The organism is Flavobacterium sp. LK-23, from assembly GCF_058135255.1.
Genome location: NZ_JBYUVT010000027.1, coordinates 1 through 57,671 on the forward strand (window position 1 = coordinate 1; position 57,671 = coordinate 57,671).

Consider the following 57,671-nt stretch of genomic DNA (forward strand, 5'->3'; position numbering starts at 1 on the left):
ATGAGCCCGATACAATATCGAGCTCATTATTATAAAACTTAATTATTAATTTGTCTAAACTTTTGGGTGCAGTCTATTTGTTGAACCTTTTTTATGAATTAATAATTATTGCAAATTATTTATTTCTTCACTTTTTTAGTTTTATAATATTTGCGATACTTCGGATATGTTACCGCTCCAATTATAGAGATTGTAATCAAACAATAATAAATCCAGCTTAATGAATGTGCTTCTCCACTTGCATAAGAGTGTAAACCTACTAAGTGAAAGTTTACTCCATAATAGGTAAACAAGATCGAAACAAAAGCATACATCGTCATTAAATTAAAGAACCATTTTCCTCTTAAAGCTGGTACGAAACGAGCGTGAATAACAAACGCATAAACCATAATCGAGATTAGAGCCCAAGTTTCTTTTGGATCCCATCCCCAGTAACGTCCCCAGCTTTCGTTTGCCCATTGTCCTCCAAGGAAGTTACCAATAGTCAACATGATTAGTCCAATTGTAATAGCCATTTCGTTAATATAACTTACCTCTTTAATATGTAATTCCATTTTGGCTTTATTTTTATCATTCGTAAAGAAAATCAAGACTAAAGCGACAAAACCTAAAATCATTCCTAAAGCAGTTGGACCATAACTTGCTACAATTACTGCCACGTGAATCATTAACCAATAAGAATTCAAAACAGGTTGTAAGTTTGCAATTTCTGGATCGACCCAGTTTAGATTTGAAGCAAAGAAAATCATAGAGGTTACAAAAGCAGCTGAAGCAACTGTTAATTTTGATTTTCTATGAAAAGCCAAGCCAAAGAACATGGTTGACCAAGCTACATAAACTATAGACTCGTAAGCATTACTCCAAGGTGCGTGACCAGAAATATACCAGCGTGCAATTAAAGCAATGGTATGCAACACAAATATTACTCCTATTAATATATGGAAACCATTTACTGTTATGCGTAAGAACTTTTTATCAAAGAAAATACTGAATAATGTAAAAATCAGCATTAAAATCCCTGCCATAGAATACCAATAAGTCATCTTTGGTAGAACATCATAAGTATTGTAAGCAACCTCAAGATCAATTTTTTGTTCACTTGGACGTACTTTAGCTCCAAATTTCTTTTGGAATCCATTTATGCTTTCTACTAATTGATCTGCTGTATCCCAATTTTTAGAAATTGAACCATTATTTAAAGCGCTAAAATATAATGGAAGAATTTGTTTCACATAAGTAGAATCCATTCCTTTAAAACCAGCATTATCACGTTCTAGATAAGAAACCCATTTATTATTCGAATCATTTGGAATAGGGAAAATTTTCAAAATCCTTCCGCTCAATGCAGATTCCATTATATTTACTTTTTTGTCTGTTTCAATAAAGTCTTTCTCAAACTGATTTGGATTTGCCGCTTTGTAAGCTGCATCTAAATAAGGAGACAGTTTATAATTTCCTTGTTCATCAAAGAATTTTACAAATGGTGCATATTTATCTTTTGAATCAATTCCGATAATTTTACGGATACTGTCGTTTCCAGATTTTATATAAATTATTGGAACTTGGATCCAAACCTGCGCGTATTGCGTCATAGATAAGAAAACCTGATCAGAATTCATTCCGTTGTATTTATCATTATGACTTACTTTACGAAGTAATTCAGATGAAAACGTATTAATTGGCTTCATTCTACCTCCAGCATCCTGAATAATCAAACGACCAAATTTTGCCGCGTGTGCTTCTGGCGCTTTATAAATATTCAATAAAGAATCTAACTGTTTCTTGCTTGGCGGAGCCGTAACGTGATTGGCATGATCATTTGGATCTGCCGAATGCTCGTGATCATGATTATGATCATGAGAATGAACATGAGGCGTTTGCTGTGCAAATCCGTTCAAACTAATCAATAAAACTAAAATAGTAATTAGCTTTTCTTTTTTCTTCTGAATGGCTTCTAATTTCTTTTTCAAATCACCAAAACGAGAATATTTAGTAAACATAATCGCCATTAAACCAATGTATAATAGATAATAACCAAAATAAGTAATGTTTGTCCCCCAGAAATCATGGTTTACAGATAAAACAGTTCCTTTTTCATCTGGATCAAATGAAGACTGGAAGAAACGGAATCCTTTATAATCTAAAACGTGGTTCATAAAAATATCAGCATCAAAAGTTTCTGTTGAATCTTGAACAGTCACTTTACTTTTGTATGAAGAATAACTTTTTTCTGTTCCAGGATATTTCTCTGCAATAAAATCGTTCAAACGAACTTTAAATGGCAAAATATAAGCTTTACTTCCGTAGAATAAAGAATATTCTATGTTGCCAATTTTAACTGTTTTAGCTTCTCCAACTTGTCCCTTAGAACCAAAAAGCATCACCTCTTTTTCTTGCCCTTCTGCTTTTACTTTAACTACTAAAGCGTCAGAATGAGATTTTGCTTTAAAATCATTATTCGATTCATAATCTACTTTTCCTTTCAATGGTGGCTCAGGAAATACAATTCTAATATCTCCAATGCTATATAAAGAACGCATCATTAAAGGCTGTACATTATCTTTTGTAACTTTTCCTTTAAATTGATCTGCCATTCGCATAAATTCACCTTCAAAAGGAGTCTGGATTGTGTACTCTTTTCCAGTGGTATTTATGTTAATGGCACCGTCTGTCTGCTTATTTAAAGCAAATAAAACATTGTGAATGTTCTGAACTTCACCCTCTTTTAGGTAATGTTCTTCTCTTCCACCCGCTCCGGCTTCAACTAATTTAAGGTATAAAGTTCCGTTTGGATCTGGCTTAACCACTTCTTTTGCTCCCATGATATAGTTCGAATAGGTAACTTCAAAAGGAGTTTCGTCAAATTTTCCTGAAATGCTAAAATCATTATTGGTAACAGGAGACAATAAAAGATTTTTTTCAAAAACCCTTCTTTTCATTTCCCCTTTATATTCACCATCAGCAAAAATGGTTAAAAAAGTTTTATCTGAATATACTTGGTTTTCTGCCGCGCCTTCGCGAATTGGCATCATTCCTTCGTAACTAATATATCTTGTAATAAAAGCTCCTAAAAGGATAAAAACAAAAGCAAGGTGCAATAAAAGAGTGGCCCATTTTTCTTTTTTATGCAATTGGTATTTTTTGATATTTCCGAAGAAATTAAGCATAAAGATGGCCATAATTGCCTCAAACCACCAAGTATTGTAAATTAGTATTCTAGCCGTATCGGTATTATATTTACTTTCGATAAAAGTTCCAATACCCATTGCAATTGCGAATGTTAAAAAAAGAACGGCCATTAATCGTGTAGAAAACAAAAAAGAGAATATTTTTTTATCCATTTCTTAGGAATTACATTGTATAAAAGTGCGACAAAAGTACTTAAAATTGTTGATTAGCAGGCTTTGCCTTTTGTTAATAAAAACCAAAAATAAGGACTATTTTTTAAACGAATTGGTAATATGGAAAGTTTAAACCTACAAAACAGATATGCTTTTTTTGAATAATTGTTTTTAGCTAAAAAGTGTTAGAATTCTAACCAAAACCAGAAGACAATAAAAACTTCAAAAAAACATTATCAATATTCAATAGTCTCCCCATTAAAAAAAATAATACTAATTTTGCTTTCATGATTCAGATAACAATAATCGGTTCCGGCAATGTTGCACAGCATTTGATAAAGGCTTTTTCTGCCAGCAAAATTGTTGAAATTAAACAGGTTTTTTCACGAAAGAAAGAAGCCTTACTTCATCTGATTGATTCTGAAAAGATTGTAACCGATTTTCAAGCATTAGAACCTGCTGATTTACATATCATTTCAGTTTCAGATAATGCCATTACAGAAGTTTCAGAACAGCTTCCGTTTAACAATCAATTAGTCGTTCATACTTCTGGAACATCTTCCATTGAACTTTTAGATTCTAAAAACAGACGTGGTGTTTTTTATCCGCTTCAGACATTTTCTAAAAACAAAGAATTAGATTATTCTATTGTTCCTTTCTGTCTAGAAGCAGAAAATACAGCCGATTTCAAACTTTTGGAAACCGTTGCAAAAAGTGTTTCAACTGCGGTTTATTCTATAAGTTCAGAACAACGCAAGGCGCTTCATATTGCTGCAGTATTTGTGAGCAATTTTACGAATCATTTGTATCAAATGGGACACGAAATCTGCGAAGAAAACCAAGTTCCTTTTGCTGTTTTAAAGCCTCTAATTCAGGAAACGGCAGATAAAATCAATACACTCGATCCTATTGATGCACAGACAGGTCCAGCGATACGCCACGATTCTAACACAACCAACGCGCATATGGCGTTTTTACAAGACGAAAACAAAAAAAATATCTATAAAATCCTAACACAATCTATACAGCATAATGGGAAAAAGTTATAAAGAAATAATGAATGACATCACAACGTTTGTTTTTGATGTAGATGGCGTACTTACAGATGGTTCTGTTTTTGTAACCAATGAAGGCGAAATATTAAGAACAATGAACATTCGTGATGGTTATGCAATGAAAGCAGCCATTGAAAGCGGTTACCATGTATGCATTATTTCTGGCGGAAGCAATGAAGGCGTTCGTGTTCGTTTGCGTAATTTGGGCGTTAATGACATTCATTTAGGAACTCCTGATAAAGTAAAGACTTTTAACGTTTACTGCGAAAGCAACAATATTAAACCCGAAAATGTGTTGTATATGGGAGACGATATCCCTGATTTTCATGTAATGAAATTAGTTGGACTTCCAACTTGTCCGCAAGATGCTAGTCCAGAAATTAAAACGCTATGCCGTTATATCTCACACGTAAAAGGCGGACGTGGCGCTGCGAGAGACGTTATCGAGCAAGTGATGAAAGTGCAAGGAAAATGGATGGATTATTTTAACGGAAAACACGATTAAGTAATCAGTCGCAGTTTTCAGTCCCAGTATCCATTAAAAAAAAACTTAGTACCTTAGAATCTTAGCCTCTCAGAACCCTAGAATATGAAATTCCTAAAACTTATTCGTTATAAAAACCTTTTAATGCTTGCTTTTATGCAGCTGCTTTTTCGCTATGCCTTTTTAAAACAACAGCAGGTTCCGCTGGCATTGGCTGACTGGCAATATGGATTGCTTGTTTTAAGCACTGTTTTATTAGCCGCTGCAGGTTATGTAATCAATAATATTTACGATGTAGGGACTGATAGCATTAACAAACCGCAAAATGTTGTCGTTGGAAAAGGAATTACAGAAACTGCTGCTTATAATATTTATATAGGTTTAAATATTTCTGGCGTTGCAATTGGTTTTATTCTGTCTAATATTATTATGAGGCCGACTTTTGCATCCCTTTTTATTCTAATAGCTTCGCTTCTATATTTTTATGCAACGAGTCTGAAACAGATTATGATTTTAGGCAATTTTGTAGTAGCATTGCTTTTAGCGACAAGCGTATTAATCATTGGGGTTTTTGATCTTTTTCCTGCTACTACAGGCGAAAATCAAGCCCAAATGGCTAGTCTTTTTTCTATTCTAATAGACTATGCCTTATTTGCTTTTATGATTAATTTTATTCGTGAAATTATAAAAGATATCGAAGATGTCAATGGCGATTACAATATGGGAATGAATACGTTACCTGTTGCAATAGGAGTTAATAGAGCCGCTAAAATCGCTTTGGGCTTTGCCGTTGTTGCGTTTATTATGTGTGCACTTTATTGCAATACGTACTTCATGCAAAACAAGCTTTACATTTCAGTATTTTATGCTTTTGCCACTGTTTTAGCGCCTTTGCTTTATTTTATAGTAAAAATATTCAATGCAAAATCTCAAAAGGAATTTCATCATTTAAGCAACATCTTAAAACTTATCTTATTCTTCGGAATCCTATCAATCTTGGTTATTGCCTTAAATATCAAATACAATGCTTAAAGAAAAACTAAAAAAATATAAAATCATTTTAGCTTCGGGTTCTCCGCGTAGACAGCAATTTTTTAAGGATTTAGATCTTGATTTTGAAATTCGCTTAAAAGACGTTGAAGAAATTTATCCATCAGAATTAAAAGCGGTAGAAATTACCGATTATCTAGCCGAATTAAAAGCCAGTGCTTTTGAAGGAGAATTGAAAGAAAATGAAATCTTGGTTACAAGCGATACCATTGTTTGGCACCAGAATAAAGCTTTAGGAAAGCCTAAAAGTGCCGAAGAAGCATTTGAAATGATTAAATCGATGTCTAATGCAACGCATGAAGTCATTACTTCTGTTTGTTTTAAAACAGCAGACTCCTCTACTCTTTTGCATGATATTACAAAAGTAACCTTCAACGATTTGTCAGACGAAGCTGTTTTATATTATATAGAAAACTACAAACCTTACGACAAAGCTGGTGCTTATGGCATTCAGGAATGGTTTGGTTTTATGGCAGTTGCAAAAGTAGAAGGCTCTTATACCAATGTAATGGGGCTTCCGACAGCCAAAGTTTACGATTTTTTGACTACATTAGTGTAAAAATTTATTTATGTTTTCTTTTAAAGAGTATAGCCGAGAAATAATAGCGACAATCATTCTTATTGGTGTTTTGATTGTACTACGTATAGTAATTGCTAAACTAATAAAGCAATTTGCGGCTACAAGCCAATTATTTGAACATCGTACCAATCTGATTATCAAGTACATTAATATTTTAATGAATATACTTGTTGTGACCACTTTGATTGTAATCTGGGGAGTTCAAACAGAAGATATTTTTATCACCATTTCTTCTATTGCAACTGTAATTGGTGTTGCTATGTTTGCCCAATGGTCTATTTTAAGCAATATCACTTCCGGAATGGTTTTATTCTTCTCTTTTCCTTTTAGAATTGGAGATACTATTAAAATTCATGATAAAGATTTTCCAATTGAAGCTGAAATCGAAGACATTAATACGTTTCATGTAAGCTTAAAAACAAAGGAAGGAGAAAAAATTGTTTTCCCGAACAATTTACTGCTTCAAAAAGGAATATCGATTATTCCTGCAAAGTATGAAGAGCGAGAGTTTTTTGACTAAGTATGTAATGGGAATTTTATAACGGGCGCAAAAAAAGCTAGAACGTAAAAAGACAAATAAAGTGTAATATTTGTTTTATAAATTCAGCTAAATAAAATAAAAAATGACTCGGCCCATAACATTACCCTTTTATGCAAAACTTGCTTTTATTCTTATAACTCTAATTTGTTTTGCATTCATTTTTTGTCTCGGAAAAGATATTCTTACGCCCATTTTAATGGCATTTTTATTTGCCGTTTTACTCCTTCCGATTTTTACTTTTCTAAAGACCAAACTTAAGTTTCCGAGGCATCTCGCCGCTATAGTCTGTCTTGCTATTTTTATTTCTATTGTGGTCGGAATTCTAGTATTTATCTCCTACCAAGTCACTTATATGGCAAATGATTTTGATACTATAAAGAAAAATGCAAACTCCTTTATTGTCGAAATTCATAAGTTTATAAGAGAAAATTTTCAGGTAAGTATTGGCGAACAGAAAAAATATCTCGATTCTGTTACAAAAGATTCGGTCAAAACGGGTCAAGCTAAACTTGGGTCGTTTATAATTTCGATAAGTGATGTTCTTTTGGACAGTACCATTATGATCATTTACACTTTTTTGTTTTTAATTTATAAAGAACATTTTAAACTGTTTTTTGCAAAACTAATCAAACAGGAAAATCATGGTATTCTGCAGGATATTTTATCTCAGATAAAAGTTTCAATCAACAATTACATCGTCAGTTTAATTATCGAAATGATTGTGGTTTCGGTACTGACGAGTTTAGGTTTGTGGATCATTGGCGTGAAATACTTCGTCCTTCTCGGATTGATTACAGGAATTTTGAACTTGATTCCTTATATCGGAATTTTTATTGCTGGAATTATTACCGTTTTGGCATCATTAACAGGATCTGGAGAAATTTCAGTAATTCTCGGAATTTTGATTGTAAACGTTATTGTTCAATTTATTGATAATAATCTCCTTGTGCCGTTAATTATTAATTCTAAAGTAGAAATAAATGCTTTTGTGTCTATTATGGGAATTATTGTTGGAGGTGCCGCAGCTGGAATTGCCGGAATGTTTTTAGCTATTCCTCTTCTGGCTATTTTGAAAATTATTTTTGATCGAATTGATTCGCTTTCTGCTTGGGGTTATCTTATGGGGAATCATGTTCCGCGGAAATTTGCTTGGAGAAAAAGAAAAATTACAACAGAAAATTAAAAATAACGTTATGCTAGCATAGCATCTGTTTATTCCTTAAATTCATAAAACTTAAAACTATTAGAAGAAAATTACCGAATGTCTTTAAACAATAAAATACTGTTTTTTATTTTGCTGTGCTTTTGTTTACAAAGCGGGTATGCACAGGTAAATGATAATAAAAAAGAGCCAAAAAAAGAGAAAGACACTACGGAAATCTACACTAAGATTAGAAATTACTCTAAGAAAAATAAATTTACGCAGACCATGCATAAATTATTCTTTAGATCTAAAAAGTCGAAGAAAAAAGAGGAATTGCTTGTTCCGATTGATTCAACAAATTATGATGGCAAAATTATTCGAAAAATCAATATTGTTACTCTCGATCCTTTTGGGTATTCTGTTGCCGATACTACCCTAACTCCTAAAAATTGGGGAGAAAGAATGGGTAACAGACTGCACTTAAAAACAAAGAAAATAGCCATTTACAACTTGTTGCTTTTTAAGCGAAATACTCCATACAACACCTATAAAGTCCTAGAGTCTGAGCGTTTAATTCGTGCGCAACGATATGTTACAGCAGTTAGAATTTCCAATCAGACAGTGGGTCAAGCTTCAGATTCTGTAGATGTTACCATTCGTGTTTTAGATTCCTGGAGTACAATTCCGAGGTTTTCTATTTCGAGCAATCAAGTTTCGGTAGGTTTTAAAGAAAAAGATTTTTTTGGAAGCGGACAACAGCTTGAATATCGTTTTACCAACCGTTTTGATGACGGTCAAAATGCCAATGAAGTAACGTATACTGTACCCAATATTAAGAATACTTATATAGGAACTGTTCTGCATTACAAAATGGATTTAGATAACAATTACATTAAAAGCATCGATATCGAACGAGACTTCTACTCTCCCCTGACCAAATGGGCGGGCGGATTTTATATGGATGAAAGTTTTAGAAAAGATACACTTCAGGCTCCAGATTCTACATTTGCTTATCAGCCCAAAAAATATACATCGCAAGATGTTTGGGCGGGGCGCGCTTTTAAAGTATTTGAAGACAATCATAAAGCCATAACCAACCTTATTACTACTGCTCGTTTTTTGAATGTCAATTACAGCGAGTCGCCATCTGATCTTTACGACCCAAATCATTTTTATTCTTCTGAAAAGCTAATTCTGAGCGGAATTGGATTGAATACAAGAAAATTTATCAAAGACAGCTATATATTTAGAAATGGACAGACAGAAGACGTACCGATAGGAAGAATATACGGTGCTACGTTTGGATATCAATATAAAAACACTTTTTGGCGGCCTTATGTCGGGGCTCAATTCTCTTTTGGAAATTATTACCGTTTAGGATTCTTAAGTATGAATTTTGAAGCAGGAACTTTTTTTCATCAATCCAAAACCTATCAAACTTCATTTCTATTTGAATCCAATTATTTTACGAAATTATTTAGCGTCGGAAATTGGAAAATTAGACAATTCGTAAATCCGAAAGTGGTAATTGGAATAAATCGTGATGATATAATTGGAGATCAGTTAAATATAAATGAAGAAAATGGAATCGCAGGTTTTAATTCCTATCTATACGGAACTAGCAAAGCCGTTTTATCATTGCAGACACAAACCTATTCTCCACACTCTTTACTGGGGTTTCGTTTAAATCCATTTTTCAATTATTCCATTGCGGTATTGGGCAGTCCAGAAATGGCAATGACAAAGAGCAAAACCTATTCTAAACTTACTGTGGGATTATTAATTAGTAATGACTATTTGGTTTTCAGTTCATTCCAGCTATCGTTATCTTATTATCCAAGTATTCCGCAGCAAGGCGATAATGTTTTCAAAACAAATACTTTTGAAACTACCGATTACGGACTTCAAAGTTTCGAACTTGCAAAGCCTAGAGTTGTCAATTACAAATAATTTTTATTTTTCTTAAGAAACTTTTAAGCATAAACAAAATCACTATAAATCAATATTTTAAGAGCATACACGCTTCTAAATTACGCGTTGAAATGCATTTTTACTCGACAAAATACATCTGTTTTTATTTTTTGGCACAGTATATGAATATCCCTATTCAAGATTAACATTATAAAATTAAAAAAAGATGAAAACGATAAAATTAGCAATCGCCGGATTATTTCTAATGGTTGCAAACGCCACACAAGCTCAAGTATCGGTTAACGTAAATATTGGTGCTCCGCCAGCTTGGGGACCAGTAGGATATACAGAAATGGAATATTACTATCTTCCAGATGTTGAGGCTTACTACGATGTTCGTGCTGCTCAATTTATCTATTTCGGAGGAGGAAAATGGGTAAGAGCGACTTACTTACCTAGACAATATAGAAACTATGATTTGTATGGAGGTTACAAAGTAGTTTTGACAGATTATCATGGTAGAACTCCTTATACTTATTTTGACCGTCATAGAGTGAAATATTACAAAGGATACCACGGAGCTCCACAAAGACCATACAAGCCAAGACCAGTATATGGCTATAGTGAGCGCCGTCATTACGATCGTAAAGATTACAAACATTACGATAAACACGACAAACATGATAAGCACCATGACAGACACGATCACGATGATCACGATCGTGGCCATGGACACGGTAGAAGATAATAATGCTAAATTACTAGCGATCAATACAAGAGAGTATCAAAAAAATGATACTCTCTTTTTTTATGATTTGTTTAATGGGATCTTTTGTTAAAATGTTGTATATTCAATATAAATAACTGTATTACAACAAGTTTCGCTTAAAAAGCTGATCTGTAATATATTTATAATATATATTTGCGCCGAATTTTAAAATCCAAAAAGAAATTTATGAAAAAGAATGTTTATTTGCTTTCATTTTTAGCAATGTCACTATTAATAGGTTGTGACGATAATAATGACAACAAAAACGATGGGCAATCGTCAAATAACATTACCATTACCTCAGATCAATCTACATTAAACCAAAGACTTGACTTAACTAATTCTGGGGTAATCTCGATCGAAAATGGTGCTTTAGCAGGAAAATCTGCAGAGACTACCAACACTTCTTTTCCTCTTGTTCAAATTGCCGAAGTAAAACCACCAGTTGATGCAAACGGAAGAACGTTACAAGCTAGTCACGTTACTGTAAACGGAAATTACGCCTATGTTTCTTATATTATGAGAGGCGATGCTTATTCTGGAGCTATTGACGTGATTGATGTTTCTGATCCTTACAAACCAAAATTGGTCACTTCTGCCCTAATTCCAAGCACAGATATTACCTCTCTGACTTTTTCAGGATCAAATTTAATTATTGGAGCTGCTAAAGATGTGGACAAAGACACTCAACTAGCAGGGAATCCGGCAATTGTGTTTAATATGGAGTTAAGTTCAGGATTGCTTACAGATAAATTGAAAACAAATTACTTAGAAAGTAGAGTTACAACAGACGTAGCTGCTAATGCTTCTAATTATTTTGCTGTAACGGGAGACAACGGAAGTTTGTTTAAAGTAAACAGTTCTACAAAAGTAATTGCAGGAAAAGCTGCTATGGCCGATTTGCGTTCTATTGCTTTAACAAGTGATAAGGTAGTTACTTTAAGTGGAACTAAAGGAGTTAACATTTACAATCAATCGACTCTTGCGTTGCAAAAAAGCTTTACAACTTCTGTAGACGTTAGTGGGGCAAAAAGAACAATGGATATCGACGGAACAAAACTTTTTGTTTCTGAAGGTCCAAACGGTCTTGGTGTATACGACATCAACAGTGGATCAAAATTACAAACTATCGGAATTGCAACTGCAGGTGAGGATAATGTAACCAATGCCGTTTCTTTTAATGATGGCTATGCTTTTGTTGCTAACGGTGCATTAGGACTTAATGTGTATCAATCTGCAACACAGCTTAATTTATTAGGTTCGGTTGGAATTGCAGGTTCTTCAAACTATGTAAAATCAAGCGGAAATTACATTTATGTAGCAAGCGGAACTGGAGGTTTGAAAATCATTAAAATGGAGAAACCAAATACTACTTTTGCGAGCTGTCTAACTTATGGTTTGTACAATCAAGGGAGAGATTTGATTTTAAATTCTAATGAAGTAAAATCGTACCAAGGAGCAACAGCTATTAATTCGGCAATCATTAATTCTGGTGCAGTTCTAACACATTGTGGTTCTATTACCGTTCTTAGCAACTTAACACTAAATAGCGGTGGTACTTTTAACATGAGAGGAAGTTTATCTCAAGGTAAATACCAGCAATCATCTCCTACAGAATTAATTATCAATAGCAATGCTACATTGCAAGTTGAAGGATCTGTTGTAATTTGGGGAGATTTAAGATTGAATAGTGGCGCTAAAATCAATTTCATTGGCAATACTTCTTCTATCACTATTTATGGAAAAGTTACAAAAGGTACTGGCGTAACTATTACAGGAAACTACGTTGATACAGAAAACAAATTGAAATAAGCAGTAAACGGCATCAAATATATATTTTTAAGAAGCTGTCAGAATCAATCTGGCAGCTTTTTTGTTTCATCATCTTAAAGAAAGGTATAATTATTGAGCGTTAACATTTCATTTAAATAATCTTCCATAAAATAATTACTATTTTTGGAATAATTTCAAAAAACACCTAACACTCACCATGCGAAAAATACAGATTCAAATCTTTCTTCTATTTTTTATAGGTTTTCAGATTTCATTTGCACAACAGCCGCAAAAACCAAATTCAGTTGAAATTTACAATCAAATCAAAAAACTAAACTTTTTAGGATCTGTATTGTACGTTGCCGCGCATCCTGATGATGAAAACACTAGAATGATTTCGTATTTAGCCAATGAAATGAATGCCAGAACGGGTTATTTATCACTTACTCGCGGAGATGGAGGACAAAACTTAATTGGCCCGCAATTGCGTGAATTACTAGGTGTTATTAGAACTCAAGAATTAATTGAAGCTCGAAAAATAGATGGTGGCGAACAATTTTTTTCTAGAGCAAACGATTTTGGTTTTTCAAAAAATCCATCTGAAACTTTAGATATTTGGGACAAAAACAAAGTGCTTGCTGATGTAGTTTGGACCATTAGAAAATTTCAGCCAGACATTATTATTAATAGATTTGATCATCGTTCTCCTGGTACAACACACGGGCATCATACCTCTTCTGCAATGCTGAGTGTCGAAAGTTTCAAATTAACAAACGATCCTAAAGTTTATCCTGAACAATTAAAATATGTTTCTCCTTGGCAGGTAAAACGCCAATTCTTTAATCCGTCTTGGTGGTTCTACGGAAGCCAAGAAAAATTTGATGCTGCCAATAAATCTAAATTCACCAAACTAGAAACAGGTGTTTACTACACAGGAATAGGAAAATCAAATCAGGAAATCGCTGCTTTAAGCCGAAGCCGTCATCAGTCACAAGGTTTTGGAAGTACTGGTGTTCGTGGTGAAGAAACCGAATATTTAGAGCTAATTAATGGCGAAACCCCAAAAGAACGTGATAATTTATTTGACGGTATAGATACAAGCTGGAACCGTGTTAAAAACGGAAAACCAGTTGGAGATTTGATTTCTTCCATCATTTCAAAATACGATTTTAGCCATCCTTCTGCAAGTATTCCAGATTTAGTCAAAGCCTATGCAATGATTCAAGCTTTAGACGATACCCATTGGAAAGAGATTAAACTTGCTGCTATAAAAAACATTATCGCATCTTGTTCTGGTTTATATCTTGAAGCGGTTGCCAGTGAACAAGAAGCAACGCCAGAAAGTACAATAAAATTAACTCTTGAAGCTATTAATAGATGTTCTATCGGAATGCAATTAATTAGTGTAACTACGCTTCCAGGCAATCAAACAACAGCCCAAAACGTTGTATTGAAGAACAATAACGAAAACAAAATTAATCTGCAGCTACAGCTTCCAAACAATATAGAATATACCCAGCCTTATTGGTTAAAAGAAAAAGCGACAGTTGGAATGTACACTGTTTCTAATCAGGAAATTATTGGTATACCAGATATTATTAGAGATACAAAAGTGGTTTTTAACATCAAAATCAATGAGGTAGAGATTCCGTTTGAGCGTACTGTTGTATACAAGTACAATGATGGCGTAAAAGGCGAAATGTACAATTTTCTTGATATCGTTCCAGAAGTTACAACTTCAATTTTAGAAAAAGTTTTAATTTTTGGAAATACTAAAAGCAAAATGGTTCCGGTAAAAGTTCGCGCTGGAAAAGATGATATAAAAGGAAATCTCCAATTAGAGTTGCCTAAAAGCTGGTCTGTTTCTCCAAAAGAAATCCCGTTTGTTTTAGACAAAAAAGGCAACGAGCAAATCTTCTATTTTGAAGTTACGCCTCCAGTGAATGCAGAGGAAGCGACAGTAAAAAGTGTCGCAATTGTAGACAAAAAACGATTTGATAAAGACCAAACTATTATTGATTTTAGCCATATTACCAAACAAATGGTTTTAAAACCAGCTGAATCAAAATGCATTAGAATTGATTTGAAAATCTCTGGCGATGCCATTGCTTATATTATGGGCGCTGGAGACGAAGTTCCGGAAAGTTTGACTCAAATGGGATATAAAGTTTCGATCTTAAAACCCGAAGAAATTACGCCAGAAAAATTAGATTCTTTCAGTACTGTAATTACCGGAATTCGTGCTTACAATACCGTAAATGCTTTGGTAAACAAGCAAAATATACTTTTCAATTTTGTAAAAAGCGGTAAAAACATGATTGTTCAATACAATACAAACGGAAAATTAGTGACGGATAAAATTGCTCCTTATCCGTTGAAATTATCAAACGATCGTGTAACAGAAGAAAATGCTAAAGTTACATTCTTAGCGCCAAATCATCCTGTTTTAAATACGCCTAATAAAATATCTGAAAAAGATTTTCAAGGATGGACACAAGAACAAGGTTTATATTATCCAAACGAATATGATCCTGCCTTCACTCCTATTATTTCGTCGCACGATAAAGGAGAATCTCCAAAAGATGGAGCTCTTCTTGTCGCACCTTACGGAAAAGGATATTACATTTACACGGGTTTAAGTTTCTTTAGAGAATTGCCAGAAGGTGTTTCTGGAGCCTATCGATTATTATCGAATATTATTTCTCTAAAACAGCCAATTGAAGCTCCTAAACAAGATTTAAAGCAATAAATATGGAAGCTAAAAAAACAAAAAAATGGAAAAAAAGCTACACTTATGTTTTAGTAGCAAATGCAATCTATATTGCTATCTTTTTCTTAATCATGCAATTATACTCATAACCTATGCAGCTATTTGACTGGATCGTACTTATTGTTACACTTTTATTTATTGTTGGATACGGCTCTTGGAAAACCCGAGGAAGTAAAAACGTAGAAGATTTTATTTTAGGAAACAACGAAACGCCTTGGTATACTGTAGGTCTTTCTGTAATGGCGACACAAGCGAGTGCAATTACGTTTCTATCCACTCCAGGACAGGCTTATCATGACGGAATGGGTTTTGTGCAATTTTATTTTGGTTTGCCAATTGCGATGATTGTTATTTGTTTGACTTTTATTCCGCTCTATCATAAAAGCAAAGTTTATACGGCTTATGAATTTTTAGAAAAAAGATTTGATGTAAAAACCCGTTCGCTTGCTGCAATTTTGTTTTTAGTGCAAAGAGGTCTAGGAACTGGTTTAACTATCTATGCTCCAGCAATTATTTTGTCTGCACTTTTAGGATGGAATTTAACTGTAATGAATATCATTATCGGAGTTTTAGTAATCATATATACTTTTTCTGGAGGAACAAAGGCGGTAAACGTTACGCAAAAACAGCAGATGTTTGTCATTATGTCTGGAATGTTTATCACGTTTTTCTTGATTCTGCATTATCTTCCAAACGATATGACTTTTAATAGTGCGCTGCATATTGCTGGAGCAAATGACAAAATGAATATTGTTGACTTTTCTTTTAATCCCGAAGAAAAATATACTTTTTGGAGTGGTATTACAGGAGGTTTCTTTTTGGCACTTGCCTATTTTGGTACAGACCAATCACAGGTGGGACGTTATTTATCTGGAAAATCAGTTCGCGAAAGTCAAATGGGATTAATCATGAACGGACTTCTAAAAGTGCCAATGCAGTTCTTTATTCTTCTTACAGGAGTTATGGTTTTTGTATTTTTTCAATTCAATCCGGTTCCTTTAAATTTTAATCCGAATAATAAAATTGCAATTGAGAAGTCGGCTTATAAACAAGAATATCATGTTTTAGAAGAAAAACTAGTGAAACTTTCTGAAGATAAAAAAGTTATTAATTTATTGTACATCGATCAGCTGAATCAAGATTATGACAATCCGATTTTGCGTAAAGAATTGGTTGCGCTATCCAATAAAGAAAAAGATCTTCGCGATAAAGCCAAAGAAATAATTTCGAGAGCTGATAGTAATTCAGAAACCAACGATAAAGATTATGTATTCTTTCATTTCATTCTGCATTATTTACCAAAAGGCCTTATCGGATTGTTATTGGCCGTTATTATTTCGGCTGCCATGTCTTCAACTGCTTCTGGATTAACTGCACTGGCTTCTACAACAGCAATAGATATTTACAAACGAAATCAGAAAGAAGAAAAGTCGGAGAAACATTATTTGCATGTTACCAAGTTTTTTACTCTTTTTTGGGGAGTTATAGCAATACTTTTTGCCTGCGTTGGAACTTTGTTTGAAAATTTAATTCAGCTTGTAAACATTATTGGTTCTATTTTTTACGGAACTGTTTTAGGAATCTTCCTTGTAGCTTTTTATACCAAAAGAGTTCAGGCAAAACCAATGTTTATCAGTGCTCTCATAAGTCAGCTTACGATTTTTGTGATTTATTATTTTATGGTTTACAGACAGGAGAAACTGGGTTATTTATGGCTTAATTTTATTGGAGCTATTTTGACTATTGTATTGGCTCTTTTACTTCAGTTTTTGTTCTTTAAAGGAAAATCGGATGATAATGAGTTAGTTTTGGATTAAACTTTTAGAAATTCTATACTTTGATAAAATGACAAAAGAAGAATTTTTATTTCATCTACATGGAGCAAGCTTAATAGCTTTAAAATTTGCTGAACGATATGTCAAAGATAAATTAGAGACAGATTTTAAATACAATGTAATTCTTAGTGTAAGTACGGATGATCCTAGCTTAACACAGTTTGATCTATACCCAGAAGATCAGGGAACAATAAAATTAGATTTAACTGATACCGAAGTTGTTGATCTACTATATCGAAAAAATAAAGTTCCAGTTTGGATTGATATTAGTGTTTTAAAATCAAGTAAAAAAAGTACTACCTTTAATCTATTATGTGCTGGAAGATATACTGATAATAAAGACGAGTATTATTATAACAGAAATGGTTCTGGTCCTTTTGGAATAAAAAGTCCAAATTTCCCTTTAGATTATGTTGAAGGAGAGAAATTTAGATTGCACGATAATTTTTTATTTTCACTGAAAGACTTTTTTGTTTCCTTCATTAAATTTATAAAATAGAAAAACAATTTCGTTCCAATACAATTCTTCATTTATTGTAAGTAAAAAAGACTATTTTAGTACGTTGTAAAACTGACCTAAAACTAACCAATTTTAAGCTGAAGAAATGAAGATTTCAGACGATTTAGAAAAACTATTGCCATTTGGCTATCTCTTTTTGATTGTAATGGGAATACTAAAAGACAGTATTTATTATTATCAATTCGGAATTAATATCTTAAGGTATTCTACTATTATGGACGTTTTAATTAGTCCGATTGCTGAATTTACCTCAAACCCAATTATTCTTGGAGCCATAATTATACTTTTTTTGGTGCATTTTTATCTTCCTTCTTTTTTAGCGAAGAATAAAGATTTGGCCTTTGTAAAAAGATCTTTTGAACTAAAATCGACTGATGCATTATCTCCAGAAGAAACTAAAAGCTACTATAATGGCATTGCCATAAAATCACTTATACTTTTTCTGTTGTCTTTTTTTCTTGGCTATGGTATGGCAGGAGGTTATTTTACTAAGAAAAAGCTAAAAGAAAACAAATTGGATTACAGCTATCAAATGGATTTTAACGAAGGAGAATCTAAAAACGTTTTTGTTATTGGAAACAATAGTTTGTACTACTTTTATTTTGTCAAAGGAGATAAAAAAGTAAAAATTACTCCGCTGGCCGCTATAAAAAACATTGAACTCGTTGAGAACAGAATGATTGATTAATTATTGTTATCTAAAAAAAGCTTTATGAAAGATCACAGAAGGTACAGCAATAAAACCAAAGCTGCTTTTATATTACTAGTTGTAATGCTTATCATTCTGCTTGGTAACTTTAATACGTTGCGAAATTCTAAAAACGTAAATGATAATATCAATGCTATTTACAAAGACCGATTGGTTGTGGCGCATTATATTTTTCAATATTCTAAAGAACTTCATTTTATAAAAGCTGAAGCTGAAAAATTAGATTTAAGCGATAATATCAAGAAGGATGAAATTATTCACACCTTAGACATTATTCATAATATTGATGATTTGTATGCTAAAACGGTTTTAACAAATAAAGAAAAACAGTACTTTGATGCTTTTTTACTTTCATGCAAAGAAATCAACAAACAGGTTGAAAATAAAGATTGGAAGAAAATAGCCAATTCGAGTGCACAAGCATTAAAAACTCTCGAATCTCTTTCGCAAATTCAGATTGAAGAAGGAAAAGCAAAACTTGCTGTCGCAAATGCTATGTACAGCAGAAACAATGTACTTGGCCAACTTCAAATCGCATTGCTGATTATTTTAGGAGGCATTACTTTTTATTTATTAATTATAAAGAAAATAAAAAGGACGGTAAAAATTCCTGAACCGCCCTCCATGAATTAAATTTCTTAAAGTTTTCTTTCTTCTTCTTTTATTGAAAGATCATTGATACTGGCAAAACGTTTTTGCATCAAACCATTTGCATCAAACTCCCAGTTCTCATTTCCATAGGCTCTAAACCAGTTTCCTTCAAGATCTTGATATTCGTACTCAAATCGAACTGCAATTCTATTTTCGGTATGCGCCCAATATTCTTTTTTAAGTTTATAATTTTTCTCCCTTTTCCATTTTTGCGTTAAGAACTGTACAATTTCTTCTCTTCCGTTTACAAATTGATTTCTGTTCCTCCACTCGCTGTCAATCGTATAGGCTTTTGAAACTCTTTCTGGATCCTGACTGTTCCAAGCATCTTCTGCTAATTGAATTTTCTCTATTGCTGTTTCATACGAGAAAGGCGGCAATGGCAATTTCTGTTCCATAATAATTAGATTAAAGTTTGGATAATTTTCTTAGTTTGCTCAATAAGTTGATTGGATTTGAAAAGTTGACTTTCTATAATGCAACTCTCAAAAAGCAGATACACGTGATCTGATAAAAGAGTATCATTTAAAATTTCGGTAAAATAGACGCGTAAATCAGCTTTATGGTTTTGAATTACGTTTAAAATTTTAATATTATCTGATTGAATTTCTGATAGAATATTTAGAAAACTGCAACCTCTAAAATTTTCCTTTTTATTCATATAAATTAGGAAATCAAAAGAAGCTAAAATTTTTAGTTTTCTCTCCTCTTCTTTGGATGTAAACTTCTGCAATTCTTCAAACCAAAAGAAATGACGCTGATTTAAAAAGGCCACGCACAAATCCTCCTTAGATTTAAAATGCTGATAAAAACTTGCCTTTGCAACTTTTGCCTCTTGAATAATTTGATTGATGCCCGTAGCATTATAACCCTGTGTGTGAAATAAAGTAAATGTTTTTTCTAATATTCTTTCTTTTGGCAGCATAACATCTTAATTTATATCTGCAAATATAAAAAACATTTTAAAAAAAACAGACAAGTCTGTCTATTTTATTTTGAAGACAAAAAAAATCCAAAACTCGTCAGTTTTGGATTTTGATATTTTAAAAATTGGAATTTAAGAATTCTAAAGAATTATTATCTGCTCCATTCAGCGATACTATCTTTATTCAATTTTACGTAATCGGCGTTGTTTGCCGCTTCAGCAGATGCTAGAGAAGCTTTTGCTGTTTCGATTGCTCCTTTTTTGTCACCTTGTTTTGCTTGAATTTGAGACTTCAATCTTGTTACGTAATACGGTTTATCTGAACTCATATCAAGCGCTTTGTCTATATAATTTCTAGCCGTTTCAATATTTCCATTTGATTGGAATAAATATTGAGATGCTGCAAAATAATCATTCCAAGTTGGACCAGCCAAAGTTTTATCGATACTAGCTGTAGCAATTTTAGCTGTTGGAACTTCAAATTTTAAAGATACATGAGAATTTTCCCAAGCGATATCTAAATATCCGAAATTAGGATCTAATCCGTTGATTCCTATTGTAAAAGTTTCAATTGGAGTTGGCAAAGCATCTTCTTTAACTGTAGTTTTTAAAGCTACGTACGAATCGCTCCAGTTTTCTGGCAATCCCCAGTTATCAGTAGAAAGATAGAAAATGATATCCCAACTTTCGATTCTAGGAACTGTATAAATTGCATATTTTCCTTTTTTTAGCGTTTTTCCGTCTATAATTACGTCATCGCTAAAATTAATAATAGTATTTTCATTAGCTCCAGTTCTCCATAATTTTCCAAACGGAACTAAATTTCCGAACACAGCTCTTCCTCTTGCTCCTGGTCTTGAATACGTAACTTCAACATCAGTTAAACCAACAGTTTGTTTGATATATCCTTTTGGACTTGCTTGTGGAGTTTTTACTTGCGCTTCTGATGCTAATGGCGCTAAAATCAAGGCTAAAGCAATAAGTAGTTTCTTCATTATTTTAAGTTTTATTTTTTATCCAAATTTACAAATTCAATTAGGGAACAAATGTTAAATTTAATATAATTCAGTCCTTTAACTGTGATATTTTTTTAGCATTCAATTCGTTAAAATGTTCTATAACTAAATCAGCTTCAGATAAATCTTGAAGATGAGAATGCTCGCTATTGTATCCTATACAATAAATTCCTGCGCCTTTTGCTGCTTTTATTCCATTTGTACTGTCTTCAATAATAACGCATTCTTCTTTTGGTGCAACAGAAAGAGAAGCCGCATGAATAAATATCGCTGGATTAGGTTTTGATTGCGGAAAATCTTCTCCGCTTACAATATGCGTAAAATACTGGTGCAGATTGAATCTTGTAAAAACGCGATCGATAGTGACTTTTGAAGCCGAAGAAGCTAAAATTAATTGCATTCCGCTGTTGTACAAATCTTTAATCAAATCTTCAACACCATCCAAAAGATGTAAATCTTCTTTAGTATCAAAAGCTTCATTAAAAATAGTTCTTTTTCGCTGAATCAAATCTTCCACTTCCTGCTCTACAGTAGGGAAATAACTTTTTAAAGTTTGAAATGTATTTCGAGTCGAAAATCCAGTAAACGTAGTGTACATTTCTTCTGGAACTTCGATATTCAATTCTGAAAATTGTAAATAGTAGGCATAACGATGAACTGGCTCCGTGTCAACAATTACGCCATCCATATCAAAAATTACTGTTTTAATCATTTTTTTAAGGTTCTGAGGTTCTGAGATACTAAGACTCTAAGGTTTCTCTCTTTTGCATCTAACTTTGACAAAGTTTTGAACTTTGTCAAAGTTGTTTTAAGTTCTATATTATAAGTTCAAGAAATTAAGATTCAACATTCTAGCTACAAAAAACTTAGCAACTTAGAATCTTAGCATCTTAGAACCTTATTTTTTAAGCAAATGTCTAATCACTGTTTCGGCAGCGTGCAAGCCAAATAATCCTGGCATATAGCTGTTTGTTCCGTAAAATGACTTTTTAAAGTTTTTACCGTCTGTTAATTTTAAGCTTTTTTCGTCTTGAATTTCAGAAGAGAAAACCACTTTCAATTTATTGATTTTTACTTCTTTTAAACGCTTACGGACTGTTTTTGAAAAATAACAGTTAATCGTTTTTGATATATCTGCTACTTTAACTTTAGAAGCCAACATTTTTCCTCCTGCTCCCATGCTGCTAATGATTTTTACTCTTTTGCGTTTTGCAGCAATAATCAGGTTTAATTTTGGAGTAATACTGTCAATACAATCTAAAACATAATCAAATTCTGGAGAAACAATCTCAAAAGCACGCTCTGGCGAAAGAAATTCCTGAACACGAGTTAAATTCAATTCCGGATTAATATCCATCAATCGATCGCCGACAATTTTAATTTTTGGCTGTCCAACTGTAGAATGTAAAGCTGGCAATTGACGGTTAATATTCGTAATATCTACAACATCTCCGTCTACAATTGTCATGTTGCCCACTCCTGCTCTTGCTAAAAATTCAGCCACAAAAGATCCAACTCCTCCTAGCCCAACGACTAAAACATTAGATTTTTGTAAATTTTCTAATCCTTCTTTAGTAAACAAAAGCTCTGCTCTTTCTGTCCATTCTGCCATATATTCTCTTTTTAATTTTTTTGTTTCAGGTTTATAGATGTTTCAGGTTTCAAGTTTCAAGTTTTTTCGTTGTCAGGGTGAGCGAAGTCGAAGCCCTAATTGGAGCGCCCTTCGACTTCGCTCAGGGTGACAAACTTTGAACACAAAAAATCTTTACTCTATACTCTTTATTCTATACTCTTTATTCTATACTCTTTATTATTGTCCAAATAACTTTCTATAATTACTTAAAATAACGTCTTGTAATTCTTTTAAATTTAATCCTTTATATTCTGAAGCTAATTCATAAACTTGTTGAATCGATTCTTCAATGGTATCGGTTTCTAAGAAAAAACGATCATTTGGAACATTCTGGAAAACCGTTTTTAAATCTGGATTTTTCAATAGATATTTTCCAAACGAAAGATAAAATCCAGCTGCAATTAATTGCTCTGCCAGTTGATTATTTTTTGAGAAGCCATGAATAATAATTGGAACTCCTATCTTCATTTTTTTCTTGATTGCCATTACTTCCTGAAAAGCCGCAACGCAATGAATCACTACAGGTTTATTGAATTTTTCTGCTAATTCCAATTGTTTTTCAAAAACTGAAATCTGCAAATCAAACGGAACTTCAATTCTTTTATCCAAACCGCATTCGCCAATTGCCAAACAGTTTGGAGTTTTCAGTTTTTCTTCAATAATTCTCAAATCTTCATCAATTCGGTTTTCGTCAATGTACCAAGGATGAATTCCGATAGAATAAAACGAAATCGTCTCATCAAAATCTTTTGGATACTGATTAACCAATTCTACAACATTAGATTGATTGGTAAATTGATGTGTATGAAAATTAAAATATTCCATTAATGAAACGCTTTTACTCCTGCTTTAATTTCAATTTTCAAATCGTTTTCCTGTGGTACAAGCGGACAAGAATACTTGTAATTATAAGCGCAATACGGGTTATAAGCTTGATTAAAATCGATTGCTATTGTATTTCCTTTCGGAATTTCTAAATCAATATAGCGGCCTCCAATATAGCTTTGCTTTCCACTTGTTAAATCTGAAAAAGGCAAGAAAAGATGATTTTTGTATTTTTCTTGAACGATAAGTTCTAAACTTTGGTAAACGGCAAGTTTAAAGGTTTTTCCATTTATTTTAAAGTTTAAAGTTCCATATTTAATATACTTTGGAGTATAATTTCCTGAAGTTTTCATTTCAAAAACTTTTCCCCCTTTGGCTTTTTCCAAAGTGGCAGTTACAAAATAAGTTTCTGAAATAGGAAAAAATTCTAAGCTTTTAAAGGTTTTCAAATCTTCAGCCATCAACGGACTTGTCTTAGGATCAGCAAACTCGGTATTGATTTTCTTTTGAAATTTTTGAACATCGGTCTTATTGAACTTTTTTTGTGCAAAGCCAAAATTAAATACCAACAATAAAACAAGGGCGTTTATAGTTTTCATCTTAGAAATTTTCTGCAAAAATAGTTCAAAAGTAACAAAACAGCAACCACTTAACGAGACAAAGTTTCCTAACTTTGTGACGATAATTTATCAAACAAAATGCTTAAAACAGCCTTAACTCACTACATTAACAACTTTCGAGGTTTTACCAGAGAAGTTTGGATTCTTGCTATCATCACTTTTATTAACCGCGCTGGAACAATGGTTCTTCCTTTTTTATCTAAATATTTAAAAGAAGATCTTCATTTTACCTATAACCAAGTCGGATGGATTATGGTGGCTTTTGGTTTTGGATCTATGCTGGGTTCTTGGCTTGGCGGTAAATTATCAGATAAAATCGGGTTCTATAAAATCATGATTTTTAGTTTATTCACTAGTGGCGTTTCGCTATTTTTTGTTCAATATATTACCACTTTCTGGGCGCTTTGTGCCGCCATGTTTGTTCTTATGACGATTGCAGATATGTTTCGTCCTGCTATGTTTGTGTCTCTGGGGGCTTATGCCAAACCCGAAAATCGTACTCGTGCCCTTACGCTTGTGCGTCTTGCTGTAAATCTTGGTTTTGCAGCCGGACCAGCGCTTGGAGGTTTGATTATTATGGGAATGGGCTATTCAGGTTTGTTTTGGGTTGACGGAGCTTCTTGTATTATTTCGATTTCAATCTTTGCTTTATTGGTAAAAGAAAAGAAAAAAGCAACGCATGATGATAAAACGGAAAGTGCTACCGATGTAAAATCGGTTTTTCACGATAAAATTTTCTGGGTTTTCTTGTTTGTAAGTTTCATTACGGCAATGATTTTCTTCCAGTTATTTACTACACTACCTTTATATCATAATGAGAAATTCGGCTTAAGCGAATTCCAAACCGGTTTGTTAATGACTTTAAACGGACTATTAATCTTTACTCTAGAAATGCCAACAGTTGGATTTTTAGAGCGAAAAGCTTTTCCGAAGATTAGAATTATCATCGTTGGATCGTTTGTTATGGCGAGCAGTTTCTTTTTACTTCTAGTTAATTTTTGGGCCGGAATTTTGGTTGTGAGCATGGTTTGCATTTCGATTGGAGAAGTGCTTACTTTCCCTTTTTCTAACGCATTTGCATTAAGCCGCGCACCACGCGGACAAGAAGGCCGATACATGGCACTTTATACAATGAGTTTTAGCCTTGCCCATATTATCAGTTCTAAGCTAGGATTTGAAATTATTACCCGATTCGGCTATCAAATTAACTGGCTTTTTATGGCCTGCATCGGAGTTGTTGCAACGGGATGCTGCATTTGGATTAAGAACGCTTTGACCAACGAGAAGATTTCATAAAAAAACTTTTGACTTTCTAAACCCTTATCATTCAATTTATTACCATTAAATTTGAATAGCATTTCTGCGTTCAAAACTGAAAGCAAACTTAATTTTTAGTTAAATAACTATTTTTATAGTTGCATAACTAAAAAAATAGTTGTAGGTTTGAATTAAAATTAGAGAAGATGCAGAAGTTAACAAACAAAGAAGAAGAAATCATGATGATTTTATGGAAGCTAAAAAAAGCTTTCGTAAAAGAAATCCAAGCCGAAATAACAGAAGATCAGCCACATTACAACACATTATCGACTATTGTGCGTAATCTGGAAGAAAAAGGATATGTTGATCACAATGCTTTTGGAAATACACATCAATACTTTCCAATTGTGGCAATTGAAGATTATAGAAAAGGATTTATGAAAACCGCTATCGATAATTACTTTAACAGTTCTTATAAAAGTATGGTTTCCTTTTTTGCTAAAGAAGAAAAAATTTCAGCAGATGAATTGCGTGAGATTTTATCAATGATCGAAAATAAAAACGAAAAAAAATAATCAGTTTATGGAAGCAGTTTTCATTTACATCGCCAAATCAAGCAGTTTAATGCTAATGTTTTATTGTGCTTACTATTTTTTACTGCGCAAAGAAACATTTTTCAACAGTAACAGATGGTTTCTTTTATCTGGCTTGGTAGTATCAGTAATTTTACCATTATTGACTTACACAAAAGTAATATGGATTGATGCTGCTCCTAATTTCGATACCAACATCCAAACAACATTAATAAATAACTCAGACAGCGAATCGGTAGAATTTAATTGGAATTATATTATTCTTGGCTTATATGGGATTGGTCTTTTAGTTTTTCTTTTAAAACTGGCAATTGACTTTTATAGTTTGAATGCTATTATAAAAGGAAAAAAAATCAAACAACAAGCCGATTTCAAATTCGTAGACATTAACGAGAACATCGCGCCTTTCTCCTATTTTGAATATATCGTGTACAACTCATCACTTTACACAGCATCAGAATTAGAAAGCATTTTGGAACATGAAAAAGTGCACAGCGATCAAAATCATACTTTTGATGTATTGGTTTCGAGAATCTTCAGTATCATTTTCTGGTTCAATCCGATCGTATGGCTTTACAAAAAGGCAATCACTCAAAATTTGGAATTTATTGCTGATAGTGAAGCTTCTAAAAAACTTTCGGACAAAAAAGCATATCAATACACGCTTTTAAAAATAACAACGCACGAAAACTGTGTTGCAATCACCAATCATTTTTATCAATCATTAATCAAAAAACGAATTGTCATGTTAAACAAAAATCAATCAAAAAAGAGGAATTCCTGGAAGTATTATCTTATGCTTCCTGCACTTGCCACATTTGTTTTATTATTTCAAGTTGAAGTAATTGCGAAAGAGAAACCGCAAATTATAAAAGAAAACGATTCAAATATTGAATCTGTAGATGTTTTTAAAATCAGTAAAAATTCTACAGATGCCGAATTAAATGAAATCAAGAATAATTTGAAGAAAAACCACAATGTGAAATTTGAAATGTCAGAAATTAAGAGAAATGACTCGGACCAACTGACATCTATTACAGTCGATATAAAGAAAGGAAAACAACATTCAAAATCCATTCAAAATTCGGATAAAGCAATAAATGAATTCGGAGTAATTATTATTACTTATAAAAATGGCGATAAAAAAATAGGAATTCAGACTGTAAATAATTCTAATGACAAAGAACCTAAAAAAGCAATTAGCAATAAACTAAAAACCGAAACCAATGTTAATACTAATTCTAATACTAGTACAAAAACTAACAGTAATAGTAGTGCAAATTCTAGCACTACTGTAATTATTGATAAAGATAATAATACGGTTATTACGACTTCTTCTGATGAAGGAACATCTGTTGCTGTTTCAAATGGTGTAAAAACGAATGTAAAAACAGGTTTTCCGCTTGTCATTTTAGATGGAAAAGATATGCCTGCTGATTTTGATATGAACAGCCTTCCTCCTAGCACGATTAAATCGGTAAGAGTTTTTAAAAGCTTAGATGCTGTAGCTTTATTTGGTGAAAAAGGCGAGCATGGTATTGTCGAAATTAAAACCAAAAAATAAAAAGTTTTAATCTTTTAAATCACTGAGAAATGCAAAAACTGACCAATAAAGAAGAAGAAATCATGCATATTTTATGGAAGCTGAAAAAAGCTTTTGTAAAAGAAATTCAAGCAGAGATTTTAGAAGATCAGCCACATTATAATACTTTGTCTACCATTGTTCGCAATCTGGAAGAAAAGGGATATGTTGCACATAATGCTTTTGGAAATACACATCAATATTATCCAGCTGTAAGCATCGAAGACTATAGAAAAGGGTTCATGAGCACTGCAATTGACAATTATTTTAATAGCTCATACAAAAGCATGGTTTCTTTTTTTGCTAAAGAAGAAAAAATCTCGGCCGACGAATTGCGAGAAATATTAGACATGATCGAAAATCCAAAAGCAGGTAAGTAATCAAAATAGTTATGGAAGCACTTTTCATTTTTATCTTAAAATCAAGCGGGTTATTAGCAATGTTTTATTTTGCTTACATCTTTTTACTTCGCAAAGAAACTTTTTTTAACAGTAGCCGCTGGTTTTTAATGGCGGGATTAATCACTTCTGTGGTATTGCCTTTTGTAGTTTATACGAAAGTGATTTGGGTTGAAGCGCCTCCAGTGCCAGCGCCAGATCCAATAATTACAACTACAACAACGGATGTATCGAATATTCCAACTTCAAATCATGAAGTTGCTGTTTATGACACTCAGCATAAGCCTACAACTGTTTCTGTTATTGAAGAAGAAAATTTTGAAATCAATTGGACTTTGGTTGCAGCTGTCGTTTACGCAATTGGCTTCTTAGGCTTCATGATCAAATTTGCGCTTGATTTTTACAGTCTGAATTCTGTTTTAAAAGGAAAAAAGATTGAACAGCAGGAAGATTTTAAATTTATCGATGTTAATGAAAATATAGCTCCTTTCTCTTATTTCGATTACATAGTATATAACTCATCACTATATACTTCGTCGGAATTGGAAAGTATTTTGGAGCACGAAAAAGTGCACAGCGATCAAAAGCATACCATTGATGTTTTGATTTCTAGAATCTTTTGCATTCTATTTTGGTTCAACCCAATTATCTGGCTTTATAAGAAAGCTATTCTTCAAAATCTTGAATTCATTGCAGATAGTGAAGCTTCTAAAAAAATTGCCGACAAAAAAGCGTATCAATACACACTTTTAAAAATCACAACACACGAAACTTGTGTTGCAATCACCAATCATTTTTATCAATCATTAATCAAAAAACGAATTGTCATGTTAAACAAAAATCAATCAAACAAAAGAAATTACTGGAAGTATTCGGCAGTAATACCTGCTCTTGGTGCGTTTGTTCTTTTATTTCAAATAAGAACCATTGCACAAGAAAAGAAACAAGCTGAAGTTGCAACAATCCAAAGAGACACAGTTAAGAATACAGAGCAAACAATCAAAATTACTAAAAACACGACTGATAAGGAATTAAATGAATTGCCAGGCCAATTAAAGGCAAATCATAATTTGGATGTCGAAATTTCGGATGTAAAAAGAAATACAAAAGAAGAATTGACTGGGATTCAAATCAAAGTAAAATCGGATTCTGGTAAAAAACAAATGATCAGAATTGACGGAGACGAAGCTATTAAAGACTGCGAATTGGCAATTGGAACAAACGAAAATGGATCAAAAGCTATTGTAATTAATACCGATGGAAATTTCAAAACACCAATGATTATCAAAAACAACAAAGTTATTGTTCGCACTTTTGGCAATGGAGAATCTGATGTTGCAGCTCCTACACCTCCTACTCCGCCAGCATTTCCTTCAGGACCAATGCCTCCTGTTCCAGCAATTGATATGTCAAAAATGCCAAAACCTCCTGTTGCTCCAAAAAATCCAAAAGACAAAGTAGCAATGGCTAAATTTGAAAAAGACATGGAAGCATTTGGAAAACAGATGGAAGCGTTTGAGCCTCAAATGAAAGAATACGAAAAGCAAGTTGAAGCTATCATGTCGCAAAGAGCAGAAGTTTATGAAAAAGAAATGGCGAAATATGAAATTGCTATGGAAAAATTCAGCGCAAACATGGAAAAGTTCAACTACGACTTTAACTTCAAATTCGGAGACGATTCTAAAGACTATGAAAATAGCATGAAACAATACGAGCAAGACATGAAACAGTATGAGCTTGATATGAAACAACATGCTAAAGATATGAAGCAACATGAAAAAAACATGAAACAGCATGAAAAAGACATGAAGCAGCGTGAAAAAGAGATGAAAGAAATGGAAAAGCAGAATAAAAAAGCTTAATCCTGATGAGAGCCTTACTTACTGTCTCTTTACTATTCGTTCTTAATTTATCTTTTGGTCAAAAAAACGCTGACAAATCAACAGAACAAAAAATTGACAATTATATAAAAGAAGTAATAGCAATTAATGAAATTCCCGGTGTGGCATTGGCAGTAATAAAAGATGGTAAAATTGTTTATGAAAAATATTTTGGAAAAGCTTCTATAGAAGACGATAAAGCAGTGGATAAAAACACTGCTTTTAAAATTTTTTCGACTACCAAATTAATTACCAATGTTGGGATATTTCAACTTATTGAACAAGGAAAATTATCACTCGAAGACCCTATTTCAAAATATTTAGAAAACACTCCAAAAGAATGGCAAGAAGTAAAAATTAAAAATTTGCTTTCTCATTCTTCCGGGCTTCCTGATGTTGTTAGGTTTCAAGAAATTCCAATAACGGCGCCACTTGACGAAAAAATAGCTTTACTGTCTCAAAAAACAATGGATTTTAAAACAGGAAATCAATATCGTTACAATCAAACTAATTATTTGTTTCTGGCTAAAATTATCGAAAGAATTACGGGTTTGACTTTTGAAGAATATATTTTACAAAATCAGTTTCCTTCTGTAAAATCAGGTGTTTATTTTTCATCCAATTTTGGCGAAACGGTACCCAATAGTGCTTCTAGATACAACTATGATGATCAAACAAAGAAATACGTTAAAAGCACCTCAAACTTTGGCACCGACGCTCATTCTGCAAACGGCTTAAATATTTCTTTGCCGAATTTTATTCTATGGAATGAAAACCTCGATAAAGGCGTTTATCTTCAAAAGGAAACCAAAAGCAATATGTGGAAACCGTTTCCGTTTGCCAACACCACAGATCGTTTTGCTTTCGGATGGGAAATTGTACCGGTTAATAATGTCCTTTCATGCGGCTTTACTGGTGGCAATGAAACTGCTTTTAGAAAATTTACGGATCGTGATTTAACGATAATCTTTTTATCCAATGGGCATAAATATTCGGGCTTATATGTACAAAGTCAAGTAATTAATCATGTGGCTTCGATTGTAGATAAAACACTTACAGATGAATTTTTACTAGCTGGAGAAAAAATCAATCAGAATTTTTTAAAATTAGATTTTACAAAGGCGCAACAGAATTATTTAGCCATAAAAAAGAATCATCCAGATTGGGACTTTGAATATCGACTGAATGTTATTGGCTATACATTAATGGATCACGGAAGATTGCATGACGGAATAAAAGTTTTAGAACTTAATGCAAAAGAGAATCCAAAATCTGGAAATGCATTTGATAGTTTGGCTGATGGCTATTTTAGAAATAATCAATTGGCACTTTCGAAAGAAAACTACCAAAAAGCATTATCTCTTTCTCCAGACAACAATAATGCAAAAGAAATGCTGGAGAAAATCAACACAATGTTAGCGAAGTAATCTATACTTCTCTTTAATAAATAAAAAACATATTTACGAAAATGAAAAAGCTCATTATACTCCTGTTTTTATGTTTTAGCTTTTCAATTCTAGCGCAGAAGAATACCGCTGAAAAAAGTATTTTTACTGCAATGGACAAAACAGCTTCGCTTTTAATAGGAAAGTCAAAAGCTAATTCTATTTCAATTGGAGTGGTTAAGAATGGAAAAACCTATACGAGACATTACGGTGAAATTGATAAGGGAAAAGAAAACGTTGCGAACAACAACACTGTTTTTGAAGTTGCCTCTATAACCAAACTATTTACAGGTTTACTGACTGCTCAAGCAGTTTTGGAAGGAAAATTGAATCCAGACGATGATATTAGAAAATATATTACGGGCTCTTATCCAAACTTAGAATATAACGGAACTCCAATCACTATTAAAGATTTGGTTTCTTTTAGAACTGGTTTTGATAAAGATCTTCCAGATACTGCCGAATTAAGAAAAAACAGAAACGACAGTAGTTATTTGGCTTTTAAAAAAATGGATGAAACGTATAGTCGTGAGAAGTTTTTTGAAGATCTTAAAACTATAAAATTAGACACTTTACCAGGTACTAAATTCAAATACAGCAACGGAAGTCTTAATCTTACGGCTCATATTTTAGAAAACGTTTATGGGAAAAGCTATGAAATGCTTTTGAAAGAAAATATTTTTTCAAAACTTGACATGCAATCAAGCGGTATAAATTTAAGTCCAAATACTGTTATTGCAAACGGCTATAATCTAAAAGGCGTTCTAATGCCTAACATTTCAGACAACCTTTGGGGCGCCGCTGGAATGCTAAAATCTACTTTAGGTGATTTGACTAAATTTATTGCTTATGAGCTTAATACAAAAAATAAAATTGTTCAGGAATCGCAACGAAATCTGTTAAATAGCCCAACAACTTGGAACGGTTATTTCTGGGATTATATTCAAGTAGATGAAAATGGAAAAAACTGCTGGAAACACGGTGGTGCTTTTGGAACTCAAAACATGCTGGTTGTTTATCCAGAACGCCAATTAGGAATTTCAATCATCGTAAATATAAGTGATGAAAATACTGGCAATGCACTTGGTGAAGCCATTACAAGACTCTCTAATGATTTATTGAGCGAAAACAAAAAGCAATCTGGTATTTACGGTTACAAGATCGTCAACGATAATGTTGTATTTGTTTATGAACATGATAAGAATTTAGATCAAAATTTGGTTAAAAGTGTTTCTATAGCGGGTTCTTTTGACCAATGGAATCCGAATGATCAGAATTTTCAAATGATTCAGAAAAGTAAAAATACATTTGAATTATCGGTCCCAAAATCAAAATTTGAAAAAAATAAAACACATCTTTTCAAATTTGTCATCAATAAAACGGGATGGATGGAAGCTCCCAAAAATGCCATAAATCGTGAAACCGAAGGCGACGAAAATCTGATTCTCAAAATTTAAATACTTTTACATTTTACTACCCAAAAGACTTTGCTTCAAACACAAAGTCTTTTTTTTATATCTTTGAACAAACAAATCTACTATGTATAAATTATTAGCTAAACTAAATAAACTACTTTTGCCAAGCTTTACCAAAAAGGGTCTAGATATTTCTAAGGCTACGAAATGGCAAATGGCTATTATTGGTTACCGCGCCTATGTTACAAAAAGAGCATTGGACAATTAATTTAGAATACATTTTATTATCCGACAGCAATTATTTTTTATGATTCTGTCTTATTTTTTATGAAAAACCGAGAATTCAGCCTTCCTCCTGTTCCAGCAGTATTATTAGCTATTATTAGTGTTCAATGTGGGGCTGCAATTGCCAAAACACTATTTCCTACAATCGGCGCAGCTGGTACGGCATCTATGCGTATTGGTATTTCGGCGTTAATTTTATTAGTGGCTTACAGACCAAATCTAAAAGCGATAACTCCGCAACAATGGAAAATTGTAATTCCGTATGGTCTGTCGTTAGGGGCCATGAATTTAATTTTTTACCTCGCAATAGAAAAAATTCCAATTGGCCTAGCCGTAACTTTAGAGTTTGTTGGACCTTTAATACTCGCTATAGCAGGTTCAAAACGTTTGGTTGATTATTGTTGGGTAATGCTGGCAGCAATTGGCATTTTATTAATTGCACCATGGACAAACGATCGCTTAGATCCTATCGGAATTATATGCGCACTTCTCGCTGGAGCATTCTGGAGTGCTTATATTGTTTTAGGAGGTAAAATTTCGAAAATAATGAACGATGGAGATGCCGTTACAACCGGAATGTTGTTTGCGGCCATTTTAGTCTTGCCTTTTGGTTTTCTAGAAAGCGGATTAAACAATCTTACTCCAAAATTATTCGGAATGGGTGTTGCTCTTGCGCTTTTGTCTAGTGCAATTCCGTTTACTTTAGAAATGAAGGCTTTAGGAAAACTTCCACCCCGCACTTTTAGTATATTAATGAGTCTAGAACCAGCAGCAGCTTCTATTTGCGCTTTTATATTTCTTCAAGAAAATTTAAACTTCTACGAAATTCTAGCTGTAGTTTGCGTTATAATTGCTTCTGCAGGAAGTACTTTGACCGCTAAAAAATAATACTAGAAAAATCTCAAAATAAAAATTCCAAATTCCAAGCTTAAATTGGAATTTGGAATTTCTTTTTTGGAATTTGAAGCTAATTATTTTTTTGGAAGCAAAACAGCATCTATTACATGAATTACACCATTTGACTGATTAACATCTGCAATGGTTACTTTGGCTTTACTGCCATTTTCGTCAGTAATATATAGGTCTTTGCCTTTCATCCATGCCGTAAGGGTTCCACCGCTTACTGTTTTAATCGTTGCTTTTCCTTTTCCGTCTTTTATTGCTTTTGCAATATCAGCAGAACTCCATTTTCCCGCTGCTACATGATAAGTCAGGATATTTTGAAGCATTTTTTTATTCTCTGGTTTCAATAACGTCTCTACAGTTCCTTTTGGCAATTTATCAAAAGCGGCATTAGTTGGAGCAAAAACAGTAAACGGACCTGCCCCTTTTAATGTTTCAACTAAATCGGCTGCCTTTACTGCGGCTACTAATGTGGTGTGATCTTTTGAATTAACAGCATTTTCAATAATATTTTTATTCGGATACATCGCTGCTCCACCAACCATTACTGATTTTTGTGCATTTGATGTAAATGCAAATCCTAAAGCTAAAACTGCAAGAGCTAAAAATTTTCTAGTTTTCATATTTATTGTTTTTAAGTTATAAGCTCATTTACGCAGGAAAAAATGTTTTGGTTTTAAATTAAAACAAATTAGTTTCGAAAAAGAAAACTATATCTTCCTAAGTACTAGCAAAACAAGGCTTTAGTAGATTTAAATTTTATTCTAAAAATTTTAAAAATACATGAATTTTGCTTTCTTTTTATTATTAAATTTAAATTCAAAACTATTCTTTATGAAAAATTTACCACAGAAAGTACGAAGCAAAAAGTTAAGTTCGAGAGTAGATTTAACTGCAATGGTTAGCGTTTCGTTTTTGCTGATTATATTTTTTATGGTTGTTGGGGAATTGTCGAAACCCAATGGCGCAAATTTGAATCTGCCAGATACTGATATTACATGTGGTCCTACTGGTCATATCAAAGGAAATCGCTTGTATACAATTTTGCTAGATGACAATAACAAAATAATCACCTATTCTGGAATTTTATCCTATCCACTTGAAATTCCTAAAGAATTTGAGTTTGGAAAAAAAGGTATTAGAGAAGAAGTTTTCCTTAAAAAGAAACAGATACAAGAATACATGACATCTGTAGGGAAGCCTGAAAGCGGAATAATTGTTATTATAAAACCAAGCTCAAAAAGTAATTTTCAAAATCTAGTTGATATTTTGGATGAAATGGCAATTGCAAAAATCGATAGATATAGTATTGAAAATGAATTCATGCCCGAAGAAAAAAAACTGTTAGCTTCAAACTAAACCTATAAAATTTAGAATTATGCAAAATCTTCCTAAAAAAGTCAGAAGTAAAAAATTAAATTCTAGAGTAGATTTAACTGCTATGGTCAGCGTTTCGTTTTTGCTGATTATATTTTTTATGGTTGCCGCCGAATTAAGAAAGCCAAAAATAATGGATCTGAGCTTACCTGAAAAATACGTAGATGATGAATGGAATCATGTTATTAGTTGTGGTAGTGGCACCAATTTACGCACTATAACAGTTTTATTAGATGACAATAATAAAATTATTACCTATACTGGTTTTTTATTTAATCCGCTTAAAGAACCGAAAGAAATAAATTATGGGAAAGACGGAATTCGAAAAGAACTTTTTAGTCAAAAGAAAACAATTCTGGAATATTCAACAGCAATGGGAAAACCAAAAAATGGTCCAATTGTCATTATAAAACCAAGCAAAAAATCAAATTTTAAAAATTTGATTGATATTTTAGACGAAATGGCAATTGTAAATATTGATACGTATACAATTGTAAATGATTTTACACCAGAAGAATCTAAATTATTAGCTTTAAAATAAAGAGATCACTGTCAAAGTTTTCAAAATCGTTCGAACTGGTTTTAGGAAATAAAAATATACTAGAAATTTTATTATTTTATAAAATAGGCAAATAGAATACTCTAGTTTTTCTTTGTTATGAAATTGTAGTATTTTTACTAATTATTTAAAAAGTGATTAGTAAATGAGAAGAAAAATAAATAAAAAGACCAACGATCTTAAGTCAGTTTTATTTGCTATAAATTGTGTTTTCTATATGGCACTAATATTTTTAATATATATAAGCCAATTACAAAGACCAAATAGTTTAGTATATTATTTTACAAATTGTTCTAATAGGGAAAATTTAACGAATTGTATTGTAACACATGAGAATGGGATTTTCACTAATGAAAATGGTTCGCTTCTTCCTGCCCAAAATTTTGTATTTATATCGTTGTATAAAGATAAAATATTTATTTCCAGACCATACTTTATAGACTCAGAAAATGTAATTAAAACATACTATGGAAGAAATGGAATTAGAAAAGAACTACAAAAAATTAATTCCGAAATAAAACAGGAATCAACTAAATTAAACATGTCAATTAAAGGAACTGTAGTAATTATCAAACCAACTAAACAAAGTACTTTACAAAATCTTGTTGATATTCTAGATGAAATGGCGATTGCAAAAATTGGAACATTTACCATTGCTAACAATTTTACTCCTTATGATTCAAGTTTTTATCTTCAAAACAATTAAAATCTATCACTTTCAAAAAAAGGTTCTCGACTCCGCTCAAATTGACAAACGAGCCAAACTTGAAACCTGAAACTTTAAACCTGAAACAAAAAAAATCCCACATTTGCTGTGGGACTTTCTATTTAAATCTTAATGAATTTCATACTTGAACTTCCTTTATCTGATTTTACCCTTATAAAGTAATTACCCGTTTTTAGCTTAGAAATATCAATATTTGAGGTTGTTTTTGCGTTTGGAATGGCTATTATTAATTGCCCTAAAATATCATAAATCTCAAAAGATTGTATCGTTATATTCTCATTTTGAGAAATATTTAAAATTTGATCTGATGGATTTGGATATAAAATCAAGTATCTCGAAAAATTAAAATCTTGAGTTGAAAGAGTACTAGTTTTAAATGTTGACGTCGCTTTATTGGTCAGAATTGGGAAATTATAATCAAAATAAATATTGGCATCATTAGTAAACGAATCCCCAACTTTTAATGTTGGTTTTGTTTTTATTTTAAAAGCAATATATCCATCGTTACTCGCATCATCAAAAGGAAGATTAATATTTTCAAAAATAAATTCAACTTTATTTCCTTCCGAAATTTTAGTTACAAAAGAATGGCTTGAACTGGTTGGTATTAAGGTTGAAATATCAAATTTATTCAAATCTATCATATCTTTAACCACAATATTTTCTGCCGGATATGTTCCAGTATTTTCAAAACGAATCATGTAATGAACATACTCTCCTATTAAACTTGGTGTAATTACAGAACCCTCTAAACAAGTTTTGTCATTTGGATCATAAGAACCTACAACAACCTGGCTTAAGGTGAATGCATTGTCTAATGGTAACTCATCTACTCCATCTGATTTTATTGTACCCGTAAAACTTAAGGTATCTCCATTATTGATCGCAGGTATTTCGGTTGGAGAATTTACATTGAAAGTGAAAACTATTTCTTTGCTTTCAAATGGTTTTAAGTTATTAAAATTCCATGTTAGTTTATTGTTTACCTGAGTTGAAGTTGCGGGCGTTGACTGAATTAAATCCAAAACACTGTCATTAAAAGCTAAATCAATCGATCCAGACTGCGCAACATTCCCTTTATTTTTATAAAAAACTTTGTACTTCGCATCAAACCCTGGTCTTGCTTCTTCTAAAGGAATTAGAACTATTTCTAAATCTTTACGAATCCCATTAGGCACCAAACAAAAATCTTGTAATATAGGTGTTGTTTGAGAATCAATTTTGACATTTAAACTTGAAGGAGAAATTGTAAAATAATCAGCACATTCTAATTTTGGTACAATCTCAAAATTACCCTCTTGAATTGGGAAAGTGTAAAACCCGCTATCATCAGATATTACAGCTCCTTCAGTTGAACTGCTTTTAATTTGAAATTTAAGATTTGGAACATTTAGGTCAGAAATTTCGCAACCATTATTATTAGCATCTAAACGGGTATTTCCTTTCATAAAAGCGTAAGTGCCATTTGGAGTAAAACTGCAATATGAATTTACGTGGCAGTTAAAATACCCTAAACGATATACCTCATTCTGAAAAGTTTTAACCCTGCTCTCATCAACACAAATGTATTTTAAATTAGGATTGCTGCTGATATAAAAACTTATATAGACATCTTTATTTAAATTGCTCAAAAACAAAGAAGTTAACTTTTCATTTTGAACACAATTAAAACTTGAAAGCTTTGTCAAATTATTTAAATCTAGTATGGTAAATTTGTTTCTTAAACACATTAAATAATTAATATTAGGACTTCCAGAAACATCCAATTCATCCAATAAGTTATCAGAACAATCCAGCTGTACTAGATTATTTAGATTGGTAACGTTGATATTCTTAATTTCATTATATGAAAAATCAAGCTTTTCTAATTTTCTAAAATCTGAAGTATGTAAACTCGTTAATTTATTTTTAGTACATCGAAGTTCAATCAAATTGGCTAGTCCTTGAATATCTAGATTTGTAAGTTTGTTTTCACTACAATCTAAAAATTCTAAACTTTTTATATTTTTAAGATCTAAAGAACTAACTGAATTGTTAAACAGCTCAATTCTATTTAGCAATGGCAAACTAGAAAAAGTAACCTCTGTCAAACTATTGGATCGTCCGACAATTACCTCCTTGAGGTTTGGGTAATTTGAAATATCTAAGTTTGTTAAAGCTGTAGAGATTAACGATAGCTTAGCCAGCTTTGGGCAATCTGCATATTTAAGAGAATGAAAACCATTATAAGCAACATAAATCTCTTCTATCTTGCTGCATCCTGTTACATCTAAAGTTTCCAATCTAGAATTATTATCATAATACACTCCTCTTATATCTATGCATCCGCTCAAATCTAATTTTTTTGTTCTTATGGTGTAAGCGTTTAATTTCTTACATCCAGATGCATTAACACTTTCTAACGGAATAGTATTCAGTCCGGTAAAAGTGGTAAGGTTTGGAGAATTTGATACATCAACATGCGATACAGTACTGGTTCCTAAATACAGATCGGTTAAAGCGGGAAGAATTCTTAAATCGAGTACATTTAAAAAAGTTACATACTCAAAGAAAACAGAGCTTAATACTGGATTATTATTAAAAACCATTTTATCAATACTTGCAGAAGTTACCTTAAATGAATTTAACTTACTGCAATTTGTAACGTCTATATTATCAATTATTCTTGATTTAACTTCACAGGTTAATAAATTAGAGCAGTTTTCTAAATTCAAATTTACATTACCGTAAGGAGTGTACGTAACCTTTGTTAAATAAAAGTATTTTAATCCTGTACAGTCACTTAAATTGATTAGCTCTAAAGGATTGCTAATGGATAGATTTTCCAATAATACACAGCCAGATGCATTCAGGCTCTTTAAAACTGAATTACCCACGCCAAATTCAAATGTTTTAAGTTTACTTAAATTACTCACGTCTAAACTGGCAAGTTTATTATTTGTACAGTCAAATTCTTCGAGATTAACAGCTTGCTTTATAGCAATATCGGTTAAAAGATTATTAGAACAGTTTAACTTTTTTAAACCAGTAACTCCTGTAGTATTAATAGTCGCAAGTTTATTGCCACTGCATTGTAAGCTTACAAGGTCACTAAACCCAGACAGATTTAGACTAGTCAATAAATTTGCATTACAGCTAAGCTCCTGAATCTTTTTCCCTGAAAAAGACAAAGTGGTCAAGCTATTATTTCCAACAGCTACTTTTTCAAGATTAATGCAATTAGTTAAATCTAACTCTTTTAGAAGATTATTGCTAACTGTCAAAGTTTTCAAATTTGAACAATCTAATAAATTAAGCTTTTCCAAACTAATTCTACCGCAAACTAAACTTGTAAGAGCAGAACAATATGACAGATCCATTTCAACAGCTCCAAAATTTGTCATCTTAATATCGGTAAGACTTTTACAATTCTTAAGATTTAAAGTACGAGCATATCCACCAACCTCAGTCCCTGACAATTTGCTTAATTTAATACAATTTTCAGCATTCAGATTTGTAATTTGACTGTTAGCCACAGCCAATTCCTCTAAACTGCTGCAACCTGAAATAGTAGCACTCGTTAGTTTGTGATCCATTACGCTTATATACTTTAAGCTTGTACAATTTGACGCATTAAGAATAGTTAAAGGATTGCCATAAAAGGTTGCATTTACTAATTTAGTTAAGTTTGAAATATCTAAGTTTTGAATATAATTACTTTCTAAACTCAAACTTTCAAGATCTTTAAAAGATTTAACATTAAGAACAGTTAATTTATTCTTAGCAATTGAAAGATTTTTTAATCCTGTTAGAAGTGTCAAATCTAATGAAGTAATTAAATTATTACTGCACTCTAAAATTTCAATTTTGGATAATCCCGCTAAATTTAAAGAAGTAATTGAGTTGTTTGCGCATCGGAGTGTTTTAAGATCTTTTAGTTCTGAAACGTTCAAACTAGATAAGTAACATGAGTTAACGTCTAGCTCTGTAAGATTGACAAACTTTAAAATTCCGGTAAGATCTCTAACGTTAGAAGAATTAATTTTTAAGGATACAATTGGAAGAAGCTCAGATTCTTCAATTTGATTGTTTTCATTAGCATCAACTTTTAAATAATTTCCATTAACATCTTTTGCAACGGAAAAATCTGTAGCAGATTTGAGCAAAGATTCTCGAAAATAAAGATCTGGAAAGGTTACAACTTGGGCATTTAAACCATTAAAAAAGCAAAAAAATAAAATTAAAAAGTAGAGTTTCTTCATATGTGGCATTTTCATACAAAAGTAACTTTTTAAGACAATAACACAACTTTATTTGTTAAAATTTTCCAAATAAAACAAAGTTTAGACATAAAAAAAGTCCCACATTGCTGTGGGACTTCTTATTTATAAAAAAGCTAAGAATTATTTTTTCTCAGTTTTTTCCATTTTAGCTTTTAATGCAGCTAATACATCATTGTTATCTCCTAAAGTTGCAGCTGGTGCATTTGTAGAAGATGCAGATGAAGTATTTTCAGTTGCAGCTTTCACGTTTTTCTCTTCTTCTTCTCTGAAGATAGCAGTGTGAGAAGCAACTACTCTTTTGAATTCTTTGTTGAATTCAATTACTTTGAAATCAGCAGTATCACCTTTTTTCAATTTCTTTCCGTCTTCTTTTTCAAGGTGACGAGTAGGAATGAAAGCAACGATATCATCTCCGAATTCTACAGTAGCTCCTTTGTCAACGATTTCAGAAATCTCACCGTTGTGGATAGTTCCTACAGCGAAAGAATCTTCGTATTGATCCCAAGGATTAGCAGTAGTTTGTTTGTGACCTAAAGATAATTTACGTCCTTCAACATCTAACTCTAATACAACAACATCAAGTTTTTCACCAACGTTTACAAACTCAGATGGGTGTTTGATTTTCTTAGTCCAAGATAAGTCAGAGATGTAGATTAATCCATCAATTCCTTCTTCTAATTCTACGAAAATACCAAAGTTTGTAAAGTTTCTAACGATACCTGTATGTTTAGAACCTACTGGGTATTTAGAAGTAATGTCAGTCCATGGATCTTGAGTCAATTGTTTGATACCTAATGACATCTTACGATCATCTCTGTCAAGAGTTAAGATAACTGCTTCAACAACATCTCCAACTTTCACGAAGTCCTGAGCAGAACGTAAGTGAGTTGACCATGACATTTCAGAAACGTGGATTAAACCTTCAACACCTTCAGCAACTTCGATAAATGCACCGTAATCAGCGATTACAACTACTTTACCTTTAACTTTGTCACCAACAGTTAAGTTAGCATCTAAAGCATCCCATGGGTGAGCGTTTAATTGTTTCAATCCTAATTGAATTCTTGTTTTCTCATCATCGAAATCAAGGATTACAACGTTTAATTTTTGGTCTAATTCAAGAACTTCACTTGGGTGGTTGATTCTACTCCAAGAAAGGTCAGTAATGTGAATTAATCCATCAACACCACCTAAGTCAATGAACACACCATAAGAAGTAATGTTTTTAACAACACCTTCTAATACTTGTCCTTTTTGTAATTGACCGATGATCTCTTTTTTCTGTACTTCAATATCAGCCTCGATAAGCGCTTTATGAGATACAACAACGTTTTTGAATTCGTGGTTGATTTTTACCACTTTGAATTCCATCATTTTGTTTACATATACATCGTAGTCTCTAATTGGCTTAACGTCAATTTGAGATCCAGGTAAGAACGCTTCGATTCCGAAAACGTCAACAATCATACCTCCTTTAGTTCTACATTTAACAAAACCGTTAACGATTTCTCCAGTTTCATTAGCTGCAATAACTCTATCCCAAGATTTGATAGTACGTGCTTTTCTGTGAGATAATACTAATTGACCTGTTTTATCCTCACGGATGTCGATTAATACTTCTACTTTGTCACCTACTTTTAAGTTTGGGTTGTAACGGAATTCGTTTAAAGAAATAACACCTTCAGATTTAGCATTGATATCAACGATAACGTCTCTATCTGTAATTCTAACTACAACTCCTTCAACTACTTCTTCTTGATCTGTAGCGATGAAAGTTTTAGATACTAGTTCTTCAAACTCTTGTAAGTTTTTTTCATCTACTGCATCAATTCCTTCTTGGAAGTTATGCCAGTTAAAATTTGCTAAAAACTCTTCTTGTGATTTTGTTTGTTCAGACATGCTGATAAAAAAATTTGTATTCTGTTTTTCTCGAGTTTCTCTATGCGATAGAAAATACAGAAGTTGTTTTACATAAATGGTTGATTCCTAATGGAAACTCTTCTCTGCCAAAAGGACTGCAAAATTAATACATTTTTCTGAATTAACAAAACAAAACCGATATGATTATCAGTCAATTGTTTAAGAAGCAGAACAATTGATGTTTTCAAGACGTTCAGTCCCGCTATCCGTTGCAAACGAAGTTCACTGAACTCCGATTAAAATAGAAGCTAAGTGAAGTAATCTTTTGTGCCGAACCCCGTCACAAAAGGATTTCCACTTCTATCGGGGCTAAGTTAGAACTTTTTGTTTTTCATAAGATCTTTAGAAACGAAACGCGACAAGCTTTTAAAACGGTTGGCGCTACTATGTGCAACTATCTTTGTCCAATTTTTTAACTTTGATAAAGACTCAAGAAACCTGTAAAGTCTGGTTTTCAATCTTTACATTAAAACTTATTTCAGCTTTCAAAGCTTTGAATACCTTTATTACAGTATCAATTGTAGCACTATTTGCACTACTTTCTAACTTAGAAATTTGTGCTTTTTTAACACCAATTAAATCCCCTAACTGTTCCTGAGTTAGATTTCTTTCTTTTCTGGCAGTTTTTATCATTCTGCCAAGAATTTCCATATTTAGTTCATATTCATATTTATCTCGCTCAGATGTGCCTATTTCACCAATATATCTATCTTTCATTTCCGAAAGCGAATAGGATTTCAATTCTTTCTTTCCCATAATTTCAACTTTTATTTATTTTCAAAATAATAATCCTTAATTCTCTTTGCTCTTTCAATGTCACTCAAAGGAACTTTACTAGTTTTTTTAATAAAACCATGAGTTGCAAAAACTAAAGTCTCTTTGTTATCCGTTTTATCCCAAAATGCTAAAAGCCTAACTTGCTTATTAACGTATCTAATTCTAAATTCCCAAATATCATCCTTGAGTTTTTTAAATAACTTTGGATCGTGTTTCTTTTCAGCCAAATCAATATTATACAATACTTTAGCAACTAATTTGCGATCAAGCGAAGCTAAAAATTTGTCAGCCTCTTCTAAAAATTTTGTTTCAAAATACTTCATCAAACTTCCATATAACAAAAATACCACAAAGTTTCTAAATTTAGAAACTTTGTGGTATTTTATATTTTACTTAATTTATTTTAAACGTCTTCTTAGACTATTTTTAATCCAAGAAAAACAGTTTTTACTTAATGACTCAAATTCTCAATTTCCTTCGGATCATGTTTATGTTTAAACAGAACAGCAAAAGCAATAGCAATTACCAAAGCATAAGCTGCAAACGAAAGCCAGATCGTATGCCAGTCTTTCATTAAAATTGGATTTGCAAAAATTCCGTCTGCAGAAATTGAATTTCCTTGTCCTTTTACAAATTCCACCATTTTCTCATTAGTAGCATCCGTTTGTAAAAATCCAGCCAATTCTGTTGTATTAGCAAATGATTTGGTAAAGAAACGATCAATTGCCCATCCAGAAGTTAAACTTCCTAAAACGGCTCCTACTCCATTGGTCATCATCATAAATAAACCTTGTGCAGAAGAACGAATTTTAGAATCTGTATTGCTTTCTACGAATAAAGAACCCGAAATATTAAAGAAATCAAATGCCATTCCGTAAACGATACAAGACAAAATAATCATCCATAACCCTCCTATCGGATCTCCAAACGCAAATAATCCAAAACGAAGAACCCAAGCCAACATACTAATCAACATAACCTGTTTGATACCGAAACGTCTTAAGAAAAACGGAATTGCTAGAATAAACAAGGTTTCAGAAACCTGAGAAATCGACATTATAATAGTCGAATATTTTATTACGAAAGAATCTGCGTATTTTGGAAAATGCTTGAACTCATCTAAAAATACATCGCCATAAGCATTTGTCAATTGTAATGCTCCTCCTAAAAACATAGAAAAAACAAAAAACAAAGCCATTTTGTAGTTTGCAAACAACTTGAAAGATTCTAAACCAAAAGTTTCAATCCAAGTTGCATTTTCTTTAATCAAACGCTGCGGCTCACATTTTGGTAAAGTAAAAGCATAAACTCCAAGAATTAAAGCACCAACTCCAGCAATATAAAACTGATATTCAGTTGCTTTACTTCCACTTAAATTCGTAATCCACATGGCCACAATAAAACCTATTGTTCCCCAAACACGAATTGGCGGAAAATCTTTTACAATATTTTTATTATTTAATTTAAGCGAAGTATAAGATATTGAATTACTTAAGGCGATTGTGGGCATATAACAGCACATTGCTAAAAGCATAACAACAATAAAAGTATCTGGTGTAGTAACTTGTGCAATTCCGAATAAAACTAACGCATAAAGAATATGAAGCGCACCGTATAATTTTTCGGCATTAATCCATCTGTCGGCAATAATACCTGTAAGTGTAGGCATAAAAAGAGAAGCGATTCCCATGGTTCCGAAAACTAGTCCGAATTGAGTTCCTTCCCAGTTTTTTGTTCCAAACCAATAATTTCCAATTGTTATAAGCCAGGCTCCCCAAACAAAAAATTGAAGAAAGCTCATTAAAATCAATCTATTTTTAATCCCCATATGATAAAAATTGTTCTTTAGTAAAAATGAAGCGGTAAAACTACCATTTAAAATAATATCTGCAAAAAATTATGCTGTTTTAACAACATCATTCACTAATTCTAGAACTGCAGCAAATTGTTCCTCTTTATTTAAGTAAGAATTATCAATCTCTATGGCGTCATCGGCAATTACAAGAGGAGAATCTTCGCGGTGTGTATCCATATAATCTCTATCTACAACATTTTTCAAAACTTCTTCATAAGAAACATTATCACCTTTTTCCTGCAATTCATCAAAACGTCTTTGTGCACGTGTTTCTGCACTTGCTGTCATAAATATTTTTAATTCTGCATTCGGAAAAACTACAGTTCCAATATCTCTTCCATCCATTACAATGGCTTTATTGGTTCCCATTTCCTGCTGCTGCTCTACCAACTTAGAACGAACTTCTGAAACAGCTGCTACTTTACTAACAAAATTAGAGACCTCGATCGTTCTAATTTGTTTCTCTACATTCTCACCATTCAAATACATTTCTGCAAAACCTAAATCTGAATTAAACTTAAATTCTAATTTGATATCAGATAATGCTTCAACCAAAGCTTCTTTCTTAAAAAAATCAGCCTCAATCAAATTATGTTGTATAGCAAAATAGGCAACCGCGCGGTACATCGCCCCAGTATCTACATAAACATATTCCAATTCTTTTGCTAATTGTTTTGCAAGAGTGCTTTTGCCTGTAGATGAAAATCCGTCGATAGCAATGGTAATTTTTTTCAATTTTTTATTTTTAAATTTTTATTCTTTTAATGACAGTTGATTTTTAATAATAAATACTCATCAAAATATTCGATTCAGAACTATCAATTAGTCGCGATATTCTATCAAAGTATTTTTTATTAACCATAGGACAGCCAAAACTATTGCAAATGTAGCCATCTTTCTCTTCATATGGAACATCATAATAGTAATGAAAAACAATATCTCGTTTAAAAGCATTACTATTCGTTTTATCCAATCCGTAGAGCTTATATGCTCTACCAAACTTTCCGTAATAATGTTTTCCAATGTAATATTTCCCTAATGAAGTGCTTAATGAATTGGGAACGTTGCTAAAACGAAGCTTGCCTTTAGTACCCGTTTCAGAACCAGAACCATGGGCAACCAAACCTTTATCGATAATTTTATCTGCTTTTAAATCATAAACAAAAAAGCGATTTTTCCCCGAAGGAATTTTCATATCAACAAAGAAGGCTATTTTGTTATTGTATTGCGGATTTTTGTTTATCAGCTTTTTTATGTCAGCAATTTGACATTCAATTCTTTTATCATCAGAAGAAAACAGACCAATTTCTTTACTATCTGATAGCAGCAAATACCCAACAAAAAGCGCGAGAATAAAAAGGAAAACAATAATTATTTTTTTCATCGATTTAGATTCAGAAAAAAACTTTTCAATATCGAAGACTAAACTATTCGACAATAAAAAGTTCTTGTTTTTTTTGGATACTCTTAGATAAAGCCAAATAGAACAGTTTCATTTATTGAAAATTCAATGTTAAACCAAAAAGACTTGTGTTGGCCGCCAACGTATATCTGGAATATGAATAATTGAATTTCAGTTTATTCATTTTTAAACCAAAACCTAAAGAAACGCCAGAAAAGTTACGCTGTTCGTCTACTCTTAATTCTTCGCCTCTTCTAAAATTATATCCTACTCTAAAATTGAATGCTTTTTTAGGAAAAAGTTCAACACCAAAAGCTACGTGCCTTAGCGCATTGTTTACAAAAGAAACTTTTTCTGGACTTGTATAACCATCGATATTCGTTTCTCCACGAACTGGATTTGAAAAAGATATATTCCATTGTTGCAAATTTTCTAAGGAAAGATGCCAGCGAATTGGAACATGTTCTAATTCTTGAGAAATACCTGCTACAATTTCAAATGGGAGATTTTCTTTAATTCCGGAATAAGTAGTAAACTGTGTCCCCATGTTTCTAAATACAAGCGCAAAGTTTAGATCATTCATTTCATCCACATACAAAAAACCCAAATCAACTGCACCACCTATCGAATTATAACTTTCTAAAGAAGAAGTGATCAATTTACCACTTGCTCCAATATATAAATCGGTATAAGGAACATTGTACGCATATCCAACTGATAATGCACCTTCGCTTCCTGTAAAATTAGAAGTTGCCTGGCCGTTTTCATCGTAACCTTCAAATGTACCATAGTTCACATAAGTAACTCCAGCATAAATAGTCTGCACATGTCTATCATAAGTATAAGCATACGATGCTGTACCATAGGAGGCTTCACCATAATAACTTCCGTAATTTAATGCCAAATGATTATCCATGTCTGCGTTTATAAGAGCGGGATTTGACATAGCTTGATTAACATCTTCATCATATATGGTAATAACATCTCCTCCTAATGCCGCTTGTCTAGGCGAAGTGGTCAAATTTAAAAACTGGTAAGTGTAGCGCCCTCCAACTTGTCCGAAAGAAGACGAACAAATTAAGATTATAAAAAATAAAACAACTTTTTTAAGCATTTGTTTTTGGCGCACCTATATGGGAATAACGCAAGTGCAAATATAAAATTATATAACACTAAAAATAAAACTATGCACTAAATAAATTCCAATAAAAAAATTCCAAACTCCAATAAAAAAATTGGAATTTGGAATTTAAATATTTAAATTTTAATTGACGTTTATTTCAAATCTTTAGCATTTTTCACTTTCTGATCTGTTAAAGCTAAACCTAAAACTTCGCTCATTTCTTTTACATAATGAAAACTTAAGCCTTCTAAGTATTCTGCTTTAATTTCATCAATATCGCTTTTGTTTTCGTAGCAAAGAATAATTTCTTTAATCCCTGCTCTTTTCGCCGCTAAGATTTTTTCTTTAATACCACCAACTGGCAATACTTTTCCGCGAAGCGTAATTTCGCCTGTCATAGCTAGATTTTTCTTTACTTTTTTCTGAGTTAAAAGCGAAACTAAAGAAGTTAGCATTGCAATACCAGCACTTGGTCCGTCTTTTGGAGTCGCTCCTTCTGGCACGTGCAAGTGGATGTTATATTTTTGGAACAACTCTGTACTAATACCTAATTTCTTAGCATTTGCTTTAATGTATTCCAAAGCAATTGTAGCAGATTCTTTCATTACAGTTCCAAGGTTTCCGGTAATTGTAAGAGATCCTTTTCCTTCAGAAATCAAAGATTCGATAAACAAAATATCTCCTCCAACACTAGTCCATGCTAAACCTGTTACAACACCTGCAACATCGTTATTTTCGTATTTATCACGTTCTAATCTTGGCACTCCCAAAATTGCTACAATATCTTCATCTGTAACTTTCTTGTTATACTCCTCTTCCATTGCAACAGATTTTGCTGCATTACGAATTACTTGCGCAATTTTAGTTTCTAAATTACGAACACCAGATTCTCTAGTATAACCTTCAATGATTTTTTCTAATTGCTTTTTGCCAATAGTCAGATCTTTTGCCGTTAAACCGTGAGCTTCTAATTGTTTTGGAAATAAATGCCTTTTGGCAATTTCAACCTTTTCTTCAATGGTGTAGCCTGACATTTTGATAACTTCCATTCTGTCACGCAAAGCTGGCTGAATAGTAGCCATATTATTTGATGTCGCAATAAACATTACTTTAGACAAATCATATCCCATTTCAAGGAAATTATCATAAAAAGAACTGTTTTGCTCTGGATCTAAAACTTCTAATAAAGCTGAAGATGGATCGCCACTATTACTGTTTGATAATTTATCGATTTCGTCTAAAATAAATACAGGGTTTGATGTTCCTGCTTTTTTCAAGCTCTGAATAATACGTCCAGGCATTGCTCCAATATACGTTTTTCTATGACCGCGAATCTCCGCTTCATCACGTAAACCTCCCAAAGAAATACGAACGTACTCTCTTCCTAAAGCTTCAGCAACAGAACGACCGATTGAAGTCTTACCAACTCCTGGAGGCCCTGTTAAACAAATAATTGGTGATTTCATATCATTTCGCAATTTTAAAACTGCCAAATGCTCAATCATTCTTTTCTTTACTTCATCAAGTCCAAAATGATCTTTATCTAAAATTTTCTGTGCGTGTTTTAAATCGAACTTATCTTTAGAATATTCGCCCCAAGGCAATTCCAAAAACAATTCTAAGTAATTGCGCTGAATACCAAAATCTGGCGACTGTGGATTCATACGACGCATTTTAGACAATTCTTTCTCGAAATGTTTCTGGGTTTTTTCGTCCCATTTTTTGGTTTTAGCCTTCTGCCCCATTTCGTCCATTTCCTCTTCCTGAGAAACGCCACCCAATTCTTCTTGAATGGTTTTCATTTGCTGGTGAAGGAAATATTCTCTTTGCTGCTGATCTAAATCAAAACGAACTTTTGACTGAATATCGTTCTTCAATTCTAACTTTTGAAGTTCTACATTCATATAACGTAAAGTCTCTAAAGCGCGTTCTTTTAAACCATTTATCGATAAAAGACCTTGTTTTTCTTTTACGGATAAATTCATGTTAGACGAAACAAAATTGATTAAAAACGATTGGCTTTCAATGTTTTTAATCGCAAAAGTAGCTTCCGAAGGAATGTTTGGACTTTCTTTAATAATCTGAATTGCCAATTCTTTTACAGAATCTAAAATAGCAGTAAATTCAGTATCATTTTCATCTGGTCGTTCTTCAGCAACTTCTTTGATCGTTGCTGTCATATAGGGATCTTCTAAAACAACTTCGTCAATTTCGAATCGTTTTTTTCCTTGAAGAATAACCGTTACATTTCCGTCTGGCATTTTAAGCACACGTAAAATACGTGCAACAGTTCCAACTTTATGAATATCATCTTTTGACGGATCTTCGTCTTCTTCGTTAATTTGAGAAACTACACCAATTATTTTTCCGCCTGCATTAGCGTCATTAATTAGTTTAATAGACTTATCTCTCCCAGCAGAAATTGGGATAACAACTCCAGGAAATAAAACAGTATTGCGTAAAGGTAAAATCGGAAGAGAAACAGGAAGTTCTTCATTATTCATTTCCTCTTCGTCTTCTGGAGTCAATAATGGAATTAATTCTGCCTCTGAGTCAAATTCTTGAAGTGACAGATTGTCAATAGTAAGTATTTTATGGTTTGACATAATAAAATATAAGTCTTTTTGTCATTAAATTTTCTGTGCTACCTATAAATAGAGTATTGCTTATTGAAGTTTTACCAAAAACGGGTTTCGTTTTTCAATTACAAGATAGGGCATAAAAATAGACAATCATTATGCCAAAACAAACTTAAAACTTAAATAATTCTAATTAGTCAATTTTAAAATACAATCCATTTTAAAGTTTAGAAAATAAAAAACCCGAAAAAAGATTTTCGGGTTTCAAGCATTTTATTTATTCATTACTTCAAAGAGTAAGAAACAAGTTCTGAAGTAGTGCCAAACGATTCTAATTTTACAATTCCAACATCCTTAGCGATCCAATAAAATGTATCTGATGAAGAACTTTGTCCCTGCGCGCTTGCTTCAATATGGAGTTTAAATTTGATTACATTACTATAGGTTACTTCTTTAACTTTTAAGCTTATTCCTTTTTCTAAAATAGTACCTGTGTAGTTTGCATTCATTTTTAAAGATGGAAAACTTGGTATATTAAAGCTTGTTTCTAGAGAATAAGATCCTTTCCATGTTTGATTTACATCCAGATAATCCTTAAAAAGAATAAATTCATATCCAGTTGATTTTCCCGTTATTCCTTCAGAACTATAATTCACTTCATCAATAACGATGTAATAATCTCCTTTTACTTTTTTAAGCGAAGCGCCTGCTGTTCCAGAAATTTCGTCAGTAGAACCAAATAATTGGTTAAATTTATAATACGTATTTCCATCTTTATTAGATGAACTTTGAATTTTTACTGTGCTTTCAGCGCCATCTTGGCTAAAAACCCATTGATTGCCCACTTTAGAAGGCCAATAATCACCTGTTGATTCTCCAGCACTTTCGCCAGAATCGTCATTGCTACATGATGTTAACATAAATCCTGTCATAACAAACAGAATTACAAAGCATTTGTTTAGTTTTCTCATTATTGAATTTGTTTTTGGTAGTTAAATTTTATGTGAAATTATAGCAATGAATGTATTATACCTTACGGCATTACGTAAAATCAAAAAATATTTTTTATTTTTTTTATCAAAACTGTAACAAACAAAAAAAAGCCAAGTCTATATTAAAAACCAAAAGCCACTACTTGAATATAAACAACCAAAATATCGAAGAACTAATTGCGCTCTGTAAAAACAATAATCAGAAAGCGCAGTTTGAAATATACAATCGCTATTGTAAAGCGATGTATAACGTGGCTTTTCGTATTGTAAAAGACGAACATTTTGCACAAGACGTCATGCAGGAAGGTTTCTTAAAAGCTTTTACAAAAATCAATGATTATAAACAAGAAGTGGCTTTTGGCGCATGGTTAAAAAAAATAATCATCAATTATAGCATCGATTTTTACAAGAAAAATAACTCTTTCCAAGTAGAAGATTTAAGTAAACAGCTTTATAAAATCGAAGAAAACGACGGAATTCTTTCTGAAAATATTGACTTAAACGCTCTAAAACTAAAACAGGTTTTAGATACCATTTTGCAACTGAAAGATAATTACAGAATGGTGCTTACTCTTTTTTACATTGAAGGTTACGATCAAGAAGAAATCTGCGAGATTTTAAACATTACCTATGCAAATTGCAGAACAACCTTGAGTAGAGCCAAAGATAGTTTGAGAAAAAAATTGGAAGAAATATAAAATGAATTGGAATTATGAAAAATGAAAAAGACAATTTAGACGACTTATTTAAAAGATTTGAAAACCAATGGGATATTCAGGAATTAAATTCTGATCATCAGGTAGATTTTCTGCAAAAATTAAACAAAAAAGAGCCTAAGAGAAAATACTGGTTCGCAACTGCTATTGCTGCTTCGATTGTATTAATGCTTGGAATTTCTCTTTTTTATAAAAATGAAAAACCAAAAGAATTCAAATTTGCTTCTAAAGAAACTAAACGTACAGACTCTATTTTCAATATTCTAATCGATAATGAACTGGTTAAGCTAAAAGAGAAAAACTCACCAGAAAATCAGCAAATTATTACTGATGCTATGAATCAGATGAAAACTTTTGACGCTGATTATCAGAAAATCATAAACGAATTGCAAAAAAATGGTGAGAACAAACAAATTATTTATGCGATGATTAGCAATCTTCAAACGCGTATTTCTTTTTTGCAAACCGTTTTGAAAAGAATTGAAGACAACGAAAAATTAAAAAACAACTCTAATGAAAAAACACTATAACTTACTAATCTTATTTCTTTTGATTCCTTTCTTAGGTTTTTCAAATGATGACGCTTTTGTTACCAAACAAAAAAACATTAAAAAGACCTATATCGTTAATTCTAATGCCGGAATCGATGTTGACAACAAATATGGAAGCATCACTGTAATCACCTGGGATGAAGATAAAATTGATCTTGATATTACTATAAAAGTGAATGGACCAAATGAAAATTGGGTAAACGAACGATTAAACAGTATTGATGTTGACATCACGGCGCTTAAAGGTTTAGTTTCTGCGGTAACCAAACTAGGAAGCTCCAATCTTAAAAGCAAGGGAAGTAATAACAGTTTTGAGATCAATTACGTGATTAAAATTCCTAAAAACGGATCAATTAAACTAGTTAACAAATACGGTAATATTTCGGTTCCAAATGCTGAAGCTTCTACTGATATTGACTGCAAATATGGAAAAGTTACTTTAGGAAAACTAAACGGATCTAGTAATCAAATTTCAATTCAATACTGCCAAAGTTCAAGCATAGAGTACATAAAAACAGGAAATATTGATGCTCGATATTCGAATCTTAAAATTAATGATTCTGGAAATTTAAATCTAAGCGCAAATTATACAGATGTTAATCTTAATGATGGCCAGAACATTAAAGCAGATTGCAACTATGGAACTCTTAAGTTTCAAAAAATCAATTCTTTGAGTGGTTCTGGAAATTATTTAACTTTCATTATTGGCGAAATTTCCAGTAACTTTAGCTACGATACCAATTACAGTAAAATCAGTATCGGGACTGTAACTGAAAAAGCGGGGAACATTACCATAAACTCAGGATATACAGATATTTCAATTGGTTACGTACCCAATTATGCATTCGATTTTGATATTTCTGCAAGATATTCAAACATAAAACATGATAATTCTTTAGAGATTTCTGTCTCTGAGGTTAAAAGCAACAGCAAAAGAATTGCTGGCTATTACAAGAAAAAAGGTCAAAATAAAATCAATATCAATTCGAACTACGGAAATATTTCCCTAACTAAAAATTAATCATCTAAAAATCAAAACAATGAAAAAGTCAATTTTACTTACAGCATTAAGCCTATTTTTTATGGCAATAAATTCTAACGCACAAACAAAAATAAGCGGAAACGGTACTATTACTACCGAAACAAGAACAACTGGAGACTATGATGGCATAAGAATCTCTGGCTTCTTTGATGTAGATTTAGTATCAGGAAAAGAAGGGAAAATTATCCTTAAAGGAGAAGAAAATTTATTGTCTAAAATTAAAGTGGAAGTTGAAGGAAATGAATTGAAAGTTTATGTTGAGAGAGGAGTACAACTTCGTACTAGCATAGGCAAAAAGATACAAGTAACAGTTCCTTTCGAAAAAATATCAGCAGTTACATTGTCTGGATCTGGAGATGTTAAAAGCAAAAACAAAATCAATAGCGATAGTTTTTCTGCAAAACTTTCTGGATCAGGAAATTTTGATTTAGATGTTGATTCTAGAAATTTTGATTTGGCGCTAAGCGGTTCTGGCGATATTGTTTTAAAAGGGAAAGCAGATTCTTTTACAAGCAAAATATCGGGATCAGGAAACGTTAATGCTTCCAATTTAAAATCTCAAACGGTAGATGTTACTGTTTCAGGTTCTGGAAATAGCGTCGTAACTTGTGAAAGTAGTATTACGGGAAGAGTTTCTGGTTCTGGAAATATTAAATATCTAGGAAATCCAGAGAAAAGAGATGTAAAAGTTTCGGGTTCTGGAAAAATTTACAAAGGTTAATTATTTAAATAGAAATATCGCAAATTACAAAACTATCATCAATCAATAATTAATTGCAATTTGCGATATTGTGTTATAAAGACGTTTCAATTAATTTGAAACGTCTTTTTTATGCACTCTTCTCAATAGAAATATGGATGTAATAAAGAATATTGCCAAAATTACAATTGCAGCACGAGGGCTTCCGGTAATTTGATCGATAATTCCGTAAACGCACATTCCGATTACAATTCCAATTTTTTCTGCAACATCATAGAAACTAAAAAATGAGGCTGTATCTTGTGTATCAGGCAGTAATTTTGAATAGGTCGAACGAGATAATGCTTGAATTCCGCCCATTACAAATCCCGCAACTGTTGCCATTACATAAAAATGTGTTGGCAAAGTAATAAAATAGGCAAGCGCACAAAATACTGCCCAAATTGCGTTGATAAATATTAAAGTGGGCACGTTTCCAAATTTCTCTGAAGCTCTAGAGGTTAAAACAGCTCCAACAACAGCTACCAATTGAATGATTAAAATACAAACAATTAAACCTATTGTGCTTTGCTCTTTAGTTTCCCACTGAATTTCCTGAGCTCCAAAATAGGTTGCTACAAGCATTACCGTTTGTACAGCCATACTAGAAACAAAGAAACCTCCTAAATATCGTTTCAAAGGAATATTCTCTTGCAATAGCATCCAAACCTTTTTTAATTCTTTAAAACCATTAAATACTACAGATCTTGTTAACTTCTGACCTGATTCTTTACTTCCTTTTGGTAAATAATAGTAAGTGTACTGGCTAAATAAAATCCACCATACTCCTACCATAATAAAAGAATAACGCATTGCCTTCATTGCCGATTCGCCATCAGTTCCTGAAATTCCAAAAACTTTAGGCCTCATAATCATCGCTAAATTGATGATTAATAAGATAACACTTCCAATATATCCTAACGAATATCCTTTGGCACTAATTCTGTCCTGCTGTTCTTCAAATGCAATATCTGGAAGATAGGAATTGTAGAAAACTAAACTTCCCCAATAGCCAAGCAATCCAAGGAAATAAAATAATAATCCGATATAAATATTATCCAAATCAAACCAATATAATCCCATACAAGACAAAGCTCCTACGTAACAAAAAAACTTCATAAATGATTTCTTGTTTCCAACATAATCAGCAATTCCAGATAATAATGGCGAAATAAACGAAACCACCATAAAAGCAAATGCCGTAATAAAACTAATTAATGCTGAGTTTTTAAGATGCATTCCGAAAACATCAATATAATGATCTCTGTCGCTGAATAATGCTTCGTAAAAAATTGGAAAAACGGCAGATGCAATAGTCAAGGTATAAACTGAATTTGCCCAGTCATAAAACGCCCAAGCATTTAAAAGCTTCTTATCTCCTTTTTGTAGGTTTTTCATAGAAATGGTTTTGTAAATAGGCTACGAATTTATCTATTTTTTATGATAATCAAACGGAAATTATGGAAATCATACATTATTAAATTATAAACTTCATAAAATAAAAAAAGCCATTCGAGAACGAGTGGCTTAAAAGAATATTTTGTATACTATTGTGTACTAAAAGTTTATTTTATAGTTCCAACTTTCAACGCAATTGCTTTAGCTTCTGGAATTAAAGCTTTAATATTAGCAATTCTTGTTGCATCAGAAGGGTGTGTACTCATAAATTCAGGAGTTCCTGATCCACCAGATTTAGCAGCCATTCTACTCCAGAATGCTACAGCATCGTCTGGATTATAGCCTGCAATTGCCATTAATGTCAAACCAATTTTATCGGCTTCGCTTTCATTGCCTCTACTAAAAGGAAGCATTACTCCTACTTCAGAACCAATTCCGTATGCTTGTGCAAATATTTGTTGTGTTGCTTCAGATTTTCCGCTAGTTGCTGCTCCTAAAGCTGCTCCTCCTATTTGCTGTAATTGAGCGGCAGACATTCTTTGCGCTCCATGATTTGCCAAAGCATGAGAAACTTCGTGTCCCATTACAGTTGCCAAACCTGCTTCATTTTGCGTAACTGGCAAAATTCCAGAATAAACTACAATTTTACCACCAGGAAGACACCATGCATTTACTTCTTTGTTATCAACCAGTTTATACTCCCATCGATAATCTTTCAAGTATTGTGTCTGACCTAAATAATTTAAATATTTTTCTGCAGCTGCTTTAATTTTATATCCCACATTTTCAACAAGTCTAGCATCTGCTGTTCCAGTAATAACCTTGTTTTCTGTTAAAAACTGGTTATACTGCTGAAAAGAAGAAGGGAATAATTCGCTATTTGAAACAAAATTCAAGTTTTGTTTCCCAGTAATTGGATTTGTTGCACAAGCCATTACAAGTGCTCCAAAAATCCCTAAAAACATATATTTTTTCATAATTCGAGCTATTTTCTAACAAAAATACAATTAAAAAAAATAAAATATTTTACATATTAAATCAAAAAAATATCAAAATTTAACTATTCGCCCACTATATGAAGTTCATTAAACTCTTTATCAATTAGTAAGAAATTATTCTGTTCGAAATTAATTTTATCAAATTCGATTTTTTCATTGTCAATTTCAATTTCCGCCACTTTAAACGGCAATCCGATAAGGTTGATTTTATATTTAGAATAAGGAGTTATATATTTTCCTTCTTTGTGAAGCTGAATAATAAGTTCTTTTTCTTTTCCAATATTTCGAAATGACAAATAACTGTAACGTCCTTTTTTGTAATCGTAACCATCTTGAGCATCTTCATAAACGGCGGACTGCTCTTTACCATTTTTGTAATAAACATCAAGAGTTAATTCATCAAACTCTAATTCGCCTACATATTGCTGAACTGGATATTTTGGAATAATAGCACCTGCTTTTACAAACACTGGAATCTCATCAAATTTTGTATCAATCCAGATCTCTTTACCGCCTACAAACAATTCATTTGTCCAATAGTTATACCATTCTCCCCTAGGAATATACATACGTCTACCTACAGCATTAGGTTCAAGTATAGGACATACTAAAATCTGATTTCCAAAGATGAATTCGTCGTTGCGATAATGTGTCTGTGTATCATCTTGATCGTAGTATACTAAAGGTTTTAACATCGGAACTCCTTCTTCAATATACTGCCAAAACATGGTGTACAAATAAGGT

General features: G+C 32.4%; 52 protein-coding genes (1 of these 52 running past the window's edge). 30 read left to right on the forward strand and 22 right to left on the reverse strand.

The window, feature by feature from the left end; translation table 11 throughout:
* Nucleotides 1–119 precede the first annotated feature (119 nt).
* Nucleotides 120–3,341: a cytochrome c biogenesis protein gene (locus tag AC3Y25_RS23210; RefSeq protein ID WP_489904393.1), complete on the reverse strand. Its 3,222-nt coding sequence runs from the start codon at nt 3,339–3,341 to the stop codon at nt 120–122.
* A gap of 287 nt (nt 3,342–3,628) precedes the next feature.
* Between AC3Y25_RS23210 and AC3Y25_RS23215 the strand changes: the two genes are divergently transcribed.
* The 14 genes from AC3Y25_RS23215 to AC3Y25_RS23280 all read left to right on the forward strand — a co-directional run bounded on the left by AC3Y25_RS23215 (nt 3,629) and on the right by AC3Y25_RS23280 (nt 19,115).
* Nucleotides 3,629–4,390, forward strand: a complete 762-nt coding sequence (locus AC3Y25_RS23215) for a Rossmann-like and DUF2520 domain-containing protein (protein ID WP_489904394.1) — start codon at nt 3,629–3,631, stop codon at nt 4,388–4,390.
* Nucleotides 4,374–4,901 carry a KdsC family phosphatase gene (locus AC3Y25_RS23220; protein WP_489904395.1) on the forward strand — a complete coding sequence of 176 codons (528 nt, stop codon included), beginning with the start codon at nt 4,374–4,376 and terminating at the stop codon, nt 4,899–4,901. Before AC3Y25_RS23215 ends, AC3Y25_RS23220 begins: the two co-directional genes overlap by 17 nt.
* Before the next feature lie 84 nt (nt 4,902–4,985).
* The gene (locus tag AC3Y25_RS23225; protein WP_489904396.1) at nt 4,986–5,912 is read left to right on the forward strand and encodes a geranylgeranylglycerol-phosphate geranylgeranyltransferase; all 927 of its coding nucleotides are present in this window, start codon (nt 4,986–4,988) and stop codon (nt 5,910–5,912) included.
* The gene (locus tag AC3Y25_RS23230) at nt 5,905–6,489 is read left to right on the forward strand and encodes a Maf-like protein (RefSeq protein WP_489904397.1); all 585 of its coding nucleotides are present in this window, start codon (nt 5,905–5,907) and stop codon (nt 6,487–6,489) included. Before AC3Y25_RS23225 ends, AC3Y25_RS23230 begins: the two co-directional genes overlap by 8 nt.
* Nucleotides 6,490–6,499: 10 nt before the next feature.
* Complete coding sequence (locus tag AC3Y25_RS23235; RefSeq protein ID WP_379801068.1) at nt 6,500–7,030, forward strand: mechanosensitive ion channel domain-containing protein; 531 nt, start codon at nt 6,500–6,502, stop codon at nt 7,028–7,030.
* Nucleotides 7,031–7,133: 103 nt separating this feature from the next.
* The gene (locus AC3Y25_RS23240; protein ID WP_489904398.1) at nt 7,134–8,234 is read left to right on the forward strand and encodes an AI-2E family transporter; all 1,101 of its coding nucleotides are present in this window, start codon (nt 7,134–7,136) and stop codon (nt 8,232–8,234) included.
* Between the two features lie 78 nt (nt 8,235–8,312).
* A complete protein-coding gene (locus AC3Y25_RS23245; protein ID WP_489904399.1) occupies nt 8,313–10,145 on the forward strand; it encodes a hypothetical protein in 1,833 nt (610 codons plus the stop codon).
* Between the two features lie 187 nt (nt 10,146–10,332).
* Complete coding sequence (locus AC3Y25_RS23250) at nt 10,333–10,854, forward strand: hypothetical protein (protein ID WP_248726894.1); 522 nt, start codon at nt 10,333–10,335, stop codon at nt 10,852–10,854.
* Nucleotides 10,855–11,061: 207 nt separating this feature from the next.
* Nucleotides 11,062–12,687: an LVIVD repeat-containing protein gene (locus tag AC3Y25_RS23255; RefSeq protein WP_489904400.1), complete on the forward strand. Its 1,626-nt coding sequence runs from the start codon at nt 11,062–11,064 to the stop codon at nt 12,685–12,687.
* 178 nt (nt 12,688–12,865) lie between these two features.
* Nucleotides 12,866–15,397 (forward strand): PIG-L family deacetylase, encoded by a 2,532-nt coding sequence (locus AC3Y25_RS23260; RefSeq protein ID WP_489904401.1) that lies wholly within the window; start codon nt 12,866–12,868, stop codon nt 15,395–15,397.
* 113 nt (nt 15,398–15,510) lie between these two features.
* Nucleotides 15,511–17,235, forward strand: coding sequence for a sodium:solute symporter family protein (locus AC3Y25_RS23265; protein WP_489904402.1), 1,725 nt, complete (start codon nt 15,511–15,513; stop codon nt 17,233–17,235).
* A 28-nt stretch (nt 17,236–17,263) separates the two neighbouring features.
* The gene (locus AC3Y25_RS23270) at nt 17,264–17,752 is read left to right on the forward strand and encodes a hypothetical protein (RefSeq protein WP_489904403.1); all 489 of its coding nucleotides are present in this window, start codon (nt 17,264–17,266) and stop codon (nt 17,750–17,752) included.
* A gap of 106 nt (nt 17,753–17,858) precedes the next feature.
* Nucleotides 17,859–18,461 (forward strand): hypothetical protein, encoded by a 603-nt coding sequence (locus AC3Y25_RS23275; protein WP_379801074.1) that lies wholly within the window; start codon nt 17,859–17,861, stop codon nt 18,459–18,461.
* Nucleotides 18,462–18,485: 24 nt separating this feature from the next.
* Nucleotides 18,486–19,115 (forward strand): MCP four helix bundle domain-containing protein, encoded by a 630-nt coding sequence (locus AC3Y25_RS23280; RefSeq protein WP_489904404.1) that lies wholly within the window; start codon nt 18,486–18,488, stop codon nt 19,113–19,115.
* Nucleotides 19,116–19,120: 5 nt separating this feature from the next.
* Here AC3Y25_RS23280 and AC3Y25_RS23285 read toward each other — a convergent pair whose 3' ends face one another.
* The 7 genes from AC3Y25_RS23285 to AC3Y25_RS23315 all read right to left on the reverse strand — a co-directional run bounded on the left by AC3Y25_RS23285 (nt 19,121) and on the right by AC3Y25_RS23315 (nt 24,131).
* Nucleotides 19,121–19,531 (reverse strand): DUF1348 family protein, encoded by a 411-nt coding sequence (locus AC3Y25_RS23285; protein ID WP_428239205.1) that lies wholly within the window; start codon nt 19,529–19,531, stop codon nt 19,121–19,123.
* A gap of 5 nt (nt 19,532–19,536) precedes the next feature.
* The gene (locus AC3Y25_RS23290) at nt 19,537–20,058 is read right to left on the reverse strand and encodes a TetR/AcrR family transcriptional regulator (RefSeq protein WP_489904405.1); all 522 of its coding nucleotides are present in this window, start codon (nt 20,056–20,058) and stop codon (nt 19,537–19,539) included.
* A gap of 152 nt (nt 20,059–20,210) precedes the next feature.
* Nucleotides 20,211–21,053, reverse strand: coding sequence for a DUF2911 domain-containing protein (locus tag AC3Y25_RS23295; RefSeq protein ID WP_489904406.1), 843 nt, complete (start codon nt 21,051–21,053; stop codon nt 20,211–20,213).
* A 70-nt stretch (nt 21,054–21,123) separates the two neighbouring features.
* Complete coding sequence (locus AC3Y25_RS23300) at nt 21,124–21,786, reverse strand: HAD family hydrolase (RefSeq protein WP_250836214.1); 663 nt, start codon at nt 21,784–21,786, stop codon at nt 21,124–21,126.
* Between the two features lie 186 nt (nt 21,787–21,972).
* On the reverse strand, nt 21,973–22,686 hold the full coding sequence (locus tag AC3Y25_RS23305; RefSeq protein WP_489904407.1) for a tRNA threonylcarbamoyladenosine dehydratase: 714 nt from the start codon (nt 22,684–22,686) through the stop codon (nt 21,973–21,975).
* 198 nt (nt 22,687–22,884) lie between these two features.
* A complete protein-coding gene (locus AC3Y25_RS23310) occupies nt 22,885–23,532 on the reverse strand; it encodes a TatD family hydrolase (RefSeq protein WP_489904408.1) in 648 nt (215 codons plus the stop codon).
* Nucleotides 23,532–24,131: a DUF1684 domain-containing protein gene (locus AC3Y25_RS23315; protein WP_489904409.1), complete on the reverse strand. Its 600-nt coding sequence runs from the start codon at nt 24,129–24,131 to the stop codon at nt 23,532–23,534. Before AC3Y25_RS23315 ends, AC3Y25_RS23310 begins: the two co-directional genes overlap by 1 nt.
* 99 nt (nt 24,132–24,230) lie before the next feature.
* Here AC3Y25_RS23315 and AC3Y25_RS23320 point away from each other — a divergent pair, with 99 nt between their 5' ends.
* From AC3Y25_RS23320 to AC3Y25_RS23360, 9 genes are all read left to right on the forward strand, one after another.
* Complete coding sequence (locus AC3Y25_RS23320) at nt 24,231–25,448, forward strand: MDR family MFS transporter (RefSeq protein WP_489904410.1); 1,218 nt, start codon at nt 24,231–24,233, stop codon at nt 25,446–25,448.
* Nucleotides 25,449–25,615: 167 nt separating this feature from the next.
* Nucleotides 25,616–25,984 carry a BlaI/MecI/CopY family transcriptional regulator gene (locus AC3Y25_RS23325; protein WP_427873839.1) on the forward strand — a complete coding sequence of 123 codons (369 nt, stop codon included), beginning with the start codon at nt 25,616–25,618 and terminating at the stop codon, nt 25,982–25,984.
* A gap of 7 nt (nt 25,985–25,991) precedes the next feature.
* Nucleotides 25,992–27,566: a M56 family metallopeptidase gene (locus tag AC3Y25_RS23330; protein ID WP_489904411.1), complete on the forward strand. Its 1,575-nt coding sequence runs from the start codon at nt 25,992–25,994 to the stop codon at nt 27,564–27,566.
* Between the two features lie 29 nt (nt 27,567–27,595).
* Nucleotides 27,596–27,964 (forward strand): BlaI/MecI/CopY family transcriptional regulator, encoded by a 369-nt coding sequence (locus AC3Y25_RS23335; RefSeq protein ID WP_095931144.1) that lies wholly within the window; start codon nt 27,596–27,598, stop codon nt 27,962–27,964.
* 11 nt (nt 27,965–27,975) lie between these two features.
* Nucleotides 27,976–29,844 carry a M56 family metallopeptidase gene (locus AC3Y25_RS23340; protein WP_489904412.1) on the forward strand — a complete coding sequence of 623 codons (1,869 nt, stop codon included), beginning with the start codon at nt 27,976–27,978 and terminating at the stop codon, nt 29,842–29,844.
* A gap of 5 nt (nt 29,845–29,849) precedes the next feature.
* Nucleotides 29,850–31,289: a serine hydrolase gene (locus AC3Y25_RS23345; protein ID WP_427873843.1), complete on the forward strand. Its 1,440-nt coding sequence runs from the start codon at nt 29,850–29,852 to the stop codon at nt 31,287–31,289.
* Between the two features lie 41 nt (nt 31,290–31,330).
* Nucleotides 31,331–32,764: a serine hydrolase gene (locus AC3Y25_RS23350; RefSeq protein ID WP_489904413.1), complete on the forward strand. Its 1,434-nt coding sequence runs from the start codon at nt 31,331–31,333 to the stop codon at nt 32,762–32,764.
* An 82-nt stretch (nt 32,765–32,846) separates the two neighbouring features.
* Nucleotides 32,847–32,990 (forward strand): SsrA-binding protein, encoded by a 144-nt coding sequence (locus tag AC3Y25_RS23355; RefSeq protein WP_095931140.1) that lies wholly within the window; start codon nt 32,847–32,849, stop codon nt 32,988–32,990.
* 59 nt (nt 32,991–33,049) lie between these two features.
* A complete protein-coding gene (locus AC3Y25_RS23360; protein ID WP_489904414.1) occupies nt 33,050–33,895 on the forward strand; it encodes an EamA family transporter in 846 nt (281 codons plus the stop codon).
* A gap of 83 nt (nt 33,896–33,978) precedes the next feature.
* On the opposite strand, the gene AC3Y25_RS23365 is transcribed toward AC3Y25_RS23360, so the two are convergent.
* Nucleotides 33,979–34,533, reverse strand: coding sequence for a fasciclin domain-containing protein (locus tag AC3Y25_RS23365; RefSeq protein WP_250836226.1), 555 nt, complete (start codon nt 34,531–34,533; stop codon nt 33,979–33,981).
* Nucleotides 34,534–34,744: 211 nt separating this feature from the next.
* On the opposite strand from AC3Y25_RS23365, the gene AC3Y25_RS23370 reads away from it, so the two are divergent.
* From AC3Y25_RS23370 to AC3Y25_RS23380, 3 genes are all read left to right on the forward strand, one after another.
* Nucleotides 34,745–35,269: an ExbD/TolR family protein gene (locus AC3Y25_RS23370; protein ID WP_489904415.1), complete on the forward strand. Its 525-nt coding sequence runs from the start codon at nt 34,745–34,747 to the stop codon at nt 35,267–35,269.
* A gap of 19 nt (nt 35,270–35,288) precedes the next feature.
* Nucleotides 35,289–35,828 (forward strand): ExbD/TolR family protein, encoded by a 540-nt coding sequence (locus AC3Y25_RS23375; RefSeq protein ID WP_489904416.1) that lies wholly within the window; start codon nt 35,289–35,291, stop codon nt 35,826–35,828.
* Nucleotides 35,829–35,991: 163 nt separating this feature from the next.
* Entirely contained in the window at nt 35,992–36,552 is a 561-nt protein-coding gene (locus AC3Y25_RS23380) for a hypothetical protein (protein WP_489904417.1), read from the forward strand.
* Nucleotides 36,553–36,674: 122 nt separating this feature from the next.
* Here the strand turns inward: AC3Y25_RS23380 and AC3Y25_RS23385 are convergent, their stop codons facing one another.
* From AC3Y25_RS23385 to AC3Y25_RS23430, 10 genes are all read right to left on the reverse strand, one after another.
* A complete protein-coding gene (locus AC3Y25_RS23385; RefSeq protein WP_489904418.1) occupies nt 36,675–40,814 on the reverse strand; it encodes a DUF7619 domain-containing protein in 4,140 nt (1,379 codons plus the stop codon).
* 141 nt (nt 40,815–40,955) lie between these two features.
* Nucleotides 40,956–42,734 carry a 30S ribosomal protein S1 gene (gene rpsA, locus AC3Y25_RS23390; protein WP_320567553.1) on the reverse strand — a complete coding sequence of 593 codons (1,779 nt, stop codon included), beginning with the start codon at nt 42,732–42,734 and terminating at the stop codon, nt 40,956–40,958.
* A gap of 450 nt (nt 42,735–43,184) precedes the next feature.
* The gene (locus AC3Y25_RS23395) at nt 43,185–43,511 is read right to left on the reverse strand and encodes a helix-turn-helix domain-containing protein (protein WP_379801107.1); all 327 of its coding nucleotides are present in this window, start codon (nt 43,509–43,511) and stop codon (nt 43,185–43,187) included.
* A gap of 11 nt (nt 43,512–43,522) precedes the next feature.
* A complete protein-coding gene (locus tag AC3Y25_RS23400) occupies nt 43,523–43,855 on the reverse strand; it encodes a type II toxin-antitoxin system RelE/ParE family toxin (RefSeq protein ID WP_379801109.1) in 333 nt (110 codons plus the stop codon).
* 128 nt (nt 43,856–43,983) lie between these two features.
* Nucleotides 43,984–45,360 carry a nucleoside permease gene (locus AC3Y25_RS23405; RefSeq protein WP_489904419.1) on the reverse strand — a complete coding sequence of 459 codons (1,377 nt, stop codon included), beginning with the start codon at nt 45,358–45,360 and terminating at the stop codon, nt 43,984–43,986.
* A 69-nt stretch (nt 45,361–45,429) separates the two neighbouring features.
* Nucleotides 45,430–46,122: a (d)CMP kinase gene (gene cmk, locus AC3Y25_RS23410; protein ID WP_427873852.1), complete on the reverse strand. Its 693-nt coding sequence runs from the start codon at nt 46,120–46,122 to the stop codon at nt 45,430–45,432.
* A gap of 43 nt (nt 46,123–46,165) precedes the next feature.
* On the reverse strand, nt 46,166–46,771 hold the full coding sequence (locus AC3Y25_RS23415) for a murein L,D-transpeptidase catalytic domain-containing protein (protein ID WP_427873853.1): 606 nt from the start codon (nt 46,769–46,771) through the stop codon (nt 46,166–46,168).
* A gap of 112 nt (nt 46,772–46,883) precedes the next feature.
* A complete protein-coding gene (gene porQ / locus AC3Y25_RS23420) occupies nt 46,884–47,903 on the reverse strand; it encodes a type IX secretion system protein PorQ (RefSeq protein WP_427873854.1) in 1,020 nt (339 codons plus the stop codon).
* A gap of 161 nt (nt 47,904–48,064) precedes the next feature.
* A complete protein-coding gene (lon, locus tag AC3Y25_RS23425; protein ID WP_489904420.1) occupies nt 48,065–50,518 on the reverse strand; it encodes an endopeptidase La in 2,454 nt (817 codons plus the stop codon).
* A 257-nt stretch (nt 50,519–50,775) separates the two neighbouring features.
* Complete coding sequence (locus tag AC3Y25_RS23430; RefSeq protein WP_489904421.1) at nt 50,776–51,462, reverse strand: hypothetical protein; 687 nt, start codon at nt 51,460–51,462, stop codon at nt 50,776–50,778.
* 164 nt (nt 51,463–51,626) lie between these two features.
* Between AC3Y25_RS23430 and AC3Y25_RS23435 the strand changes: the two genes are divergently transcribed.
* The 4 genes from AC3Y25_RS23435 to AC3Y25_RS23450 are packed head-to-tail and all read left to right on the forward strand — an operon-like array spanning nt 51,627 to nt 54,513.
* Nucleotides 51,627–52,181: an RNA polymerase sigma factor gene (locus tag AC3Y25_RS23435; protein WP_250836238.1), complete on the forward strand. Its 555-nt coding sequence runs from the start codon at nt 51,627–51,629 to the stop codon at nt 52,179–52,181.
* A 14-nt stretch (nt 52,182–52,195) separates the two neighbouring features.
* Nucleotides 52,196–52,729 carry an anti-sigma factor gene (locus tag AC3Y25_RS23440; protein WP_489904422.1) on the forward strand — a complete coding sequence of 178 codons (534 nt, stop codon included), beginning with the start codon at nt 52,196–52,198 and terminating at the stop codon, nt 52,727–52,729.
* Nucleotides 52,713–53,771 (forward strand): hypothetical protein, encoded by a 1,059-nt coding sequence (locus AC3Y25_RS23445; RefSeq protein WP_489904423.1) that lies wholly within the window; start codon nt 52,713–52,715, stop codon nt 53,769–53,771. The genes AC3Y25_RS23440 and AC3Y25_RS23445 overlap by 17 nt, the downstream gene beginning before the upstream one ends.
* A 19-nt stretch (nt 53,772–53,790) precedes the next feature.
* Nucleotides 53,791–54,513 carry a head GIN domain-containing protein gene (locus AC3Y25_RS23450; protein WP_489904424.1) on the forward strand — a complete coding sequence of 241 codons (723 nt, stop codon included), beginning with the start codon at nt 53,791–53,793 and terminating at the stop codon, nt 54,511–54,513.
* Between the two features lie 90 nt (nt 54,514–54,603).
* On the opposite strand, the gene AC3Y25_RS23455 is transcribed toward AC3Y25_RS23450, so the two are convergent.
* The 3 genes from AC3Y25_RS23455 to AC3Y25_RS23465 form a co-directional block, all read right to left on the reverse strand.
* On the reverse strand, nt 54,604–55,929 hold the full coding sequence (locus tag AC3Y25_RS23455; RefSeq protein ID WP_489904425.1) for an MFS transporter: 1,326 nt from the start codon (nt 55,927–55,929) through the stop codon (nt 54,604–54,606).
* Nucleotides 55,930–56,096: 167 nt separating this feature from the next.
* The gene (locus AC3Y25_RS23460; RefSeq protein ID WP_489904426.1) at nt 56,097–56,906 is read right to left on the reverse strand and encodes a M48 family metallopeptidase; all 810 of its coding nucleotides are present in this window, start codon (nt 56,904–56,906) and stop codon (nt 56,097–56,099) included.
* 83 nt (nt 56,907–56,989) lie between these two features.
* On the reverse strand, nt 56,990–57,671 hold the final stretch of the coding sequence (locus AC3Y25_RS23465; RefSeq protein WP_489904427.1) for a glycoside hydrolase family 31 protein. 1,718 nt of this gene lie beyond the right edge of the window; the window shows 682 of its 2,400 coding nt (coding positions 1,719–2,400); its start codon lies beyond the right edge, outside the window; its stop codon occupies nt 56,990–56,992.

Excerpts from the sequence above, each read along its gene's own strand:
- lon (WP_489904420.1), bottom strand. The coding sequence starts at position 50,518 with ATGTCAAACCATAAAATACTTACTATTGACAATCTGTCACTTCAAGAA.
- AC3Y25_RS23295 (WP_489904406.1), bottom strand. The coding sequence starts at position 21,053 with ATGAAGAAACTACTTATTGCTTTAGCCTTGATTTTAGCGCCATTAGCA.
- AC3Y25_RS23365 (WP_250836226.1), bottom strand. The coding sequence starts at position 34,533 with ATGAAAACTAGAAAATTTTTAGCTCTTGCAGTTTTAGCTTTAGGATTT.
- AC3Y25_RS23225 (WP_489904396.1), top strand. The coding sequence starts at position 4,986 with ATGAAATTCCTAAAACTTATTCGTTATAAAAACCTTTTAATGCTTGCT.
- porQ (WP_427873854.1), bottom strand. The coding sequence starts at position 47,903 with ATGCTTAAAAAAGTTGTTTTATTTTTTATAATCTTAATTTGTTCGTCT.
- AC3Y25_RS23260 (WP_489904401.1), top strand. The coding sequence starts at position 12,866 with ATGCGAAAAATACAGATTCAAATCTTTCTTCTATTTTTTATAGGTTTT.
- AC3Y25_RS23265 (WP_489904402.1), top strand. The coding sequence starts at position 15,511 with ATGCAGCTATTTGACTGGATCGTACTTATTGTTACACTTTTATTTATT.
- AC3Y25_RS23355 (WP_095931140.1), top strand. The coding sequence starts at position 32,847 with ATGTATAAATTATTAGCTAAACTAAATAAACTACTTTTGCCAAGCTTT.
- AC3Y25_RS23320 (WP_489904410.1), top strand. The coding sequence starts at position 24,231 with ATGCTTAAAACAGCCTTAACTCACTACATTAACAACTTTCGAGGTTTT.
- AC3Y25_RS23405 (WP_489904419.1), bottom strand. The coding sequence starts at position 45,360 with ATGGGGATTAAAAATAGATTGATTTTAATGAGCTTTCTTCAATTTTTT.
- AC3Y25_RS23215 (WP_489904394.1), top strand. The coding sequence starts at position 3,629 with ATGATTCAGATAACAATAATCGGTTCCGGCAATGTTGCACAGCATTTG.
- AC3Y25_RS23460 (WP_489904426.1), bottom strand. The coding sequence starts at position 56,906 with ATGAAAAAATATATGTTTTTAGGGATTTTTGGAGCACTTGTAATGGCT.
- AC3Y25_RS23385 (WP_489904418.1), bottom strand. The coding sequence starts at position 40,814 with ATGAAGAAACTCTACTTTTTAATTTTATTTTTTTGCTTTTTTAATGGT.
- AC3Y25_RS23400 (WP_379801109.1), bottom strand. The coding sequence starts at position 43,855 with ATGAAGTATTTTGAAACAAAATTTTTAGAAGAGGCTGACAAATTTTTA.
- AC3Y25_RS23305 (WP_489904407.1), bottom strand. The coding sequence starts at position 22,686 with ATGGCAGAATGGACAGAAAGAGCAGAGCTTTTGTTTACTAAAGAAGGA.
- AC3Y25_RS23270 (WP_489904403.1), top strand. The coding sequence starts at position 17,264 with ATGACAAAAGAAGAATTTTTATTTCATCTACATGGAGCAAGCTTAATA.
- AC3Y25_RS23340 (WP_489904412.1), top strand. The coding sequence starts at position 27,976 with ATGGAAGCACTTTTCATTTTTATCTTAAAATCAAGCGGGTTATTAGCA.
- AC3Y25_RS23395 (WP_379801107.1), bottom strand. The coding sequence starts at position 43,511 with ATGGGAAAGAAAGAATTGAAATCCTATTCGCTTTCGGAAATGAAAGAT.
- AC3Y25_RS23290 (WP_489904405.1), bottom strand. The coding sequence starts at position 20,058 with ATGCTGCCAAAAGAAAGAATATTAGAAAAAACATTTACTTTATTTCAC.
- AC3Y25_RS23350 (WP_489904413.1), top strand. The coding sequence starts at position 31,331 with ATGAAAAAGCTCATTATACTCCTGTTTTTATGTTTTAGCTTTTCAATT.
- AC3Y25_RS23430 (WP_489904421.1), bottom strand. The coding sequence starts at position 51,462 with ATGAGAAAACTAAACAAATGCTTTGTAATTCTGTTTGTTATGACAGGA.
- AC3Y25_RS23325 (WP_427873839.1), top strand. The coding sequence starts at position 25,616 with ATGCAGAAGTTAACAAACAAAGAAGAAGAAATCATGATGATTTTATGG.
- AC3Y25_RS23315 (WP_489904409.1), bottom strand. The coding sequence starts at position 24,131 with ATGAAAACTATAAACGCCCTTGTTTTATTGTTGGTATTTAATTTTGGC.
- AC3Y25_RS23455 (WP_489904425.1), bottom strand. The coding sequence starts at position 55,929 with ATGAAAAACCTACAAAAAGGAGATAAGAAGCTTTTAAATGCTTGGGCG.
- AC3Y25_RS23285 (WP_428239205.1), bottom strand. The coding sequence starts at position 19,531 with ATGGAACAGAAATTGCCATTGCCGCCTTTCTCGTATGAAACAGCAATA.
- AC3Y25_RS23375 (WP_489904416.1), top strand. The coding sequence starts at position 35,289 with ATGCAAAATCTTCCTAAAAAAGTCAGAAGTAAAAAATTAAATTCTAGA.
- AC3Y25_RS23330 (WP_489904411.1), top strand. The coding sequence starts at position 25,992 with ATGGAAGCAGTTTTCATTTACATCGCCAAATCAAGCAGTTTAATGCTA.
- AC3Y25_RS23445 (WP_489904423.1), top strand. The coding sequence starts at position 52,713 with ATGAAAAAACACTATAACTTACTAATCTTATTTCTTTTGATTCCTTTC.
- AC3Y25_RS23380 (WP_489904417.1), top strand. The coding sequence starts at position 35,992 with ATGAGAAGAAAAATAAATAAAAAGACCAACGATCTTAAGTCAGTTTTA.
- AC3Y25_RS23220 (WP_489904395.1), top strand. The coding sequence starts at position 4,374 with ATGGGAAAAAGTTATAAAGAAATAATGAATGACATCACAACGTTTGTT.
- AC3Y25_RS23275 (WP_379801074.1), top strand. The coding sequence starts at position 17,859 with ATGAAGATTTCAGACGATTTAGAAAAACTATTGCCATTTGGCTATCTC.
- AC3Y25_RS23250 (WP_248726894.1), top strand. The coding sequence starts at position 10,333 with ATGAAAACGATAAAATTAGCAATCGCCGGATTATTTCTAATGGTTGCA.
- AC3Y25_RS23230 (WP_489904397.1), top strand. The coding sequence starts at position 5,905 with ATGCTTAAAGAAAAACTAAAAAAATATAAAATCATTTTAGCTTCGGGT.
- AC3Y25_RS23415 (WP_427873853.1), bottom strand. The coding sequence starts at position 46,771 with ATGAAAAAAATAATTATTGTTTTCCTTTTTATTCTCGCGCTTTTTGTT.
- rpsA (WP_320567553.1), bottom strand. The coding sequence starts at position 42,734 with ATGTCTGAACAAACAAAATCACAAGAAGAGTTTTTAGCAAATTTTAAC.
- AC3Y25_RS23360 (WP_489904414.1), top strand. The coding sequence starts at position 33,050 with ATGAAAAACCGAGAATTCAGCCTTCCTCCTGTTCCAGCAGTATTATTA.
- AC3Y25_RS23450 (WP_489904424.1), top strand. The coding sequence starts at position 53,791 with ATGAAAAAGTCAATTTTACTTACAGCATTAAGCCTATTTTTTATGGCA.
- AC3Y25_RS23280 (WP_489904404.1), top strand. The coding sequence starts at position 18,486 with ATGAAAGATCACAGAAGGTACAGCAATAAAACCAAAGCTGCTTTTATA.
- AC3Y25_RS23300 (WP_250836214.1), bottom strand. The coding sequence starts at position 21,786 with ATGATTAAAACAGTAATTTTTGATATGGATGGCGTAATTGTTGACACG.
- AC3Y25_RS23370 (WP_489904415.1), top strand. The coding sequence starts at position 34,745 with ATGAAAAATTTACCACAGAAAGTACGAAGCAAAAAGTTAAGTTCGAGA.
- AC3Y25_RS23310 (WP_489904408.1), bottom strand. The coding sequence starts at position 23,532 with ATGGAATATTTTAATTTTCATACACATCAATTTACCAATCAATCTAAT.
- AC3Y25_RS23245 (WP_489904399.1), top strand. The coding sequence starts at position 8,313 with ATGTCTTTAAACAATAAAATACTGTTTTTTATTTTGCTGTGCTTTTGT.
- AC3Y25_RS23255 (WP_489904400.1), top strand. The coding sequence starts at position 11,062 with ATGAAAAAGAATGTTTATTTGCTTTCATTTTTAGCAATGTCACTATTA.
- AC3Y25_RS23235 (WP_379801068.1), top strand. The coding sequence starts at position 6,500 with ATGTTTTCTTTTAAAGAGTATAGCCGAGAAATAATAGCGACAATCATT.
- AC3Y25_RS23240 (WP_489904398.1), top strand. The coding sequence starts at position 7,134 with ATGACTCGGCCCATAACATTACCCTTTTATGCAAAACTTGCTTTTATT.
- AC3Y25_RS23345 (WP_427873843.1), top strand. The coding sequence starts at position 29,850 with ATGAGAGCCTTACTTACTGTCTCTTTACTATTCGTTCTTAATTTATCT.
- AC3Y25_RS23335 (WP_095931144.1), top strand. The coding sequence starts at position 27,596 with ATGCAAAAACTGACCAATAAAGAAGAAGAAATCATGCATATTTTATGG.
- AC3Y25_RS23440 (WP_489904422.1), top strand. The coding sequence starts at position 52,196 with ATGAAAAATGAAAAAGACAATTTAGACGACTTATTTAAAAGATTTGAA.
- AC3Y25_RS23210 (WP_489904393.1), bottom strand. The coding sequence starts at position 3,341 with ATGGATAAAAAAATATTCTCTTTTTTGTTTTCTACACGATTAATGGCC.